The 57,671-nt window shown below is 36.6% G+C and carries 59 protein-coding genes (2 of these 59 running past the window's edge); 26 read left to right on the forward strand and 33 right to left on the reverse strand.

The annotated features are described in order from the left end of the window. The 3 genes in view from EHQ70_RS14540 to EHQ70_RS14550 are tightly spaced (at most 47 nt apart) and all read right to left on the reverse strand, a layout consistent with a single transcriptional unit that may run on beyond the window. Positions 1-163: the 5' end (the start) of a DMT family transporter gene (locus EHQ70_RS14540; protein WP_135587613.1), read on the reverse strand. Its footprint begins 731 nt before the window's first position; the window shows 163 of its 894 coding nt (coding positions 1-163); the start codon lies at positions 161-163; its stop codon lies beyond the left edge, outside the window. Beyond that, positions 160-1,026: an AEC family transporter gene (locus EHQ70_RS14545; protein WP_244288351.1), complete on the reverse strand. Its 867-nt coding sequence runs from the start codon at positions 1,024-1,026 to the stop codon at positions 160-162. The genes EHQ70_RS14540 and EHQ70_RS14545 overlap by 4 nt, the downstream gene beginning before the upstream one ends. 47 nt (positions 1,027-1,073) lie before the next feature. Further along, a complete protein-coding gene (locus EHQ70_RS14550; RefSeq protein WP_135587617.1) occupies positions 1,074-2,789 on the reverse strand; it encodes an acyl-CoA dehydrogenase family protein in 1,716 nt (571 codons plus the stop codon). 81 nt (positions 2,790-2,870) lie between these two features. On the opposite strand from EHQ70_RS14550, the gene EHQ70_RS14555 reads away from it, so the two are divergent. Next, the gene (locus EHQ70_RS14555) at positions 2,871-3,743 is read left to right on the forward strand and encodes a molecular chaperone DnaJ (RefSeq protein WP_135587619.1); all 873 of its coding nucleotides are present in this window, start codon (positions 2,871-2,873) and stop codon (positions 3,741-3,743) included. Positions 3,744-3,788: 45 nt separating this feature from the next. Here the strand turns inward: EHQ70_RS14555 and EHQ70_RS14560 are convergent, their stop codons facing one another. Genes EHQ70_RS14560 through EHQ70_RS14575 form a run of 4 tightly spaced genes read right to left on the reverse strand, consistent with a single transcriptional unit; the run spans position 3,789 to position 6,885 of the window. Beyond that, positions 3,789-4,334 carry a YceI family protein gene (locus EHQ70_RS14560; protein ID WP_135587621.1) on the reverse strand — a complete coding sequence of 182 codons (546 nt, stop codon included), beginning with the start codon at positions 4,332-4,334 and terminating at the stop codon, positions 3,789-3,791. A 22-nt stretch (positions 4,335-4,356) separates the two neighbouring features. Continuing rightward, positions 4,357-5,088 (reverse strand): hypothetical protein, encoded by a 732-nt coding sequence (locus tag EHQ70_RS14565; protein WP_425270050.1) that lies wholly within the window; start codon positions 5,086-5,088, stop codon positions 4,357-4,359. A 16-nt stretch (positions 5,089-5,104) separates the two neighbouring features. Next, the gene (locus EHQ70_RS14570) at positions 5,105-6,151 is read right to left on the reverse strand and encodes a hypothetical protein (protein ID WP_135587624.1); all 1,047 of its coding nucleotides are present in this window, start codon (positions 6,149-6,151) and stop codon (positions 5,105-5,107) included. Beyond that, positions 6,148-6,885 carry a SanA/YdcF family protein gene (locus EHQ70_RS14575; protein ID WP_135587626.1) on the reverse strand — a complete coding sequence of 246 codons (738 nt, stop codon included), beginning with the start codon at positions 6,883-6,885 and terminating at the stop codon, positions 6,148-6,150. The genes EHQ70_RS14570 and EHQ70_RS14575 overlap by 4 nt, the downstream gene beginning before the upstream one ends. Here EHQ70_RS14575 and EHQ70_RS14580 point away from each other — a divergent pair. Both EHQ70_RS14580 and ligA read left to right on the forward strand, forming a co-directional pair. Continuing rightward, entirely contained in the window at positions 6,884-7,897 is a 1,014-nt protein-coding gene (locus EHQ70_RS14580; protein ID WP_135587628.1) for a M23 family metallopeptidase, read from the forward strand. The genes EHQ70_RS14575 and EHQ70_RS14580 overlap by 2 nt on opposite strands. Beyond that, complete coding sequence (ligA, locus tag EHQ70_RS14585; protein ID WP_135587630.1) at positions 7,898-9,904, forward strand: NAD-dependent DNA ligase LigA; 2,007 nt, start codon at positions 7,898-7,900, stop codon at positions 9,902-9,904. 383 nt (positions 9,905-10,287) lie between these two features. Here the strand turns inward: ligA and EHQ70_RS14590 are convergent, their stop codons facing one another. The 6 genes from EHQ70_RS14590 to vapB all read right to left on the reverse strand — a co-directional run bounded on the left by EHQ70_RS14590 (position 10,288) and on the right by vapB (position 14,227). After that, the gene (locus EHQ70_RS14590; RefSeq protein WP_135587632.1) at positions 10,288-10,473 is read right to left on the reverse strand and encodes a hypothetical protein; all 186 of its coding nucleotides are present in this window, start codon (positions 10,471-10,473) and stop codon (positions 10,288-10,290) included. 324 nt (positions 10,474-10,797) lie between these two features. Next, on the reverse strand, positions 10,798-11,073 hold the full coding sequence (locus EHQ70_RS14595; protein ID WP_135736260.1) for a hypothetical protein: 276 nt from the start codon (positions 11,071-11,073) through the stop codon (positions 10,798-10,800). A 420-nt stretch (positions 11,074-11,493) separates the two neighbouring features. Then, positions 11,494-11,859 (reverse strand): hypothetical protein, encoded by a 366-nt coding sequence (locus tag EHQ70_RS14605; RefSeq protein WP_135587638.1) that lies wholly within the window; start codon positions 11,857-11,859, stop codon positions 11,494-11,496. Between the two features lie 803 nt (positions 11,860-12,662). After that, positions 12,663-13,382 (reverse strand): MORN repeat-containing protein, encoded by a 720-nt coding sequence (locus tag EHQ70_RS14610; RefSeq protein WP_135587640.1) that lies wholly within the window; start codon positions 13,380-13,382, stop codon positions 12,663-12,665. A gap of 213 nt (positions 13,383-13,595) precedes the next feature. Continuing rightward, the gene (vapC, locus tag EHQ70_RS14615; RefSeq protein WP_135587642.1) at positions 13,596-14,000 is read right to left on the reverse strand and encodes a type II toxin-antitoxin system tRNA(fMet)-specific endonuclease VapC; all 405 of its coding nucleotides are present in this window, start codon (positions 13,998-14,000) and stop codon (positions 13,596-13,598) included. Next, on the reverse strand, positions 13,997-14,227 hold the full coding sequence (gene vapB / locus EHQ70_RS14620; RefSeq protein ID WP_135587644.1) for a type II toxin-antitoxin system antitoxin VapB: 231 nt from the start codon (positions 14,225-14,227) through the stop codon (positions 13,997-13,999). Before vapB ends, vapC begins: the two co-directional genes overlap by 4 nt. 1,179 nt (positions 14,228-15,406) lie before the next feature. Here vapB and EHQ70_RS14625 point away from each other — a divergent pair. The 3 genes from EHQ70_RS14625 to EHQ70_RS14635 are packed head-to-tail and all read left to right on the forward strand — an operon-like array spanning position 15,407 to position 16,683. Beyond that, on the forward strand, positions 15,407-15,751 hold the full coding sequence (locus tag EHQ70_RS14625) for an ArsR/SmtB family transcription factor (RefSeq protein WP_135587646.1): 345 nt from the start codon (positions 15,407-15,409) through the stop codon (positions 15,749-15,751). Next, entirely contained in the window at positions 15,738-16,211 is a 474-nt protein-coding gene (locus EHQ70_RS14630) for an SRPBCC family protein (protein WP_135587648.1), read from the forward strand. The genes EHQ70_RS14625 and EHQ70_RS14630 overlap by 14 nt, the downstream gene beginning before the upstream one ends. A gap of 55 nt (positions 16,212-16,266) precedes the next feature. Then, entirely contained in the window at positions 16,267-16,683 is a 417-nt protein-coding gene (locus EHQ70_RS14635) for a GFA family protein (RefSeq protein ID WP_135587650.1), read from the forward strand. Between the two features lie 611 nt (positions 16,684-17,294). Here the strand turns inward: EHQ70_RS14635 and EHQ70_RS14640 are convergent. The 3 genes from EHQ70_RS14640 to EHQ70_RS14655 all read right to left on the reverse strand — a co-directional run bounded on the left by EHQ70_RS14640 (position 17,295) and on the right by EHQ70_RS14655 (position 19,946). Continuing rightward, the gene (locus tag EHQ70_RS14640) at positions 17,295-17,744 is read right to left on the reverse strand and encodes a GNAT family N-acetyltransferase (RefSeq protein ID WP_135587652.1); all 450 of its coding nucleotides are present in this window, start codon (positions 17,742-17,744) and stop codon (positions 17,295-17,297) included. Between the two features lie 1,049 nt (positions 17,745-18,793). Next, positions 18,794-19,183 (reverse strand): DUF1801 domain-containing protein, encoded by a 390-nt coding sequence (locus tag EHQ70_RS14650; RefSeq protein ID WP_135587656.1) that lies wholly within the window; start codon positions 19,181-19,183, stop codon positions 18,794-18,796. Positions 19,184-19,340: 157 nt separating this feature from the next. Beyond that, a complete protein-coding gene (locus tag EHQ70_RS14655) occupies positions 19,341-19,946 on the reverse strand; it encodes a YceI family protein (RefSeq protein WP_135587658.1) in 606 nt (201 codons plus the stop codon). A gap of 77 nt (positions 19,947-20,023) precedes the next feature. Here EHQ70_RS14655 and EHQ70_RS14660 point away from each other — a divergent pair, with 77 nt between their 5' ends. From EHQ70_RS14660 to EHQ70_RS14685, 6 genes are all read left to right on the forward strand, one after another. Further along, positions 20,024-22,252: an ABC transporter transmembrane domain-containing protein gene (locus tag EHQ70_RS14660; RefSeq protein WP_135587660.1), complete on the forward strand. Its 2,229-nt coding sequence runs from the start codon at positions 20,024-20,026 to the stop codon at positions 22,250-22,252. Positions 22,253-22,273: 21 nt separating this feature from the next. Continuing rightward, entirely contained in the window at positions 22,274-23,611 is a 1,338-nt protein-coding gene (locus tag EHQ70_RS14665; RefSeq protein ID WP_208729564.1) for an HlyD family secretion protein, read from the forward strand. Then, positions 23,608-25,104, forward strand: coding sequence for a TolC family protein (locus EHQ70_RS14670; protein WP_135587664.1), 1,497 nt, complete (start codon positions 23,608-23,610; stop codon positions 25,102-25,104). The genes EHQ70_RS14665 and EHQ70_RS14670 overlap by 4 nt, the downstream gene beginning before the upstream one ends. Before the next feature lie 76 nt (positions 25,105-25,180). Then, positions 25,181-26,893: a cation:proton antiporter gene (locus tag EHQ70_RS14675; RefSeq protein ID WP_135587666.1), complete on the forward strand. Its 1,713-nt coding sequence runs from the start codon at positions 25,181-25,183 to the stop codon at positions 26,891-26,893. Between the two features lie 101 nt (positions 26,894-26,994). Continuing rightward, a complete protein-coding gene (locus EHQ70_RS14680; RefSeq protein WP_167481721.1) occupies positions 26,995-29,274 on the forward strand; it encodes an nSTAND3 domain-containing NTPase in 2,280 nt (759 codons plus the stop codon). A gap of 124 nt (positions 29,275-29,398) precedes the next feature. Then, entirely contained in the window at positions 29,399-29,788 is a 390-nt protein-coding gene (locus EHQ70_RS14685; protein ID WP_167481722.1) for a TFIIB-type zinc ribbon-containing protein, read from the forward strand. 128 nt (positions 29,789-29,916) lie between these two features. Here the strand turns inward: EHQ70_RS14685 and kdsB are convergent, their stop codons facing one another. From kdsB to EHQ70_RS14720, 7 genes are read right to left on the reverse strand one after another with little or no spacing between them, the layout of a single operon-like run. Further along, a complete protein-coding gene (kdsB, locus tag EHQ70_RS14690) occupies positions 29,917-30,657 on the reverse strand; it encodes a 3-deoxy-manno-octulosonate cytidylyltransferase (RefSeq protein WP_135587671.1) in 741 nt (246 codons plus the stop codon). A gap of 4 nt (positions 30,658-30,661) precedes the next feature. Beyond that, positions 30,662-31,189 (reverse strand): flagellar basal body-associated FliL family protein, encoded by a 528-nt coding sequence (locus EHQ70_RS14695; RefSeq protein ID WP_135576151.1) that lies wholly within the window; start codon positions 31,187-31,189, stop codon positions 30,662-30,664. Position 31,190: 1 nt separating this feature from the next. After that, the gene (gene motB, locus EHQ70_RS14700) at positions 31,191-32,021 is read right to left on the reverse strand and encodes a flagellar motor protein MotB (protein WP_135587673.1); all 831 of its coding nucleotides are present in this window, start codon (positions 32,019-32,021) and stop codon (positions 31,191-31,193) included. Between the two features lie 9 nt (positions 32,022-32,030). Further along, positions 32,031-32,813: a motility protein A gene (locus EHQ70_RS14705; protein WP_004784282.1), complete on the reverse strand. Its 783-nt coding sequence runs from the start codon at positions 32,811-32,813 to the stop codon at positions 32,031-32,033. Between the two features lie 3 nt (positions 32,814-32,816). Further along, positions 32,817-33,035, reverse strand: coding sequence for a flagellar FlbD family protein (locus EHQ70_RS14710; protein WP_135587675.1), 219 nt, complete (start codon positions 33,033-33,035; stop codon positions 32,817-32,819). 22 nt (positions 33,036-33,057) lie between these two features. Beyond that, positions 33,058-34,137: a glycosyltransferase gene (locus EHQ70_RS14715; protein ID WP_135587677.1), complete on the reverse strand. Its 1,080-nt coding sequence runs from the start codon at positions 34,135-34,137 to the stop codon at positions 33,058-33,060. Then, entirely contained in the window at positions 34,137-34,931 is a 795-nt protein-coding gene (locus EHQ70_RS14720; protein ID WP_135587679.1) for an MlaD family protein, read from the reverse strand. Before EHQ70_RS14720 ends, EHQ70_RS14715 begins: the two co-directional genes overlap by 1 nt. A 52-nt stretch (positions 34,932-34,983) precedes the next feature. Between EHQ70_RS14720 and EHQ70_RS14725 the strand changes: the two genes are divergently transcribed. Genes EHQ70_RS14725 through EHQ70_RS14740 form a run of 4 tightly spaced genes read left to right on the forward strand, consistent with a single transcriptional unit; the run spans position 34,984 to position 37,319 of the window. Then, a complete protein-coding gene (locus EHQ70_RS14725) occupies positions 34,984-35,982 on the forward strand; it encodes a zinc-binding dehydrogenase (RefSeq protein ID WP_135587681.1) in 999 nt (332 codons plus the stop codon). Then, on the forward strand, positions 35,972-36,502 hold the full coding sequence (locus EHQ70_RS14730; protein WP_135587683.1) for a hypothetical protein: 531 nt from the start codon (positions 35,972-35,974) through the stop codon (positions 36,500-36,502). Before EHQ70_RS14725 ends, EHQ70_RS14730 begins: the two co-directional genes overlap by 11 nt. Then, on the forward strand, positions 36,499-36,807 hold the full coding sequence (locus tag EHQ70_RS18770) for an LIC13255 family lipoprotein (protein WP_135587685.1): 309 nt from the start codon (positions 36,499-36,501) through the stop codon (positions 36,805-36,807). The genes EHQ70_RS14730 and EHQ70_RS18770 overlap by 4 nt, the downstream gene beginning before the upstream one ends. 2 nt (positions 36,808-36,809) lie before the next feature. Then, positions 36,810-37,319: a hypothetical protein gene (locus EHQ70_RS14740; RefSeq protein WP_135587687.1), complete on the forward strand. Its 510-nt coding sequence runs from the start codon at positions 36,810-36,812 to the stop codon at positions 37,317-37,319. Between the two features lie 4 nt (positions 37,320-37,323). On the opposite strand, the gene EHQ70_RS14745 is transcribed toward EHQ70_RS14740, so the two are convergent. Further along, the gene (locus EHQ70_RS14745; RefSeq protein WP_135587688.1) at positions 37,324-38,259 is read right to left on the reverse strand and encodes an acyl-CoA desaturase; all 936 of its coding nucleotides are present in this window, start codon (positions 38,257-38,259) and stop codon (positions 37,324-37,326) included. A 105-nt stretch (positions 38,260-38,364) separates the two neighbouring features. On the opposite strand from EHQ70_RS14745, the gene EHQ70_RS14750 reads away from it, so the two are divergent. The 5 genes from EHQ70_RS14750 to EHQ70_RS14770 are packed head-to-tail and all read left to right on the forward strand — an operon-like array spanning position 38,365 to position 44,782. Continuing rightward, positions 38,365-39,579, forward strand: coding sequence for an aspartate kinase (locus EHQ70_RS14750; protein WP_135587690.1), 1,215 nt, complete (start codon positions 38,365-38,367; stop codon positions 39,577-39,579). Positions 39,580-39,591: 12 nt separating this feature from the next. After that, positions 39,592-40,644 carry a putative peptidyl-prolyl cis-trans isomerase gene (locus EHQ70_RS14755; RefSeq protein WP_135587692.1) on the forward strand — a complete coding sequence of 351 codons (1,053 nt, stop codon included), beginning with the start codon at positions 39,592-39,594 and terminating at the stop codon, positions 40,642-40,644. Continuing rightward, positions 40,644-42,194, forward strand: a complete 1,551-nt coding sequence (locus EHQ70_RS14760; protein WP_135587694.1) for a spiro-SPASM protein — start codon at positions 40,644-40,646, stop codon at positions 42,192-42,194. The genes EHQ70_RS14755 and EHQ70_RS14760 overlap by 1 nt, the downstream gene beginning before the upstream one ends. Then, entirely contained in the window at positions 42,169-43,779 is a 1,611-nt protein-coding gene (locus EHQ70_RS14765; protein ID WP_135587696.1) for a cytidylyltransferase domain-containing protein, read from the forward strand. Before EHQ70_RS14760 ends, EHQ70_RS14765 begins: the two co-directional genes overlap by 26 nt. Next, the gene (locus EHQ70_RS14770; RefSeq protein ID WP_135587698.1) at positions 43,769-44,782 is read left to right on the forward strand and encodes a tetratricopeptide repeat protein; all 1,014 of its coding nucleotides are present in this window, start codon (positions 43,769-43,771) and stop codon (positions 44,780-44,782) included. Before EHQ70_RS14765 ends, EHQ70_RS14770 begins: the two co-directional genes overlap by 11 nt. A gap of 1 nt (position 44,783) precedes the next feature. Here the strand turns inward: EHQ70_RS14770 and EHQ70_RS14775 are convergent, their stop codons facing one another. Genes EHQ70_RS14775 through EHQ70_RS14785 form a run of 3 tightly spaced genes read right to left on the reverse strand, consistent with a single transcriptional unit; the run spans position 44,784 to position 47,154 of the window. After that, positions 44,784-45,455 carry a response regulator transcription factor gene (locus tag EHQ70_RS14775; protein ID WP_100789490.1) on the reverse strand — a complete coding sequence of 224 codons (672 nt, stop codon included), beginning with the start codon at positions 45,453-45,455 and terminating at the stop codon, positions 44,784-44,786. 11 nt (positions 45,456-45,466) lie between these two features. Next, entirely contained in the window at positions 45,467-46,864 is a 1,398-nt protein-coding gene (locus EHQ70_RS14780) for an NAD(P)(+) transhydrogenase (Re/Si-specific) subunit beta (protein WP_135587699.1), read from the reverse strand. Beyond that, positions 46,864-47,154, reverse strand: coding sequence for an NAD(P) transhydrogenase subunit alpha part 2 (locus tag EHQ70_RS14785; protein ID WP_039937055.1), 291 nt, complete (start codon positions 47,152-47,154; stop codon positions 46,864-46,866). The genes EHQ70_RS14780 and EHQ70_RS14785 overlap by 1 nt, the downstream gene beginning before the upstream one ends. Positions 47,155-47,262: 108 nt before the next feature. Between EHQ70_RS14785 and EHQ70_RS18605 the strand changes: the two genes are divergently transcribed. From EHQ70_RS18605 to EHQ70_RS14805, 5 genes are all read left to right on the forward strand, one after another. Continuing rightward, positions 47,263-47,442 (forward strand): hypothetical protein, encoded by a 180-nt coding sequence (locus EHQ70_RS18605; protein WP_135736259.1) that lies wholly within the window; start codon positions 47,263-47,265, stop codon positions 47,440-47,442. A gap of 323 nt (positions 47,443-47,765) precedes the next feature. Next, entirely contained in the window at positions 47,766-48,473 is a 708-nt protein-coding gene (locus tag EHQ70_RS14790) for a DUF1554 domain-containing protein (protein WP_244288353.1), read from the forward strand. 90 nt (positions 48,474-48,563) lie between these two features. Then, a complete protein-coding gene (locus EHQ70_RS14795) occupies positions 48,564-50,273 on the forward strand; it encodes a hypothetical protein (protein WP_135587700.1) in 1,710 nt (569 codons plus the stop codon). 58 nt (positions 50,274-50,331) lie between these two features. After that, positions 50,332-50,781 carry an Rrf2 family transcriptional regulator gene (locus tag EHQ70_RS14800; RefSeq protein ID WP_135587701.1) on the forward strand — a complete coding sequence of 150 codons (450 nt, stop codon included), beginning with the start codon at positions 50,332-50,334 and terminating at the stop codon, positions 50,779-50,781. A 66-nt stretch (positions 50,782-50,847) separates the two neighbouring features. After that, entirely contained in the window at positions 50,848-51,495 is a 648-nt protein-coding gene (locus EHQ70_RS14805) for an NAD(P)-dependent oxidoreductase (RefSeq protein ID WP_135587702.1), read from the forward strand. Positions 51,496-51,578: 83 nt separating this feature from the next. On the opposite strand, the gene EHQ70_RS14810 is transcribed toward EHQ70_RS14805, so the two are convergent. From EHQ70_RS14810 to EHQ70_RS14835, 6 genes are all read right to left on the reverse strand, one after another. Continuing rightward, a complete protein-coding gene (locus EHQ70_RS14810; protein WP_244288354.1) occupies positions 51,579-52,367 on the reverse strand; it encodes a PA domain-containing protein in 789 nt (262 codons plus the stop codon). A 265-nt stretch (positions 52,368-52,632) separates the two neighbouring features. After that, positions 52,633-53,760, reverse strand: a complete 1,128-nt coding sequence (locus tag EHQ70_RS14815; protein WP_135587703.1) for a DUF1574 family protein — start codon at positions 53,758-53,760, stop codon at positions 52,633-52,635. Between the two features lie 10 nt (positions 53,761-53,770). After that, a complete protein-coding gene (locus tag EHQ70_RS14820) occupies positions 53,771-55,153 on the reverse strand; it encodes an MBOAT family O-acyltransferase (RefSeq protein ID WP_135587704.1) in 1,383 nt (460 codons plus the stop codon). 61 nt (positions 55,154-55,214) lie between these two features. After that, complete coding sequence (locus EHQ70_RS14825) at positions 55,215-55,844, reverse strand: SGNH/GDSL hydrolase family protein (RefSeq protein ID WP_135587705.1); 630 nt, start codon at positions 55,842-55,844, stop codon at positions 55,215-55,217. Positions 55,845-55,847: 3 nt separating this feature from the next. After that, on the reverse strand, positions 55,848-57,254 hold the full coding sequence (locus EHQ70_RS14830) for an SBBP repeat-containing protein (RefSeq protein ID WP_135587706.1): 1,407 nt from the start codon (positions 57,252-57,254) through the stop codon (positions 55,848-55,850). A 26-nt stretch (positions 57,255-57,280) separates the two neighbouring features. Then, on the reverse strand, positions 57,281-57,671 hold the 3' portion of the coding sequence (locus EHQ70_RS14835; protein ID WP_244288355.1) for an SBBP repeat-containing protein. 1,025 nt of this gene lie beyond the right edge of the window; 391 of the gene's 1,416 nt are visible here — the last part of the coding sequence; its start codon lies beyond the right edge, outside the window — the gene reads right to left on this strand; the stop codon is at positions 57,281-57,283.

A 57,671-nucleotide genomic window follows, 5' to 3' on the forward strand; every position in this document is an offset into this window, starting at 1 on the left:
TCATCACAAGAAGTAGAGGAATCACAGATAGAAAGGTAGCAAGAAATCGCCAAAACACTAATACAGAAACAGGAACCGTGCCTGCGATCATTTTACCGATGGGCCAAGAAATTCCCCAAGATACCATTGCGAGAACAAGTAAGAGTAAAAATTTTAGGTTCAAATATAGTTTCCTTTCAACAAAAAGTTGAGAACGTATGTGGTGCCAAAGGAAATAGGAATTCCGATTCCCAACATAAGGCTTGCTAAATGGGGAGAAATATTTTTTTCAATTGTGATGACTGTGGAAGTGACCATTGGAGCCATTGCCGATTCCAAAACAATGGTTTGGAAAAGTAAAGAGTCCTCTTTTAATGGAAAATAAACCCAATAAACGAGTAATGGTGCAAGGATGAGTTTAAATCCAAGTCCTAATACCAAAACTCTGCCGTGACCTGCTATGGTTCGTAAATCCAACATAAACCCTACTGATACTAGAGCAAGTGGGGTAAGTGTATCACCCAAACGAAGTAAAACAAGTTTGAGAGCCTCAGGGTAAACAAATTGTCTTGTGATTATAGCAACAAACAATGCATAGATGGGTGCAAATCCCATAACCCTTTTGATGAGAGTTAAAAAATCCCATTTTCCATCCATAGCAATCGAAGCCAAAATGATTCCGGGAAAACTTAAAACCATAAAAGTTCCGAGTTGGTCTGCCAAAATTCCATACCCAAGGGATTGTTTTCCTAAGTAAGTTTCGAGTAATGGAAACCCAACAAAGGATGTATTTCCAAAACCAGCAGTTAACACCAAACAGACGGCTGTATGAAATTTTAAAAACCTTAGTTTATACAATCCAAGAAAAAATACAATGGCAATCCCAAAGACAAACCATGGCATAGACGAAGGTAAAAGGGAAGTCGCATCCACTTTTAATTCATGGACATGATACAAAACAAGAGAAGGCAAAGAAATAAAAAGGATAAATCCGTTTAACACCTTAGGAGTGGATTCTGGAAACTGAGGAAGCCTTCGAAAAAACAACCCCAGTCCAAAGCAAATTCCTAGTAGTAAAAAATTTTCCATACTATTTAAAAAGAAAGAAAAGTCTCCATGGCTTTAGGATCAAAGAAAACTCCTTCTTTTTGTCTAGGTGCTTCCAACCCGTCTCGCACCATCTCAGCGTACCCATTAGCAAAATAAAGATACTTTGTTGGGAGTTTATTTGTGATATCGTAAACCGCCTGCTCTAAAAACTCTGCGAGTAAAAACACTTGGTAGGTTACATCAGCGATATAAACACGATTCATATCCTTCCAATCTTTAGACTGATTTTTGATACAATCTTCCAATTCTTTTCGTTTGGTTTGGAATACTGAAAATGCGGTCTTTAATTCCTCGTGATTCCCAACAGACTTTGTTAGTTCATCTAACAAAGATTGGAAGGCTGCATATACTTTTGGTTTTTGTAAGGCATGCAAACAATGGTCTGCAATGATGAGATGAGTTCCTTCCCAAGTTTCATTGATGATGGAATCGTTATGAAGCCGTGGGAGTGGAGAAAAATCTCCAATGATTCCGTTTCCACCCAGAGTTAAGATCGCTTTTTGAGTGATATAACTTGCTTGGGAAGAAGATTTATATTTCATAAGTGGAACAGTAATTTCCGCAGCATCGTCACCTTTCTCTGAAAGGTTAGCTGATCTAAAGTTTACAAAACAATTTCCAGTTTGCAAAATTTGCATTTCTGCTAATGTCTTTGTAAAAGAAGGAAATTCTAAAATCTTTTTCCCGTAAGCTGTCCTAAACTTTGCATACTCAGAAGCTTCCATCACTGACCTTCTTGCATTCCCACTGGAACCAAGACCCACATGCAATCGAGAGGTTTTGATGATGTAACGGATGAGATTCACAAGTCCATGACCCGGACGACCAAACTCTTCGGCTTCTACCTTGTCATAAATAATTTCTACAGTGAGTTTTCCGCGAGAACCAATGATATCTTTTTTACGTAGGATATGATGCCCATTGAGTTCTCCATTGTCTTTGATCCTCGGAACAAGGAACATACCGACGGTATTGGTTCCTTCCATCTTTGCCGTTGTGACCCAAAGATCACCAGGATTGGAACAAAACCATTTTTCACCAGTTAACTCCCATTTACCGTTTGGAAGTTTTTTGGCAATGGTTCGATTGGCAGAAACATTACTTCCACCAACTCTTTCCGTTACATATTGTCCGGCCATAAAATGAGAAGAACTTCCCTTTCCCGCAACAAGAGGGAGGTATTTTTTCTTTTGTTCTTCTGTTCCAATTTTTTTCAACGCTAAGATGATTCCATCAGTCATGGCCAAAGGACAAGCAACACCACCTTCCCCATTCATATTCATTAAATAAGTGAGCGCATAACGATGAATATGTGTAAAATCATATTTCCATTCAGGATGAAAGTCTAAATTGACAACACCGTGATCATAAGAAATTTTACGTGCTAATTTTTGTTCTTCGGAATATTTTATAAAATCGATTCGTTTTCCGGTTCGATCAAACTTAACAACCTCACCATACTTTCCTTCTTTATGGCACTCTTCCGTGAGTTCATCCAAAATCCCACCGACGAGTTCCCCATACTTTCGGATATGTTCTTCCATTGCTTTTTTATGGTCAGGTGCAAAGGATTCAGAATACCGATGGACCACTCTTTGTAAGGCGGGGTCTATTTCGTAAAAGTTTTTACCTCGAACTCCCTTGTATTCGGAAATATCGAACGGTTGTAAAGACGGATGTTCTGAAATATGGTGGCTCATTCTTCCAGTTCAAAAAAAGGAATAGGATTCACTAGCAAAAAAGTCGCCCAGGTTTGAAATTGGCTCTAGAGTCGATTCTGTATGGTCCAAAGAGTAGAAACGAAAAAAAACAAACAAATTCTGCACGATGTGATCTTCGAACTTCAGAACGTTTCTGAGTCCATGTTATGGTTTTTGTCCTACGACCGACTTTCTGAACTTTTGGAAATCAGAAAGGAAGAATGCCTTCGCAAAGTTTATCAATTCAAAGCATCAAAACCACAAATGACACTTTCCGGTGGATTCCATGAAGTGGACGGGGATCTGCTGATTGATTTTCTCGCCTGGAGTTTAGAATTAGACGAAGTCGCAGAAGAGTTCCTAAGAGGTGGGATTTTTTTTAGTGAACGTCCGTTATATGAACTTCGCGAATCTTATAAAACTCTGATCCAAAAAACAATCGCCAACCATAAATTAGATAGGGAACTTCTATTACTTCTGACAGCGGCCACTGTGGATTACGATGATGCGGTTGATTCTTATCTCATGGATAAATTCGAAATTGATTTTTTTGTGAGACGTTCCATCCATCAATTTTTAGAAAAATTCGAAATCCATCCAGAATACGGAGCAGAAGAATTTTTATATGAATATTTAAAAAGTCTGATTCCCACAAAAATTCTTAACTTCCGCGATATCACTCGCGAATTCAGAGACAGAACCTATTACGAGTTATATGGTAGATTTCGAGAAACCAAAAAGAAAAAGAAAAAAATTGTAAAAACAGTTTCTGATGAAGTAAAAGACTTACTTGCGTTTTTCGATTTAGAACCTGGTGCCGGCATCACCGATGTAAAAAAGAAGTTCAAAGAACTATTAAAAAAATACCATCCCGATATCAATAAAAAAGGGGAAGAGATGACCAAACGAATCATCTTAAAATACAATCGTTTGGTGGAGTTATTAGGAAGTTAACAAAACCGTTACTTTACTTCTTTCTTTAGTTGATCCGCTCCAGCTTCACTTCACCCGAATCTGAAACTGATACTTCACCCGAATCTCATCTTTTGCTTTCATAAAAAGTAGAGACGGATTTTCTAATTCATATTCAGAAAACTTAACCACAAGGGATCCCTCAACTTGAATAGAATTGGGATTCTCTGGTTTTACTGTAGCATCAGTCGCAAAATCTTTGGTATTTCCATGAATGGTCAATTTACCTTTAATTGTGTAGGCTTGATCCTTTTCCGGTTTTATCGATTCAATTTTGACAAGAATGTTTGGTGTATCTGGATATCCCAAAATTTCCTGGATATGCGAATCACGATTTGTATCTCCAGAAACAATTTTCAAAAGCGGAATTTTAATTTCAAAGGGAGATCTTAAAACGTAACTATTCCCCGAAACTTGGATATTCGGAGTGTCCATTTGAATTTCATTACAAACACCCGTTACATTTTTGGTAGTATGTTCTACAAAAAATTCTATATTCTTTTTTGTGACTTCTGCAGCAAAAACATTTACCCCAAAGAACAAAAACGCAAAACAAAAAATCATCTTATTCATCAAATCAAACCTATCCTTAAAATTAAAATGTAATGACGAGTAACGCAATCGACATAGCACCAAATCCGGCCCAACCAACCTGTTCCATTTGGTGAGCTGCACTTGGGCCCTCTTTTCCAATCCTGGCACCTAATCCTGGTAATAATAACATGGATGCTAAATGAATCGGTATCATTGCCTTATGTGCAAAAATGGGACTATAAATTTTGGGCCCATCATCATCTGATTCTGATTCTATTTTAGACGGCGAAAAAAAGGCGAGACTTGCAGTGACAACATACATAGTAAACGTCGCCATCGCTAAATTTTTATGCATAGCCGCGGAATGTTTGGTTTCCCATTCTTCATTTGCTTTTAATGCCAAATACAATCCTGCATTATTGGTTGGATCTTTTAATAGAAGATAATCGGCGGCAATACTATGTCGGTTTAAAGGACTTAAAGCAACTAAATACATTGGGTCATTCGTTGCATACTGTGGATTTGCGAGTAATAAACTCTGCGCATACTGGTCTGATTTTCTATACAAGGTTTCAGACGCCTTATCGCCTTCTAAGTTAGTTGCCAGCCAAAGTGCTAAAGTGGTTAATCCTGCAATTTGATGCCATTCCAAAAGGTTCCTTCTTTTTTTGAGGGATTCTTTTGTCACCTGAGGTTTGTCGTTTTGTTGGATGAGGGGTATCGACTGGGCGAAGGCAGTCGAAAAGGAGAAAAGACTTACAAACAAAATAATTTGTATTCTCATAAAGAAAATACTAACACAAGGAATGTTATTGTAAATAAATTATCCTGCCATCCCATTTATAAAAAAGTGGATATAAGACCGAAATCACTGGAGCAAGAGCGCCTAAACTGATCAAAAAGTATCGTTCCCTGAATTTAGAGCAATTCCAAAAATTAATTGAATACAAAATCAAAACAGGAGTGGAAAGAATCGCAAACACTCGATTGGTATCATACGTTAACATGGAAATAATGTAACAAAAAATAAAAACAAAAATGGATATCGGTTTTTTATACATCAAATATAAGACAAAAGGCCAAAGGCCATGAAACAATCCAATTGTACCCAAAATTGGTTCTGATACATTCATTCGGATGAATTCGTTCCCAATCATATTTGAAAAAATAGAAACTCGAGTAAGGTTCCAATGAATCGATGTGAATATAAAAAGATAGATCAACAAAAAACTATATAAAATTCCAGATGTTAAAAATGAAAACACCAACAATCGCCATCGAGATTGATCTTCCAAAAACAAAATCATACCAGAAATTAAAACCAAAACTAAAAATTGAAAACAATGATTCGAAAGTCCTAAAAACAAAATAACGGTTAAAAGAATCCATTTTCGTTGAAAAGAAATCTTACTTAAAACTATGATATTATAAAGACTGATTAATAAAAAAGTAATGGGATCAGAAAATCCAATCCATGTTTTAAAAATTAAATAAAGTGGACTAGAAACAATCAGAAGTGCCAATCCAAGTCCAAAAGACCAATGGAAACGATATGTGATAAAACTGATGATGATTAAACCCGATACGATATTTACAAAATCTAAAATAGAAACAATATCTTCTGGTTTAGAAACTAAACCTGTGGCCCAAAGAAACCAAGGAGTAAAAAACTGATCCCATGGTGTATTGGATGTGATTGGATTTAGACTCAAAGTATAAAACCCTGAATTAAAAACCTTTGCATCAAAAGTTGATACAAATAACTTTTCCGGTATCCACTTAAAAATAAATGCAGAAATTATTACAATGACAAAAGCCAAGAACTTATCTTTGTTTTTTGCAACAGCTAACTTCATTTATGTGAAGAAATTGGAATGGAACCTTTCCAGGTAGAAACACCACTTCCATCAATAGGATATGGTTTGCCTAAATATTTTGGTGGAGTGTCCCATTGGATGTCCCACCAAGCAAGAATTCTTGCCGAAAATTCCCTGAAAGAATAATAAGTTTCTTTTTTATAAGTTCTTAAATTACATTCGTAACCGTATAACTCAAGTTCTAATTCTCGTCCTAAATAGATGGCTCTTGATAAAAAGAAAGATTGGCTGACGAAGATGGCTTTTTTCACAAGAAAAACTTCTTTCGCGCGAATCAGTGTATCAAGTGTACGAAACCCAGCATGATCCACAAAAATATCTTCTGGTTTTACTTTGTGATTCAACATAAATTCCAACATGGGTCGCAGTTCGTTATAATCCGACTTACCATTGTCCCCAGAGAGTAAGATTTTTTTCACTCGTCCCGTGTTGTATAAATCCAATCCACAAGCCAAACGATCCATAAGAATGGGGGAAGGTGTTTTTCCATAAACGGCAGCACCAGGAACAATGGCAACTTCTGCTTCAGGGATTTCCGTCGGTATATGGGAATGGATTGAAGTTTGGTATACATACCAAAATCGTAAATTCGTTGCCAATGCGACAAAACTCAAGAATCCGAAAACAAGGACAATCCCAAGAAATAGGGATTTCCACTTGACCCTTGAGAGGAATCGGAGCGTTATATTTATGTAGGTCGCGCGGTTCGTCATGAAGAAAAAAATTAAAGAGATTAGGTCTGTTTTTTCACAGGACAATCCGAAAATCAAGAAACAGATTGATAAGGTGAAAGAAAAAGGTCACCAACGGATGACCATTCTTGTCATTCCACACGGGTATGATAGTTCTTTCCACTTCCAAATTTCTCATTTTACCATTCTATTTTTTTTGGGCCTAACTGTAGGTCTACTCAGTCTTGCTATCTTTGGAATTGTTGGTTCGAGTCGTACCCAAACCCAAATCAACCAACTCTCAAAAATCTACGGAACATATTTTGATACTTATATCACTCATGCCAACCAATTAGAAGAGATGAAAGAAGAGTATTCCAAACTGAATGAAAGTATGTTGGAACTCTTCACCCTCATTGATGGACAAGATGATGAACTTTTAAAAATTCCTCCAGAAGATTTTATCGAAACTGCTGCCATAGAATCACTCAAAAAAGAAGAAAAAGAAGACAAACAGTTGGACGTGGGCAGAAAGTATTTAAGCGAAATTTATGACCTGCGCCAATTGAAACACCGAATGGACAATTACCAACGTTTGGTGGAAGCAAACTATCAATTTCTATACCAACGATCCGATATTTTATCCAAGTCCCCTCTTTTTAATCCTATGTATTCCTACAATTTAACCTCTCCTTTTGGAATGAGGAAGTCACCTACCACTGGTTATTGGGAATACCATGACGGTTTGGATATGGCAAATGCAACTGGTACCCCCATTTATGCTTCGGCACCGGGCCGAGTAGTTCGAGTTACCTATTCCAATGTGGGATATGGCCACCACGTCATCATCCAGCATGATTTCGGCTTTAGTACGTTATACGGTCACTGTTCACGAATATATGTAAGGAACGGACAAGAAGTCAAAGCCGGAGAACAAATTGCCGAAGTGGGTGCTACAGGGAACGTAACAGGCCCGCACTTACATTATGAAATTTTTATTTCCGAAGAAGGAAAAACAGATCCCGAACAATATATGCAAGCAGGAGTTTACTGATTGCCTAAGAAAGAAAACCCTGCCAAACGAGTTGCAGAACTTCGCAAAGAGATCCAAAAACATAACGATCTCTATTATAAAAAAAACACACCTAAAATTTCAGACAAAGAGTTTGATCTTTTAGTTAAAGAGTTACAAGCTCTTGAAAAAGCGAACCCTGATTTGGTGGTCGCATCTTCTCCCACTTTACAAGTAGGATCAGATCTTTCTCCGCAATTCAGTAAATTCAAACATAAAGTTCCCGTTTTATCTTTAGAAAATACATATAACGAAACGGAACTCTCCGAATGGTTAGAAAAAACAGGTATCGACGAACTTTATTCCTTGGAATGGAAAATTGATGGCGCCTCTATCTTGTTATACTATGAAAATGGAAAACTCACACATTGTGTGACAAGAGGTTCCGGTGGCATCGGGGACATTGTTACCGAAAATGTCAAAACCATTGAATCCATTCCGCAAACACTTTCCACACCACTAACCATTTCAGTCCGAGGGGAAATTTTTATGACCTTCGCTGATTTTGAAGAATTCAACGAAGAGTATGGCGGGAAGTTCGCCAATCCTAGAAATTTAGCAGCCGGATCCATCAAACAAAAAGACCCGCAAGATGTCGCCAAACGTCCATTACGAATATACGTTTATGATATGTATTTTTCTTCTTCCCGAAAAGGAATCAACAAACATAAAGACATCATCACTTTATTAAAAAAAGAAAAGTTCCCCCTAGCACCTGATACCAACGTTATCTCTGGAAAAACCCTTCTCAAGGAAATTGAATCCTTCCGCAAAAAAAAAGACAAAATGCCATTCCCTGTGGATGGACTTGTGATCAAATTAGATGACCTAAACCTTCGCGAAAGTTTAGGAGAAACAAGCCAGTCCCCACGTTGGGCTCGCGCTTTCAAATTTGATGCCTTACTCAAAGAAACCACCATTGAAGAAATCGATTTTGCCATTGGAAGGACAGGAAAAATTACACCGAGAGCCAAAGTGACACCTATTTCTCTTGCCGGAACCACTGTCACCTACGCCACCTTACACAACCAAGACTATATCGACCAACTGGGTGCAGGAATTGGTGCAAAAGTTCTCATCTCCAAACGTGGCGAAATCATTCCTGCGGTTGAAAAAGTAACGGTTCCTCCCAAATCAGTTTTTGTATTACCAAAAGAATGCCCGGCCTGTAAAACCAAACTAACCAAGGTAGACGACTCCGTTGATTTTTTCTGCACCAATCGGAATTGTCCCGAACGCAAACTGAACCAACTCATTTTCTTTTGTTCTAAAAAACAAATGAATATCGAAGGCCTCGGAGAAAGACAAATTCAAATCTTTTTTGAAAAAGGTTGGGTCAAAGACATTCCCGACTTATACACACTCAACAAATACAAAGACACCATACTTGAGTTAGATGGCTTTGGTGAAAAATCTGTAAAAATTATTTTTGACGCAATAGAAAAATCCAAAGAAAAAGATTTTCGATTCACCTTACCTTCCATAGGCCTAAATGAAGTTGGACCCAAAGTCACAGAAATCCTTATTGAAAATGGATTTGAATCTTGGGAAAAACTAGTCGCACTCTCTAAATCCAAAAATGCGGAAGAGGAGTTAACCTCTATTCATGGAATCGGCCCAAGAACCGTTGATGCTTTACTCGCCCATCTAAAAGACAAAGAAACATTAAAACTCGTCAAATCCCTGATTGGACTCGGCCTAAAATTCCAAGCAGACGAAACCGAAAAAAGCGATATACAACCGTTTGTTGGTCAAAGTTGGTGTGTGACTGGAAGTTTCGAAAACTTCCAACCTCGTGATGTCGCGATGGATCTCATCACCAAACACGGTGGCAAAAAAGTTTCTGGCGTTTCTTCCAAAACCACTCACCTCCTCTATGGCCCCGGTGCCGGCTCAAAACTTGACAAAGCCACAGAACTTGGAGTGAAACTTGTTTCAGAAACAGAGTTCTTGAGCCTTTTGAAGAAAGAAGGAATCCCTTTACCGTAAAAGAAAGGTGATTCACGTGATTAAGAAAAAATTGATTGATAATCGTTTGGGCGCCTCGAATCCGTTAGTCGATTGACATCTGATTCTATAACGACCGCGCTATCCGCTCCAATCTTTCCGATTTGTTTGTAGATGGAAATAGTAATTAATAAGGAAAGGATTTCCGCTACTATCGCTGGCGTCCTGATATACAGTTTTCGATAAAAACTAAAAACCTAAATATTAGATTCTTTTTTACTATCATAAAAACTCATTTAATCCCCGAAATGTGGAATATATTCCGATTTGTTTAGACATTTGCGTTTTTCGATAACTTTCAAAAGGCATATTGCTAAAGCCTCATTGGCTAAAAATCTAGTAGCAAAGGAAGATTTACCTTGTTCTTAAGATGTCTTTGCCATACCTTCTAAACCAATGTAAGTTGCACATGCTGAACTTGAATCTTGATATTTCTCTCCGCCTTTAGTTTCTGCACCTTTGCGACATTGTTCTTTTTGATTCGCGCTATTGATGGGAATCAAAATCATTAGGAAAACAAATGAGGCTCTTAATACTTTATCTAAAAACATATTGTTAGTCAGGTAAAGGCCAGCGAGTCGATTCTTTCTTGCATTTTCTTATATCATGGTAAGTCATGAGACAAGTTGTTAATATTATATCTGTACGAATATTTAGTCTCCTTTCTCCTTCAGCGTTATTATAATTTTGAATTAATAAATAACAAACATCATAATTATCGTTTGGCGTATGACTCTTACATTGCTCTTCGAAATTACAATTTACAATAGAAAAAAACAAAAATAAATTTATAAATATACCTATTATATTTTTTTCTGGATTCACAAAATTGATCCTATTTCGTTTAACGAACAATCTTACCATTTACATTCCCTTCATCCATAAATACTTGGTATGTAATCATTCTCTTCCTTCTTGCAATTTTCGATTTCTTCATAATACTTCTGGCATTCAATCAATGCATTACCAGTTAGCATTTCTTCACTAACACTGGCTTTACGTTGTGTCGAGATCAAAACGAGTATTTGCGCAAATTCACAGTTGTTTTTTTTAGATTCTGCATTATAACGACATGCCTCTCGCTGGCTTCCTGGTATACAGTTTACGATAAAAACTGTCACAACAAACATATAAATCCTTATTAGTTTCATATTCCCTCTTAGTTATATTCCCACTTTCTCTTCCCATTTTTTTAATTTAAGCGGTTCAATAGGTCATCCAACCCAACAAATAGTATTAACAAAATCTTCCTAGTATCCAAAATGCGGAATGTATTCTGATTTCTTTTCGCATTTCCTTTTTTCGATTGTTTTATAAACACATGAAAGAAAACTTTCCTCTGATAGAATACGGTAAATAGAAATTGATTGGTTTCGTTCTTCCCCAATTCTAATGCTTTCTTGATATGATAAATAACTTAAGCAGGCAGATTCTGCATTGCTATAAAAGCTTCCGCCTTTTCTGCCAGCACTTTCCATACAATAGTCTTTTTGATTCGAACAATCGTATGCAAACGAAACTAAAATAAGAAATATAACAGGATTGAATTCATTCATCTGATGCATTCTCCTTTAAATATAAAGATTACTATTTATAATTTCAAACGACCAAATTTCCATTTGGTATTTTTGTCTGATGTTAAATACATCAATTCCATACAAACCGGGCAAATATTTGTTTTCATTTCTTTCACAATCCTTTTTTTTCTTAAGGTATGTGTAACAATTCACTAAGCTATAATTAATACCGACTGAACGTAACGGAGCTTCTGGCTCACCATATTGATAACCAATCACAAGCCAAAGGCAGGCATTTCCATAATCCCTTTCTAAGTAATACATGCAGCTTTGCTCTTGCGTTCCAATCATACAATTGGTAACTAAAGAGATCAATGATAGAAATAGCACTATGCCACGTTTCGAATCTATTTGGTTCATAATATTATCTAAAACATTTTCTTAGTCAGGTATCGGCCATATAGAAGGTTCATTTTTACATTTCTTTATATTCTCATACTGACTCAAACAAAACACTAGAATTCCTGCGAGATTTGAACTTTGTTTAGAATCCTTGCTTTGCGAAGTATAAAGAGCCAATAATATTTGACATCGGCTTGTATCATTATAAGCTCTCTATCCTTCACAAATTTCCTCAAAATTACAATTAAATAAATGAAGCAAGATGAATAGTAAAACGAATGTCTTTGATTTCATATTAATTATTCAAGAATATAAAATTTTACTCAATTGAAACCTTTTTTTCCCGCAGCCCGCTAACACCAAACCGTTTTGAACGGAATTCACCAGTTTCTAGAACAGAACTAGCGGTTTCTCAAAATTTTTTTCTCTCTGCAAACTCTTTTGTTTTGCTGATTAGTTCGTGAGAATTTTACAAGAATAAAAAGAAATGCGAGTATAGTCCATTCGCATAACTAACCATACCTTTTTATGAATTTGAATCTACTTTCTAATCGATTTTTGTTTCGATCAAACTTTACTGTAAATTAAGAGATTTGTTGGTATCAAATCTTAATAGGCACGAAATTGCCGAGAGAGAAAGTATTCAATATCTCAAAGATTTAAAACAAAAATCGTAAATCCAACAACCTACATCTTATCTCTTTTCCAAATTCATTGGTATTAATGAATCGAACTAGGCTAATCAACGTAGGCTGACCCAGAGTCCCGAAATAAAGCGTAAAAATGCTGTTATGCGAAGTTTTTTATTGACCTGGTATTTCTTATTCAAATTCCAGAATGGAGTGGAATCCTTTCGGAATTGATTTTAAGCATTCTGGTTTTTCTACCTTACATTTTACTTTTCCTGATGTTTTTGCACTTTTAGTAAAGATACCTTTGAAAATATACTCGTTTGTTTCTTCTGTCCCAAATCCATTTAAACTACCATCTGTAAATATTCCAGATTGAATCCATGATCCGTATCCGCTAGACCAGCTACCGTTTCCATTAATACAATTTCCAGAGCAAAGAAAAAATTTATTCCACGTTCCCGAAATGCTTCTTCCATCTTTGAAAGTTATTTTCCCAGCTGATCCAACTTTATGATTCCCTTTATCCCACTCAGTTTCAATTATTGAACCATCTTTAATGTATAATTTACCTAATCCATGATAAACGCTTAAATAATCAACACGGGCGTTATCAAGAACCCAATTCCATTCTCCATCGTAAGAATCTAACTGCGATTCTTTTCTAATATAACCAGGTTGATCTTGTTTATAAATAATTTTGCCATAGCCAAAAGGAAGTATTCTTTCGACCCAAAAATTGAAAACAGGACTTACTTTCGTATTACCTTCGTAAGAATCTTTGAAATCAGTAGTAGAAACATATTTTCCTTGGTTATTCGAACACTTGTTTTCTTCAGCGCACTTAAACATTGTAGATCGACAAGCTAAAAGTAATGTAGGGATCAAAATTAAAATATATTTTTTGTTCATAAACACCCACTATTTTTTGGTAATGATTTCTATAATAAAGTAACTTTTGTTACGAATTTAAAAAATTTCGCATAACGAACTAGTCTTACTGAAGTTGTCCACCCTGAGCATGCGCAGTAGGCGTTAGGGATAGTGGGAAATTTGCTGAAGGCCGAACGAGGGCGCAAGTCCCGAAGGGAAGAGGCTAGTCGATGTTATACGACGGTCAGCATTCTAGTTAAACCAATTTTCGATTTTAAGTTCTTTAATTCTCTTAAATTCTTTTTCATTATTTGTAACTAGTATAATATCATTTGCGATAGCTTGAGAAGCTATGAGTAAGTCGTAGGGACCTATAATTTCTCCCTTTTTTTCTAGTTTTGTTCTTATTGATCCAGCTATAGAAGCAGATTCAGAGTCGAAAGGAATGATATTTAGAAATCCCAGAAATTCATTAAGAGTTTTTTGATTTTGTTCTGATTTTTGACTTTTTTCAACTCCATATCTAAGTTCAAACTCAGAGACAGCAGAAATAAAAATGTTATCCAGGCTTATTTTTTTTAATTTTTGATAAACGATTTCAGGCTTTTGGTTAATGATATAAATGCAAATATTTGTATCTAACAAATACTGATTCATATAGAATTTCGCTTATCAAAAGTTTTCGGTTGATTCCTATCAATTTTAAAATCATCAGAAAAATCATTGAGAGATTTCCATAATCTATCAACGGCATCGTCGATCGGAGATATAATGACGCAATTTCCGTCTTTTCTGATGTAGACTTCTTTACCTTTGAAACGAAATTCTTTTGGAAGTCTAACGGCTTGACTATCACCGTTTTTAAATAATTTTGCACGATTCATATATACATTTTAGTATATATATTTTGGTTTTGTCAAGTCTGAAATTTCTAGATTATTCTTCCGCTTTACCCATGTCCTGAGGCATACATTTGCTAACTGTCGTATAACGAACTAATCTTCCCGAAGTTCCCTGTAGCCGAGCCTCAGAAGGAGGCGTCGGCGCGACTTGTTGCGGAGCAAGAAGCGTGACGGAAGGGAATTTGCCGCAGGCCGAGTGAGGCCTTGTGCCGAAACGTAGCGGGAAGACGCTGTTATGCGCAGGAAATGCATTCTTAATTTAGATTCTATTTTTCTTTTTTTTAATTGTAAAAACATCTACATGTTAGTGCTACCTGTACAAAGATTACCTCTTTGAATATAGCAACTAGAAATAAGAATATTGCGAATTTGGTTAGATTGATCACTTTAAATATAATTTTAATATACTAGGTTTATCGTCGATAAGTAATTAAATTTAGTATGTTATAGAGAATCGCATTTAATCTTTCGTGAAGATTGGCGATTAAATTTACAATAAAATCTAGAGATTAGATTGAAATTAGTATTATAAAGTCTAGAATATTGAAAGAAAAAAAGTTCTAAGAACTTACTATCTATGGAAATTTTCCATTCAATTGATATTTCTTTTTAACCAGTCAAAGTTTAAAGAAATGCTATATTATTTAACTGCCGATTGTATTGATCTAAGTTTGCTATTGGTTGACTAATATATAGTTTATCTTTATATATAATGGATTTTTTGTTTTGATATTCGATTGAATGAAATGAAATTCGATTTTTTTTTCAAGTTTATTGAATTGAATTCATAGATTTCTGATTAATATTTTTCTGTATTTCTTTCGCATAACTGGCAAATATACGTTATGCGTTTACCGCCTCATTATACGCGCGTTATTCGAATGACAAATAACCACCTTTTAATTACACGCCTGTTATCCGAATTGCCATTAGCCGCGCGTCTAACCCGACCGAATATTACTCAGTCGCCCATTATTTTCTTGACCTTCTGCTACATCCCATTTCCGCCTCCCCTTCTTCCAACCCAGGCTCAAATCAAATACTTACGAGACATAACTCCTATTTTATATCGACACATCTCACTCATTTCGCCATTGATGCGAATGTTCGCTCCATTTTTATCCTTGACATGCAGGTAAATACCTGCATAATATCATTCGTATGCCAAAGGAAATGGAGGAAGCGGATCAGGTATTCAAAGCAATGGCTGACCCGAATCGAAGAAAGGTGCTGGATCTACTTTACGCCCAGAACGGCCAAACTCTTTCCTCACTCTGCGAACAACTAGACATGCAAAGGCAATCGGCAACACAACACATAGAAATTCTCATCAAAGCAAATCTGGTATCCGTTGTTTGGAAAGGTCGAGAGAAACTTCACTTCATCAACCCTGTTCCAATTTACGAGGTTTATGCACGTTGGGTACGAAAATTTGAAGAGAATCGTTTAGGTTTTTTATACGACTTAAAAATACAACTTGAAGGAGAAGATCATGAAACCAAATAACTTTGTTTATGTTACTTTTATACTTAGCACTCCGGAGAAGGTATGGAATGCACTCATTGATCCTGAGGTGACATCCAAGTACTGGCTTGATCCATTAGCAAAAAATCCAGCTCATATTAATGTTTCAGAATGGAAGGTTGATTCCGTATGGAAACATATAAGAATGGATGATGAAAAAACAATCGATATCATCGGTAAAGTTTTGGAAATCACACCTCCACAGAAATTAGTTTTATCTTGGTCAAGACCAACAGAATTCAATGATGAATCAAAACACTCTCGAGTTACATTTGATATAGAAGCTTATGCCAATGGACTTGTTCGTTTAGTTGTCACACATGAGGATCTTGACCCACAGATGTTAAAAGGTATTTCTAGTGGTTGGCCAAGTGTTCTTTCGAATCTCAAAACATTTTTGGAATCGGGCCGACCGTTAGCAGGTCATATTTCAATTTCTTAATAAATTAATTTAACGATGATTCTGTGCAAATTCGAATCAAAGCGTGGAGGATGATATGAATCAAATTTATAGCGGTGGATGTGCTTGCGGAAACATTCAATACAAAATCACAGAAGAACCTATTTTTATGAATGATTGCCAATGCCGAGACTGCCAGCGAATGAGTGGAACCGGACACGGATCTTATCTTACCTTTCGATCCCGCAGTGCAGTCAAAGTAGAAGGAGAAACAACTAACTTCGATATGGTTGGTGATAGCGGAAATATCAAAACAAGTAGCTTTTGTCCAAAATGTGGTTCACCAGTCTACATGACCTTCGCCGCCATGCCCGAACTATTTACCATCCATGCTGCAAGTCTCAATGATCCAAATCTCTACAAACCACAGGCCGTAACATATACGATAAAGGGATTAAGCTGGGACCATCTGAATCCAGCAGTATCAAAATTTGAAAAGATGCCTCCGATGTAAAAATTTCAAAGATCGCTTAATCGTTTGGGCGCCTCGAATCCGTTAGTTGATTGAAATTAGATTGTATAACGACCGCGCTATCCGCTCCAATCTTTCCGATTTGTTTGTAGATGGAAATAGTAATTAATATAGAAAGGATTTCCGCAAGCAGCTTAATTTCATTTGCAATCGATTTTCGGAGATTTTAGTCTTAATATTTCATCACGCCTTGTTTATGTTGGATTCGCTAAGCTCATCCACCAAGTCAAACCTTCGCTTTGCTTGTATCCTCGCTCCTATTGTCGCTCCGGATTTATCGCTGGCGTGGGGATTTGTTTTTTTTAAGTAGAAAGATTACTTTGAAGTGATTCATTAAGGTAAATTCTTTCCCTTAATCGAAAAGTTTATTCTCAAAAAGAACTAAACAATAGTTGTCAATTTAAAATAAACTTTGTGCAATTACACGCAACACAATTAAATTCCGATAAGCGGCAATTATATGCTATTCGTTTATTATACTAAACTTTTTAAAAATTTGACTTTAATTCGTTATTTGTATAGAAGCGATAGTTTTTCTATTTAGATTCTGTCGTTCGAATTCACCGAAACCCAAATCTTATCTATTTCCCAACTTAACTCAACGGATACGTAAAATGGATCACCTCCTCTGGTAATCCTCCCGTTGCTCTATAAAAATCCAAAGCATAATCATCCACCACATCTGCTTGGACAAACACTTCTTCAGCTCCCATTTTTTTACAATAACCATTAATCGCTTCGATAAGTGATTTGCCAATTCCTTGGCGTTGGTATTTGGTATGGACAGCTAGATCGAAAATATAAACTAAAGGTTTTTCAGAATAATATTGACGAAGTGTATAAGTAGTCAATCCACCAATTACTTGATTTTCAAAGATAGAAACAAAAACAAAAAAATCATCCCTATCCAATAAAGTTTGAAGATAATGGGAACTTGGCATTTGAAAGTTTTTCATTTCAAAGACATCTTCAAAGACTCGAATGAGTTCAATAAATTGATTTAATTCATTAGAGGACAGTTTTTTAATTTCTATATTATCCATATTTGTTCTTTCTATTAAGAACTAGACTAACCGACGTGTCCAGTGCAGAAGCGCAGCGTTTACATTCTATTATATGAAGTGGCTAACGCTTTATACATTCAAGAATATATCCATATGTTGTTTTTTTTCTTAGAAAAAGTAAATCTTTTTTTAATCGAAAATAATCTTGTGAAGCTGCTGGTTCATCTTCGATTGTATTTTTTCCACTTATCTTTGTTAGACATCCTTCATGAATTTCTACAGATTCTGAGCTTTTACGATCTATTACTTCAAGATGTACGACATTTTTGTTTAAACTGAATATCAAATAGGTTCTATCCCAAATATGTAGATACGGATTAAAGTAATTTGCTTGTACATAACCGTTTTCTTTGTCGAAATTTTTGTAGTTCGTAAATGTATTTTTTAGTTTATCTGAAATTGGTCCATCCGAGATATGAACGTATAACGAGTCGAATTGAAGATCCATTGTAGACTTCAAGTCAAAGATTTGATTATCACTTTCGATTTTATTAACAATAGTATCTGTAAAAATGGGAATCTTGCAGTTAAGCAATAATGTGAAAAATAATAAAACTAATGTAGTTCGTTTCATAAAAGGTTAAAAATAGATTTAGGATGTAAGATAAATTTATTCGCGAATTTGTTGTGGTTTATCGAATTGTATTTTCTTTTTCATTTAGAATTCTTCCGCAATTTATACATTTTTTCCCGTAGAGATTAAATAAAAAGTTTCTATCCTGTTCATTTTTCGCTATTCGAAAGGGATGATCTCCGAAAGGACATTGTGCATTTAAGATCGATATGTGTAATCGATTAGAAAAAAGCTATAAACAAAGAAAAAAGGTATTACTAATGCGTTGGGAAATTCTATAAAATTTAAGAAACTATCGATTAATAATATGACCGGTGGGTATATTAAAGTTAAAAGTTTAAAGAAGAATATATTATTTTCTAAGTTAGATTTATCTTGCATGATGGGATGTTTTAGCCATTTCGTATAACATTCATATATACGTAATGCGTATATATGTTCCTGTTACTGGTGTTCACTTCAATCGTTCTAACACACCTTTTCGTTTCACAATATTTTTATAGTCCCACTGGATTTTTTTCGACTGGCCGAGCCAACGTTTTAAATCTTTTTTCTTGATTTGACTAACATCTGTATATCGGACTTCTGCCGCTTTAAAACTTCCTTCAGGTTCCAGCCCCTCCTCATCAAAACTTTGGCCACTCCAAAATAAAAGACGAATACAAGTTTTTAATTTGCTATAACCCACAATAGGATTTCCATCCAAAAACCAAACTGGATGCGCATGCCAAATTTTCTTTTCTGCTTTCGCTAAGTTTAAATTGATTTCCTGATACAAAAGATCACAAATTTCTTTATCAGTAGGCGATTGGGATTTATTATATGTTTCGATCTCTTTACTCATTCAGATACTCTTACCTCTTTCGCTGATAAAAAAATTACACAAACGATTCATAAATCATTTCACAGAAGCGACTGGCGAACCAAACGCAATCGTTGATACAAAATAAGTAGCGACCAAATCGTTTGGGATGATTCCAAAAACGATTTGGATATAACTTTTATTTACAAACTTTCTTTATGGTTGATACAACCTTTACGTCAACAGTAGGCCAGAGTTTACTCAATCCATCAGAGCCTTTATGTAAATCATTACATTCTAAATTTAATTTACTAAGTCCCGATTTTAATCCTAGTGCCAAAACATCAACCGTTCCAGTCACTTCGACAACATCGTCTTTCCATACAAAATTAACAGGCACTGATGTTTTGGAATTTCCGAATCGTAAGTTTAGTTTTGCTGTTCCCGTTTCCCCTGTGCTAATATCAGAAAAGGATCCTGAAATTTTTTTGTTTCCTTTCACAGATCCAAAAAAGAATTTTTTGATTTTTCCATCTCTGTCTGGAACACCAGAATTAACAGTAGAAGAATCAATTTCGAACTGAATAGAAGCGACAGCACCAAACTTTGATTTGTCTTTTTGTTTGCCAATAACTTTGATGGAATCAAACTTGCCTTTAACGCCTGTTTTCTCTGTAAATTTGAACGCTGTCCACTCTAATGAGGTTTGGGATGGATCATATTCATATGTGCAGTTTTCTTGTGCAATCAGTCCGGTGGAAAAACTGAGTGCGATTAGTACCAAAGTGGAATAAAAAATTTTCATAGGAACCTCTGGTTGAAAATAGAAAATCTAGAACAAAGTTTTGTCAAGTGTAGTCTAAGGTTCGAATCGCAATTCACATGTTAAAATTTTTACGTTTGTTGGTATTTCATTTTAAGAACCAACTCTTCAAGGCAAAGGAAGAAAGTTTTGATCCAAGACTTTCTTCCCATGAAGATTTGGCAAAATCCGTTTTAGACTTTTTATCTGAGTCTTTGCACATCCATTCTGTCCCAAGCCAAATTATAGAAGGATTTCGCTCCCTAAGAAGTAAATATAGAATCCTTACCAATCTCAATTTTTACGATTTTCTTTTTGCGGCATCACACCAATACCAAATCCGCCTAAATCTTGTCCAAAAAACATTACAAGACATAAGATCTTACATCACCCAAGACTCACCATTTGTTTTTCAAATTCCGAGTGATGACCATAACTTATCTGAATTTTATGCAATCATCAGTTACCAAACCTCTTCCTATTTAGTAAAACCTCTACATGGATTTGACAATGAAGGAGAATGGTATTCTGAAAAAGAATTAATGAAATTCATCGGAATCAAATCAAACAAAGATTCTGTGGATTGGATCATTGCCGAACCAACTTTTCCATTTTCAACAAACAAAGAAGTTTCTGGTTCCTACTCTGCTGTCAAAAATGCATTAAAACAAATTTCACATTTGATCCGAATGGAATCCAAAGATGTTTGGATTGTTTTTATTTACGGAATTGGAATTGGAATTTTATCTTTAGTTGTTCCTGTTGCGACTTCCTCACTTGTTAATATTGTAGCCTTTGGAGTTTTAATCCAACCAGTCATCATATTGACATTGTTAGTTGTATTTTTCCTCGGATTTGCTGGAGCCATGCAAACCATCCAAATCTATGTTGTGGAAATTTTACAAAGACGTGTGTTTGTGAGAATTGCTACAGAGTTTGCGGTTAAATTTCCAAAAATTCGACAAGATGTCTTAGACAAACACCACAACCCTGAACTTGTGAATCGATTTTTTGATACAATGACCATTCAAAAATCCATCCATTCCTTGTTAGTGGATGGTCTATCTGTCGTTTTAACTACTGTGATTGGTTTTGTTTTAATTTCCTTTTATCATCCCATCTTTATCGTATTTTCTTTTCTGATTTTATTTATTGGTGGGTATTGGGTTACCTATCGATTGGGAAAACCAGCCGCAGAAAACTATATCAAAATTTCAAAAGAAAAATACAAAGTAGCAGCATGGTTGGAAGAAATATCCAGGCACTCCGCACTTTTCCATTCTACCTTTGGTTCCAATTTTGCTTTGGACAAAGCAGATTCCTTCATCAGAGATTATTTGTATGCTAGAAAAAAATACTTTTTTAACTATATCCGACAAATCATTGGTCTAGTTGGAATCCAGGCTTTAGCAAGTGCCATTGTACTTGGATTAGGTGGTTATTTAGTCATCCATCGACAACTCACCATCGGACAACTAGTAGCTGCCGAACTTGTCATTGCAAAAGTACTCAGTGATATATCCAAATTTGGTAAACAGTTGGACAGTTTTTATAGTTTGATTGCCGCTGTTGACAAAATCAATTCGGTATTCCATCTACCAACAATCCCAGTCAAAACAGTAGAATTTGAAATTCCGGAAGGGCCAATCCAAGTGCAACTTTCTGGAATCCATTACTCGCTCACGAATGGCCACAAAATCTTTAACCGGTTTGATTTAAAAGTTACACCAGGTAAATCCATTGGAATATCATCTAACACCCCTTATGATGCTCATATTTTATTAGATCTGATCTGCGGGATGCGAACACCAACATCTGGAATTGTGGAATACAACCACCAAAATATTCATGAAGTTTCCAAAGAACAAATCCATTCTTTTACTTTTTTGATTCGTGGAAATGAAATCTTCGAAGGTACCATTTTGGAAAACATTCGAGTAGGTAGAGAAGAAATATCCTTAATCGAAATCAGACAACTTTTAGAAGAATTAGGTATTTGGGAAACCATCCAATCCCTACCGAATGGAATCCACACGCCACTTTTAACATTTGGTCATCCATTTGATAACATTCAAACAACTATTATTTCCTTAGCCAGAGCCATCATTGGGAAACCGAAACTTTTGTTAATCGATGAAAATTTAGATATTTTACCTCCCCATCTACTCGCTGCTTGTCTCAAAGTATTGTTGCAGAAAAATAAAAACTGGACTCTATTAATTGTTTCCAAATCATCAAATGTTCTATCCCAAATGGACCAAGTATTACGTTTAGAAAACGACTCCCATTCCTTAAAGGTAAATTCTTAAGGTTGGATTATGAAAACTGATATGTCACAAAAATGGAAACTCCATAAAAATTTACCTTCTTATCGGTTGGTTCAAACAGCTTTGCCTGCACAAAGTCTTGCTTACCTTCTCACCATCATTTTCTTTTTGAGTGTTCTTATCCTATTGTACGTACCATGGCAACAAACTACGATGGGATTTGGAAGGGTCGTTGCTTATGCTCCCCTTGATAGACAACAAGTCATCGAATCTCCTGTCAGTGGACGTGTTGTGAAATGGCATGTGCATGAAGGAACACGGGTCAAAAAGGGAGATCCTATCATAGATATCTCTGACAATGATCCAAACTTTATTAATAGGATTCGTGAAGAAAAAAATGCACTTTTACAACGATTAGAAGCTGCAAGATCCAGGGAAGATAACATTCGTTCGCGGATCATTAGTTTACGTTCTTCTCGAGGTAGCGCTGTGGATGCGGCAGACTCAAGAAGGATGATGGCAAAAGATCGTGTACGTGCCAGCGAACAAGCAGTAGATGCTGCAAAAGCTGCTTTAAAAACTGCCAACCTGAACTTAGATCGCCAAAAACAATTATGGGAAAAAGGTCTTACTTCCAAAAGAACCTTGGAACTTGCCGAACTTGATCATACCAATGCAGAAACAGGACTTGATCGAGCCAAAGCCACATACGATGCAGCCATCAAAGAAGAAAGAGCATTGTACAGCGATACCGGAAAAGTAGCACAAGATGCAGAGGCATCAATCAATGATGCAAGGGCTTCCTTAGCATCGGCTCAATCAGAAGTAGCCCGTGTATTGGAAGACCTTCCCAAACTCGAAGCGCGGTTATCAAGGCAAGAAACTCAAGAAATATTTGCACCTAGAGATGGAACCATCATGCGAATTTTGGTGAACCCTGACACCCAACAAGTGAAAGAGGGAGACGGTGTGGCCATTCTTGTTCCCGATGCAGAAGACAAGGCCATTGAACTTTTTATTTCCGGCAACGATATTCCGTTAGTTGGTGAGGGTAGGAAAGTTCGCCTACAATTCCAAGGATACCCCGTTTTACAAATCAGCGGTTGGCCGGAAACTGCCGTAGGAACTTTTGGTGGAATTGTCAAACTTGTTGACATCACAGACAATGGTTCTGGAAATTTCAGAGTCCTTGTCATTCCCGATAGAGAGGATAGACAATGGCCATCTAGTCGTTATCTCAGACAAGGTGTGCGTGCCAAAGGTTGGATTTTTCTCAATCGCGTGAGTGTTGGGTATGAACTATGGAGAAGGTTTAATGACTTTCCACCAAACTTACCAATGGATGATCCAGAAATGAAATCATTGTTAGATGATACAGGAAGTGGGGATAAGGTCAAATGATTAGAAGATTCAAACAATCTCTATTTGCCTTCCTTTGTCCATTTGGAATGTTTTTTGCCTTTGTCATTGAAGCTGATCCAACACGTGATCCCTTTGAATCCTTACATGGACCAAACATTTACTCTCAGGATTATATCAACCAACAACCAGGGGTTCTCACTTTAGCTGAACTTTTAAAGTCCGTAGAAAAATCTTATCCTTTAGTCCTTGCGGCAGAAAAACTTTTAACGGAAGCCGAGTACAACTATCTCGCAGCAGAGGGTGCTTTTGACTTACAGTTTAAGTCAATGGGAACCACAAAACCAATGGGTTATTATACAAACAATGCAGCCGATGCCGTATTTGAAAAACCAACTCCACTGGGTGGAACTTCCTTTTTTGCTGGTTATCGAATTGGACGCGGAACTTTTCCCGTTTATGATGGAAGAAGAGAAACTAACGATCATGGAGAAGTTCGGGCGGGTGCTATCTTTCCCCTGATGCGCAATCGAGAGATTGATAAAAACAGAGCCGATATCAAAAAAGCAGACCTTGATCGAAGATTAGCAGAACTTTCCATTCAAAAATTAAAAATCGAAGTCACTAAAGAAGCAACAAGACGTTATTGGAAGTGGGTCGCCAGTGGCCAAGAATATTTAGTCAACAAAGACTTGTTAGCAATGGCGAAAAACAGACAAGATCAAATTACACAACGTATTAAGTTAGGTGATATTCCGAAAATGGAAGGAACGGAAAATGACCGCGCCATTTTACAAAGAGAATCTCAATTTGTTTCTGCAGAACGAGAGATGCAAAAAGCTGCTATCGATTTATCTTTATTTCTACGTGCACCCGATGGAAATTTAATCCTTCCTACAACGAGCAGATTGCCCATTGGTTTTCCAAAACCCATTGATTATAAAAAAATGGAATTGGAAAAAAGTATCAAACTTGCTTGGAAGTTTAGACCAGAACTACAAGACTTCGAATTTAAAAGAGACAAAGTCCGCGTTGACCAAGACATGGGATACAATTCATTAAAACCACAAGTGGATTTGGTAGTTGCAGGTTCCCAAGACTTTGGGCCAGGTTCTGTCACAAAAGCCAAACCGGAACTAGAAGCCTCTCTCATTCTCAACATTCCCATCCAAACCAAAAGGCCGAGGGGACTTATTGGTGCCGCGGAAGCAAAGATTGCCCAACTCGACCAAGAATTACAATTCTCAAAAGACAAAATCAAAACCGAAGTGCAGGATTCCATTTCCGAGGTGATTGCTTCAGCAAAACGCGTAACAGTGACTCAAAATGAAGTGGAATTAGCTAGGAAGTTAGAAGAGATGGAAAGAGAACGTTTTGCACTCGGTGACTCTACTCTTCTATTTGTAAATATTAGAGAACAAACAAGTGCCGAAGCTGCTGTTCGAGAAATTAAGGCTTTGTACGATCACCATGTAGCCATCGCCCATTTCCAAGCTTCCACAGCTTCAATCTTACAAATTTCTCCATTTCCTTAATCTGATTTATTGTTCAGAAAAAAAACGACTTTCACTACTTCTGGAATTTCTAAACTTCTTCCTAAAGAAGGTTTCTATGCACGGGGAAGAGTCGCTATTACAAGACATCGGTCTTAGTATTATTTTCGCTACAGTCTTAAGTCACATTGCCAGAGTCCTCAAACAACCGTTAATTTTAGGTTACATTATCGGTGGGGCTATGCTCGGCAAGGAAATGGGTTTTGAGCTTGTCACCAATGAAGCCAGTATCGAACTCATTTCGGAAATTGGACTCATCCTACTACTTTTCATCATCGGATTAGAAATCAACTTGGCTGAACTCGCAAAAATGGGTAAGGCTATGTTCACTCTGGGAATCCTTCAGTTTACTCTTTCCGTTGCCTTTGTATATTCCGTGTTTCCTTTTTTCGGGCTGTCGATCGGTTCTGAAAAATTCGATCTCCTTTACATTGCCGTTGCACTCTCCCTTAGTTCTACACTAATCGTTGTTAAGTTACTACAGGACAAAGTTGAAATCAACACCCTCTCAGGAAAACTAACCGTAGGGGTTTTGGTTTTCCAAGACATCTGGGCCATTTTGTTTATGGGGGTACAACCTAACTTAAACAACCCTGAAATCTTAAAAATTCTCACTTCTGTTGGAATCATTGTTTTACTCATTGCCTTTAGTTTTAGTGTCAGTCGTTATGTTTTAGCCAAATTATACAAAGCCTGCGCGAGTAGCCCGGAACTCATTCTTTTAACATCAATTATGTGGTGTTTCTTTGTTTGTGGGATCGCAGGTAAAGTGGGACTATCCAAAGAAATGGGTGCTCTTGTTGCCGGTATGAGTATTGCCGCTTTCCCTTATGGTGCTGATGTTATCTCCAAACTGATTGGTATCCGAGACTTTTTTGTGACTCTATTCTTTGTGGCTCTAGGACTAAAAGTACCTCTTCCTAGTTTGGAAGTCATCGGACTATCAGCAGCTATCATCACGCTTATGTTGTTTGTAAGGATGATTACCATTGCTCCCGTCATCATCAAACTCAACAAAGGGGTTCGAAATGGTTTTTTAACTGCACTCAACCTAGCACAGATTTCAGAGTTCTCTCTCGTGATTTTAGCATTAGGTGCTGGATTCGAACACATCACTCCAAAACTACAAGCGGTGATTTTAACTTCGACCATCATTGCATCAGTTCTCTCCACATACATCATTATGTATAACCATAATATCGCAGCGACCTTTGAAAGATTACTCGCTCGTGTAGGAATTTCTGATCAAACGGAAGAATCTGGAAAGGATGATAAATCAGGTCACGGTGGGCATGGAGGACATGGTGATGGAATGGTGCGAGACATCATTGTCCTTGGTTATTTCCGCATTGCACGTGCTTTTGTGGAATACTTAGAAGACTTATCTCCGTCCCTTATCAAACGGATCATCATTGCTGATTACAATCCTGCTTTTAAGGATGAACTCACAAACAAAGGATTCCAATGGGCCTATGCCGACCTTGCCCATCCAGATTCTTTATCTCATATTGGCCTTCATGACGCTTCGATGGTCATCTGCACCATTTCTGACTCGTTCTTAAAAGGAACCAATAACAACCGTTTGCTTTCTACCCTTAGCAAACTCGCTCCGAACGCAAAAATCATTCTCACCAGTGATGAACCTGGCGAAGCAAAAAAGTTAGTGGCGGATGGAGCCCAAAAAGTCATCATCCCCGGGGTGATTACCGGAGAGTTTTTGTATGAATATATCTCTCGAGGGATGAGAAATAACGAAAGAGAAGTATCGTAATTTTTTCGGAAAGAATGGATTAGAATTAAATGGTCTCTGTTAAAAAAAACAGAGGCTCGGTTCTATGCTGTTATGCGAAATTTTTGAATTTAAACCGGAAAATGAATAATTATGATTTCTTAATCCTATCTCCAATAGAATTCGAAAACTTAACGCGTGATCTAATTCAAAAAAAAGAAAATGTTTTTATCGAAAGTTTCAAAAGTGGGAGGGATAACGGAATTGATTTAAGGTATGCAACACCAAATTTAAATAATGTTATCATTCAAGCCAAAAGATATGAATCTTATTCAAATCTTTTAACTAATCTTAAAAAAGAAATTAAAAAAGTAAGAATATTAAATCCTAATAGGTATTTAATTTCCACGACTGTCGGCTTAACACCAAAAAATAAACAAGAAATCCAAAATCTATTTAAACCTTATATACGTGAAACAGAGGATATACTAGGAAAAGATGACCTAAACAATCTACTTAGTTTAAACAATGATATCGAATTAAAATATTATAAACTATGGCTTTCGAGTTCAACAGTCCTAGACAGACTACTAAATAATCGCATCTATAATTATTCAGAATTTGAGCTTTCAGAAATGAAAGACCAAATGAAAACCTACGTCCAAAATGAAAGTTTCAGCAAAGCTATCAAGATTATAACGGAGTATAAATATGTAATCATTTCAGGAATTCCAGGGATAGGAAAAACCACATTAGCCAGAATAATTTCTCTTCATTTTCTATCAGGTGATTACGATGAATTTATATTTTTAAGTGATTCAATTGATGATGGATATACATTATTTCATGAAGAAAAAAAACAAATATTCTTCTTTGATGATTTCTTAGGAAAAAATTTCCTTGATGCAAAACAAAAACCAAATGAAGAAAGCAAAATAATCAAATTCATAGAAAGGATCAAAAGAAGTAACAATAAACTTCTTATTTTATCAACAAGAGAATATATATTAAACCAAGCGATCTCATCTTACGAAGTTTTCAGAATCAATAATATTGAAATAGCAAAATGTATTCTCGACCTTGATTCCTATACTAATGTTATAAAAGCGCAAATTCTTTATAATCATCTATTCTTTGCAGGGATTCCAAAGAATCACTTAAATAACTTAGTAGATCCAAAAAACCATCTAGGAATAGTTAAACACAAAAACTATAATCCACGAATAATAGAGACCTTAATAAAAAGAAAAATTTGGAATTCTTGCGCACCCAATGAATTCTCAAAAAATATTATTATCTTATTAGATAATCCTGAAAGCGTCTGGCACTACGCATTTGAAAATTCTATAAATAAATATTCCCAATATACGCTATTAATACTCCTAACGCTTGGCTCTCCAGTAAAAATAGAAGACCTAGAAGAGGCATTAATCTCATTTCTAGAAATCAATATAAATAAAATTCATCTTCCTGTAGACTTAATTCTTGTAAAAAGATCCCTAAAAGAATTGGAAAACACATTTATCAAAATTCAAAACGATAGCGCTACCACAATAGCAGTTGATTTTCAGAACCCATCAATCATTGATTTCTTATTGAACTACTTAAGAGACAAAACAGAAATAATAGAAAGTCTTATGGATAGTTTTATTTTCGAAAATCAATATTTCAATATTTTTGACACCACCCAAGATGGATCAGTATCAAATAAAAAAATCATTTTGTCCGAAAAAATCCAAAAAAATGCATTCGAAAAGATAAAGAAAAATATAGAAATACTTAAAAATTGCATATTAACGCGAGTAAATATTGGAGATACCGGTAGATTTCTTTGGAAAAACTTAAACTCAAATAGATATAGCTTTTTAACCAGAATCTATAAAGATTTCAATATTCCAGATATAGAAAAAGAATCCTTTATCAAAGAAGAATTCATCAAACTACTGTATCCAAATAAATTAAACTCTTATGAACATAATTTATATATCCAATTATTAAAAGATCTAAAATTAGAAAACTTAGATGAAGAACGAATTATAATTACATTTCTGCAAACTATTCGCGATCTACATCAATTAAAATACTTCAAAGAATTCGCAGAACTATTCCCCATAAAGTTTGACGAACATGTAAAAAAAGAAACCTTCTATACCTATATATCTAACTTAGTAAGTGAAGAAATACAAAAAACGGATGGATTATTCTTTGATTCCTTAAAAGAAGAAATTGAAAAAGTTGAATCAACTTTTAATCTAAACCTAGAAGATCAACTTTACGAATTAGCAGAGAAAATAACTGACTACGAAGAATTTGTTGAATCTCAAATTGAAAGGTACATTGATGAAGAATCTGAAAATCAATATAATCCAATGAGCGAAGATCAAACAATAAGCGAAATTTTTAACAGTTTTGACGAAAGATAAAAAATCGTATAACGGTAATTAAACGTTTTTTTCGAGAAGGTTAGTCCGTTATAAGCACCTTATGATAAAATGCCCAAAATGTAATATCCAACTAAATTCGATCAAAACGAATTACGGAAAACTGATGATTTGTGATAAATGTTTCGGACATTATTATTTTGAAAATACATTAGAACTTTTATTTAACGATTCAATTTGGAAGGAAGAAAAAGAAAATTCGAATGTTTTTAGATCACCTTTACTTTGCCCTAAATGCAAAAAACAAATGAAATTACACAAATTTTCAGAAAAGTATAACGCTGTTGAAATTGACATCTGCTCAGATTGTAAGATCCTTTGGCTCGATTTTAATGAAATTGAAGATTTAAAATTAAATAAAAAGGTTAACAAAAACACCTTAAACAAAACGAAGAATACTATATCCAATACAGAAATTAACTATATTCTAAGCATAACTAAGTTAGATGAAAAATTAAAAGAAGCTAAAAATATTAAAAAAGCACCGCAGAATTAGTTAATAAAATCGAAACAGAAAGTCATTACAATCAATTCTTAAATAGAGGAACTTCCAATTTCTTGAATATAATTTCTATATTGACTAAAATCTTCACAAGAGATTAAAGAAATATGTTGGAAGAAACTCTAAATCAAACCCTTCTCTTTAAAATCCCGAATCACCACTTCTAAATCGGCAGGGGAATCCACACCCAAGTTGGCTTTATCCGAAAGATAAACCCCGATCGTTGATCCATTCTGCAAAGCACGAAGTTGTTCTAAAGATTCTACCGTTTCCCAATCGGAAGCCGGCAGATGGTTATAATTCATTAAAAATTCTCTTTCATAGGCATAAATTCCTAAATGCCGATGATAGGTTGCCTCTCCTTTAAAAGAAGCGGGGATGGGTGAACGAGAAAAATAATTAGCACGGCCGTTTCTGTCAAAGACCACCTTTACTTTGTTAGGATCTTTTGGGTCTTCTGTGGAGGTAAAGGGAACAGCTGCTGTGGTCATTTCCCAATTTCTATGTTTGGTTTTTAAATCCAAAACTCCATCGATGAGTTTGGGTTCCATCCCAGGTTCGTCGCCTTGGATGTTGAGAATGATTCCGTAGTCAGGAAATTTTTCTGCCACTTCGATGATACGATCGGTTCCTGTAGGATGGTCGGGACTTGTGAGAACCGACTCACCGCCAAAAGCAATGACAACATCATGGATTCGTTTGTCATCTGTGGCGACCACCAAACGGTGGATTGATTTAGAAAGGGATGCGTGGTGGTAGGTCCACTGGATCATTGGTTTTGTGCCAATGAGGGCCAGTGGTTTTCCGGGAAGTCTCGTGCTCGCGTAACGAGCAGGGATCACACCGAGGATTTGGTCGGACATAGTCCTAGTTTACCAAGAACTCGGTAAAGTAAACCTCTTTGATTTTTCCATTGGTCAAAATATGATTTAAGTGAGCTTTGAGTTCTTCACGTAAATCCAATTGGTTGGTAATGGATTTTAAATCGTCTTTTGTTTTTCTTGCAATGACTAAGTTAATGATGTTTTGCATTTGAGCCACACGTGCTGCCAGTTCCGCAGAAAGAGCAGGTTGTCCAGATTCAAATCCAAGAGACATTTTTAACTTAACAAAATGTGATTCGCCAACATCAGAAGTATTCACTCTAAATTCTTCTTGAAATGTGTAAACTTCCAAAGGAGGGGGAGCTTTCACAAGAGAGATATTCTTTTGTTGTTTAAACACACTTGTTGCCGTTTTTTGAGCAACAAACATCGATATAACGGTTACAATGATAATCCCGAAAATGGCAGCAGCAATGTACAATAACCATTTGACAATGGGGGACATCCCTGCAGAGGCGGAACTACCTTCGGCTAACCCACCTTCTTCTTCATCTACTTCACGGTCACCCATGTTAAAATTCTCCTTCTACATTTGTTTCAGTGTTCGGCAAACGAGTGTCAGGTAAACCATACTTACTTTCCCCTGGCGCACGTTTAGTAGACTTCTCGGTTAGGATGATGATATCCACTCTACGGTTGAAAGCTTTGGCTTCCGGTGTACCTTCATTTTCCAATACAAGAGGTCTGTAGGATCCAAAACTTACAGCTTGGAACCAACTTGGTTCAATTTCTTCTGAATTGATCATAAAAACGGTAGCATTGATTGCCCTTGCTCCCGCCAAATCCCAGTTATTGATATATTCACGTTCTTCACGACCGGGACGATTCACTGGATTCACAGCATCATCATCGCTATGTCCTTCCACGCGAACAAATCGTTCGAGTCCTTTGATAAGACCTGCTGCTTTTCGTAATGTCTCACGAATAGAGGGTGTCATGATCGCGGAACCTGGATAAAAATAATCAGCACCCACAAGCGAAATGACAAGTCCTCTTTCGTTTTCAGAAATTCGAACTTTTCCTGCTTCTACTTCTGGTTTAAATACTTCATGTGCATCTTTTTTTGCTTTGGAAAGGTTACGTCCTACTACTTGAGAAGGAAGGGACTCAATTTGCATTCCCATCTCTTCCAAAGATCCTTTCGATAGTGTTTGTCCACCGGTGAAAAATCCTGTAGTGGATTTGAAGGCAGATAAAATGATCTGCATCTCCTTTGCATCCGTTTTACCCGTTGTATACAAAAGGATAAAGAAACAAAGGAGAAGTGTCACCATGTCCCCGTAAGTTGCCATGAACTCGGGAACTTTTTGGATGCACTCAGGACATTTTTCTTTCTTAGCCATAACTAAAAATTAATCTCCGTCGTCTTTCAATGCAGTTCGTTCTGCAGGAGTTAAGAAACTTGCAAGTTTCTCTTTTACAATTCGTGGGTTATCCCCAGATTGAATGGATAAAGTTCCTTCCACCATGACTTGTTTGATCACAAGTTCATCTTCTGATCGTCGTGTTAGTTTTCTAACAATCGGTGCTGCAAATAAGTTCTGAGCAAGTGACCCGTATAATGTGGTAATAAGAGCTGTCGCCATACCTTGTCCAATGGCACTCGCGTCCCCACCACCTAAGTTCTTTAACATCCCCACAAGACCCACAAGGGTCCCAAGCATCCCGAACCCTGGCGCAAAACCAGCGTAAGCATCCCACCAAGAGCGACCATAAGCATGCCTTGTGGCCGTGTTCCCAATTTCGGTTTCCATAATATTTCGAACAAGTTCAGGGTCAGTTCCATCCACTACGAGTTGGATTCCCTTCTTTAAAAATTCTTCAGGAAGTTCGTTGATATCATCTTCTAAGGCAAGTAAACCTTCACGACGTGCTTTTTCAGAAAAACTAACTAGTGTCGTAATGAGTCCTGGTAAGTCTGAGGGAGGATTTTGGAAGGCTTTTTTAGTAACTGCTCCCACTCCAATAGTAGAAGTCCATGGGAAGGAAATGATCGTAGCGGCGGCAGCACCACCAAATGTAATCATTACTGAGGGAATGTCGATAAGGTCGGTTAGTGCAAGACCCCCCGAAACAACCCCAAGTAACATCAAGGCCGCTCCTAGGGCCAAACCAATGACTGTAGCTATATCCATTTCTTATGTTTCCTCAGGCCTACTCTGTTGGACTCGCGGGAGACCATGGATCCTAGTCTGATAGGTTACCACTTTTTCCAAAACTTCCGAAACAGCCTCTTGTACAATGAATTTCTTCTCATTCACAAGAGTGATGATCGTATCTGGATTTGCTTCGATGGTCTCAATTAAATCTGCATTGAGAACAAACTCCGCACCTTTGAGTCGATGTAAAATGACCAAGAGATCCCCCTTTCAGAGATTTCTATTTATGTCTATCGACTACCTTTCGAATTTCGCTCACGAATTTTTCTTCAGTAAATCGATTGATGGAATTTTGGAAATCCCCGCGTTTGAAATGGATCTTTTCTGCCCTTTGGATGGCATCATTTAAGGATTTTACCGTCTGTTCTTTGAAAAATACCCCGGTTCTGTCTTCTTTAACCGATTCTAAGGCACCTCCTTTCCCAAAGGCGATGACAGGAGTGGCATAGGCCTGCGACTCAACAGGGGTGATCCCGAAATCTTCCATCCCTGGAAAAATAAACCCGCGGGCTTTTTTGTAGAGTTCCACCACTTCCGTACGAGGAAGGCCCTTTTTCCAAAGGATGTTTTTGGGAAGATTTTTGACTAGTTTCCCCTCTTCCTGCCCCCCACCCACAAGGATGAGTGGTTTTCCGTTTTCGCGGAATGCTTCTATAGCGAGATCAATTTTTTTATAAGGTGCAAAGGCTGAAACCATCAGATAATAATCATCTTTAGAAACATCATTCACTCGAAAGTCTTGGGGCAAACATGGTGGATAAACAATTTTATAATCACGGCGATAGTATTTTTGAATCCTACGTCCCACAAAATGCGAGTTACATGTGAAATAATCCACTCGGTTGGCCGAAGCCGCATCCCAAGTGCGAAGGTAATTAGCAATGGATTGTAAAAGAAAAAACTTAAATCCTTTTCGGCCTGGAAAATAATCGTAATACATATCCCAAACGTAACGCATTGGGCTATGGATATAACTTAAATGAAAAGTATCCGGATGAGGGATGACCCCTTTGGCAACACAATGTGAGGAACTAATCACTACATCATAACCTTTCAAATCCAAAGATTCAATGGCAGTGGGGAAAACCGGTAAATAATAACGATAGTATTTTTCTTTAAAAGGAAGATTGTTTGTGAAAGTTGTTGTGATCTTTCTATTTTCAATCCTATCGTTTAGTTTGCCTTTGGAATAAAAAAGTGTAAATAAATCCGCTTCTGGAAATGCTTTTAATAAACTATCGAGTACTATTTCTCCACCGCGCATACCGGTGAGCCAATCATGTATAATTGCAACTTTCATTATTCTTGTGGTCCAATCCTTCTTCCCGTAATTGGCGTTGTACGTCCGTAATACGATGCTGTAATTAAAAATGGAATCGGCATGGTGTTCTCTAAATTACGAGAACTTTCCATATAACGTCTTCCTTCTTTTCCAATGGCTTCTGCGTCCTTTACAGTTGCAAGAAGTTCATCATACATTTCTGTACTTCCCAATAATTTCGGAATCGTACCTTCTGTATGATTTAATTTATCGGTAATCGAACGAAAATCCAATGTGATTTGCCTGAGGTCGGAACGATTTTCTTCCATTGTCACCGAAGTAGCTTTAAAAAAATCATCAAAATACCGAGCCGATGGCAAATAGTCCGGAATTTTTTCCCCTTCCCGAAATGTTGGTTTGAAAAAGGGGCGTTTCCCATCCGAACTACCAGGATTGATATTGATAATCCTTCCTGAGAACAAAGTTACAGTCTGAAAATCCACTTCATAATTATCCCAAAGAGTTAAGGGATCTTCTAAAGCAATATGAAGTTCTATCGCATGATCCATGTTATGGTCGAGAAATCGGCGATCCGGAACATCCATTAGAGGCCTAGAATCAATATGGGCAACAAAACCTTTTTGGATTCCTAAAATCCTAACTTCCGTTCCTTCTTTGATTCCATCAATTCTAGAGTAAAAAAGCGATAAACGATATGGATATTTTTTGGCAGGACGATCCGGTTCGATGACGGTTGTAAAAAAAGCAAAGACTAAAACGGAAAAAAAAATGATTCCCGTTAGGGCTTCTTTCGATAACTTTTTTGATTTCACGAGAGACTTAAAATTCTTCCTCCAAAAGAAAGAGTTGGCAAGCAGATTTTAAATGACTGAATGGGACGAGATGAAAGCAGTCACCATCCTAAAATACGACGAATCCGAACCTCAATTGGAACTCCGTGAAAAAGAAATTCCAACACCAAAAGATAACGAAGTCAGGATCAAAATCCACCTTTCTCCGATCAATCCTTCTGACCTCATGTTCATCCGTGGGCTCTATGGATTCAAAAAGAAAGCACCGGTATCCGCTGGATTTGAAGCCAGTGGAATTGTAGATGCCGTAGGTACTGCGATCAAAACTCTGAAAGTAGGAATGAACGTATCCTGCGTGGCCCCTCAAAACGATGGATCTTGGTCAGAATATATGATCACCACCGAAGACAACTGTTTGCCGTTAGTGGATGGTGTGAGTCTTGATGAAGGATCTAGTTTTTTTGTAAACCCAATGACTGCTTGGGCAATGGTATCCAAATGTTCCAAAGAAGGCCATCCCGCAATGATCCAAACTGCAGCAGCAAGTGCCCTTGGCAAAATGGTGGTTCGACTTTGTAAAGAACGTGGAATCCCATTAATCAATGTTGTGCGAAAGAAAGAACAAGAAGATAGTCTTTTAGAAATTGGAGCAGAAAACATTTTAAACTCCACTTCTCCCAACTACCAAAAAGATTTATTCAAAATCTCTAAAAAACTAAATGCTACATATGCCATTGATGCTGTGGCAGGGGAAACAGCACAATCTCTTGTAGAGTGTATGCCTTATGGATCTAAGGTAGTTTGTTACGGAGCTCTATCGGAAAAACCATTTGCTGTCAATTCTGGAATCATTTTATTCCAAAACAAAAAAGTGGAAGGGTTTTGGTTGTCTTCCTGGATTTATGAAATTGGATTAGAGGAATTTCAGAAACAAGCCAAAGAAGCACAAAAATTTCTAAAAACTGTTTTCCAAACAAAAATCAACAAACGTTTTAAGTTTGAAGAATACAAAGAAGGTTTGGAGTTTTACAAACAACATATGACCGAAGGGAAGGTAGTATTTGGTCCGTAGATATTTATATTTATTTGTAATTCTATTTTCCGTTGTTTTCACTCATTGCCTAAGTGAAACAAAAAAGAATTTAGAAAGTCTCAAGGCGTGTAAGTTTGATTTGGTGGATGTTCGTGTAGACCTAAAACCAAATCCAAATTTTCCTCTCATTCCGTTGGTCGATTTGTATCCACAAGTTTCCGTAACCAATCCGAATGACACTAAGGTTAGTATTTATCAATTTGATTTAGAGATAGAACTCATCACTCCAAAAGGAAAAGAGTATATTGGAAAACTCCAAAATCAAACTCCTCTCGAAGTGAATCCTAACTCGGAGTCACTAGTAGTTCTGAAATTGGTCCCTGATCAAAAACAATCCATCCTTCCGAAACTTCTCCTTCTGGCAAAACAACTTTCAGAAGCTGCAAGACGTGGAGAAGATGCAGAATTCGAAATTTACGGAACCGTTCAGGTGGATAGTGCTTTTGGAAAACTTCCAATTCCAGTCAGGGAAGTCTCTCGGATCAAACTTAAAAAATGAAAATATTTTTTCAAAAGGTGTGGTTCCTAATTCTCTGCACCAGTTTATCTTTCCAATGCATTCAAAATCGAGAAGATTTGTTTTATTCGCCAATAGAAGGTAATCAAAAAACTTTTGAGGCTTATACATTGAAAAATTCTGCCTGTGGTCGTGAAAAACTTCCAGGTACTCTTTTCCTGAGTCGTGTCAAAATAGATGATCTAAAACTTTGTTTTCGCGCAATTGAACTTACTGATTGTGTGACGTGGAATACGGAAGGATATACCCCAGGATCTTGTAAGGCAATTGGAACGAGTTTTCGATAGTTATGTGGCGTTATTTATTTGATTTATCCACTGCCGAAATTTTTCTATTCGCATCACTAGCGTTTGCCGGTGTTTTTCTTTTACTTTTTAGTAAACTTAGAAAAAAGGAAAGCCCCGCGAATGTAAAATCAAAACAAGGTTCTGGTTCAGAAGACCCTTCCAACCCAAACTCAGGCAAATCTAAAAAAGATTCGAAACAAACCAAAGATAACAATCTAAAGGTGATGGAAGTTTTTGATTACAATGGAACCAAAATCCTACACCAAGATGGTGCTTATACGGTGAATGACCAAGGTGTGGTTACGAATTATATGAATTGGAATCTCCTTCCCTCCAAATACCAAAAAATGGTAAAGGAATTGGATAACAGATCTTTGGGAGAAAAGGGTGAGGATTATTTTTTAGAAATGATCAATGGATTTTATTATGTGTCACTGCCGGGTGGAAAGAAAAAAAAATACGATTCTATCCAAAGTATCCCGGCCGATATACGAAAACGATTAGGAGTTTGAGTTTTTAAGTCGAAAGAACTCCCACCTTATTTTTTATTTTGTTGGTTTGTTTTGTACTGTGTAACAAACGTTTTGATTCTTTTTGTTCGCGGTCGCGTAGAAGTCCTTCCTCTAATACTTTTTTCGGTGGTTTTTTAAGATCCCAAACAATTCCAAACAAACTGAGTGTTTTTAAAATATAATAAGAAACATCCACTTCATACCAATAGAAACCTTGGTTAACTGATGAACAATAGTAGTGGTGGTTGTTATGCCAACCTTCACCCATCGTTAGTAAAGCCAGCCAAAGATTGTTTTTACTAGTATCTCTAGAATCATAACGAACCGACCCATACACATGAGAGAGGGAATTGATGGTCCAAGTAGCATGTCCTAAAAAGAAAGTTGATACTGCATATCCATAAACAAGCCAAGCCCATCCACCCACTAGATACAACAAAACGGCATACGAAAGTGGTGCGATCCAATGGTATTTATCAAGTAAACGTAGTTCGGGGTATTTATAAAAATCGGGAATCAATTTTGGTTCGTATTCATTGTAATCATTTCGTAAAAACCAAAACATATGGGAATACCAAAAACCCTTCCGACTTGGCGAATGGATGTCCTTTTCTGTATCCGAATACTTATGGTGGTTTCTGTGGTGAGCCGCCCACCAAAGTGGACCTTTTTGCATGGCCATGGCACCAATCCACGCCAAAACAAATTGGAAAACCCGAGAGGTTTTGAAGGAGGCATGGGAAAAATAGCGATGGTAAGCCGCAGTGATTCCAAACATCCGAAGGAAGTAGGATCCAATCGCCAACCAAACGAGCGACCACGCAAAAGGAACGGTAAAAACAGTTAGGATCGTAGCCTGAACCATAAAAAACAAAATTAGAAAAAGTAACGGAGCCTGATTTTTGGCAACGGGCTCAACCGTGGAAGGAGAAGAATTCATTCAAAGTAAACCTATACTTATTGGAGTCCGCTACTGATGTTTGGTTGCAAAAAAATTCATTCTACTTGATTCCCGATTTGCTTGTAGCACCCTGTCCATATACCCATGTCATCGAAAATCGTTGTCCAAAAATACGGTGGAACCTCCGTTGGTGACACCACTAAAATCCAAAATGTGGCCAAACGTATCAAACGTTACCACGACGAAGGCCAAAAAGTTGCCGTAGTTGTCTCTGCAATGGGACATACTACAGACGAACTTGTTGATTTGGCTGACCAAATCTCAAAAAATCCGCCGAAACGAGAAATGGATATGTTACTCTCGACGGGTGAACAAGTGTCGATTGCCCTTCTTGCCATTGCACTAAACGAACTCGGAGTGCCTGCTCAGTCCTTTACTGGCTCTCAATTAAAAATCCTTACTGATGGTAATTTTTCTAACGGAAAAATTGAAATGATCGATCGTTCTCGTATCGATGAAGCATTTAACAAAGATAAGGTTGTTATTGTTGCAGGTTTCCAAGGAATTGATAAAGACGAAAATATTGTAACTCTTGGGCGCGGGGGAAGTGATACTTCTGCTGTGGCTCTTGCCGCTGCCCTTGGTGCTGATGAATGTGAAATTTATACGGACGTTGATGGTGTTTACACTGCCGACCCAAGAAAAATTCCAACAGCAAAGATGCACAAACAAATCACTTACGAAGAAATGTTAGAACTCGCAAGTCTTGGTGCTGGAGTTCTTCATTCTCGAAGTGTTGAATTAGGTATGAACTATAACGTGGTCATCCACGTACGATCCAGTTTCCACGACAAACCGGGAACTTTAGTGATGAGTGAGGACAAAATTATGGAAAAAATGAAAGTGAGTGGAGTGACTGCAAAAGGTGACCAAGCCCGAGTGACCATTGCCGATGTAAAAGACAAACCAGGAATTGCTGCCGAGTTATTCACTCAATTGTCAGAAAAAGATGTGATCGTGGATGTGATTGTTCAATCTTCTCCAAGAGATGGAATCAATACCATTTCCTTTACCATTTCCAAAAAAGACATTGTTGCCGCAAAACCAATCATTGATGCCTATGCAAAAGATCATGGAAATGGCAAAGCAGAAATCGATGAAAACATTTCTATCGTTTCCGCAGTTGGTGTTGGTATGAAATCACATGTAGGTGTGGCAGCAAAGATGTTCCAGTCGTTAGCTGAAAAAAACATCAATATTGAAATGATTTCCACATCTGAGATCAAAATTTCCTGCGTCATCAAACAAAACCAAGCGGAAGATGCAGTAAAGGCTTTACATACCACGTTCATCGGGTAAATTTACGACCGTATGCAAAAAGGATCACGAATGTCTCGATTTTTGATTTTCTTTTTTGCAACGGTTTCTGTTTTTAGCCTTCTTTTTACCCCTGTTATTAGTTTAAGTTCTTACGAATCGTTAAATGCGGTTTTGGCTATTGTTGGTCCAAAATCCATCTCTAGCTTGGATTACGAAGAGGGTGTGGAACGTTATAAAAACCTATCCCGTTTTTTCCCAAACTATCGTAAAAAAGGTTCTCTCCATTCACAAGTCATCGATTTTTTAATCGATCGAGCTGTGGTGGACAATGCTGCTGACGAAGAATCCATTCAGGTCAATGAAAAACGAATCGAAGCGGAAATCCAAAAGCGGATGGAAGCACAAGGGATTAGCGACCTAGAACAATTTAAAAAGTCTGTCCAAACTCAGTTCAATTTACCTTATGATGTTTGGTTAGAAGATTTACCTTACCAAATCAAAAAAGGCCAACTTCTACAAATCAAAGTGAGCCCTCCCTTACCTTCAGAACAAGAAGTTCAATCATGGTATAACAAAAACAAGGCGAAGGTTGGATCCGAATTTAAATTCCGAGAAATTGTACTTTCGCCTACAAATTCTTCTATTGATGAAGAAACACGAGTTTTTAACGAACTCACGGAAATTAGAAACAAATCTTTAAAAGATCCATCTTTCTTTAAACTTGTGGCTTCTGGTCCAAGAAATGAATCTCGTTATCGATTGAACGGAGGATTGGTTAACTGGGTTCCTACATTTGAATTGTACAAAACACAACCAACCACTGCATCCGTACTCACACAAGTTGGTGGGCCAGGAAAAATTTCTGAAGTTTTCAGAGACGATCGCAAACGTTATTGTTTAGTTTCTATTGAAGGAATGAGACCAACTCCACTGGATGCTGTCAGAAAAGGAATCCAAGGATTTTTATTTCGCGAAAAAGAACAAACCTCTTTTGAAGACTGGGTCACTAACACGCGAAAAAATACAGCAATATCTATCTTTGATCCTATTTATATCAAAGAACATAACATAAACAATCCGGAAGAAAAATACAACATAGACTAATGATGAACCGAAAAGACTATAACCCGAGTTTTGCGGTAGTATATTTAGACTCCCCTTCCATTCAATTTTTAGATCAAAACTTTGAAGTAAAACTTTGGGAAGAGTTTATCAATCGACTCTCCCTAGTATTTCCAGAAATCTCTATCCACATCAATACAAGTTCAGCGCTTACAAAAAAAATAAATTCTAGTCCACTCAACAATCGACTTACAATCCATGAAGACGTTTCCAAAGAGTATGAATTTTTACTTAAATTAGGAAAACTTTTACCAGAATCTAAATTCAAAGATCCAGATTGGGATGAAGTTTGTTTCCTTTATTTTACCGGAATTTCGCCACTTTTAGACTCTCATCTAACAGAAAAATCTTGGGAACGACATACAAACTTTTTTAGCCAATACTCTTATTCAGAAAATTTGCCACCAGGCCTTACACCTACAATCATCACTCGTGAATTTTTGGCTTCTTTACCCGATACATTAACAACAGACATCCATTCTTTTTTTCTAAAGAACATCAACCAATATGATGTGGATATTTTTTATCAAGCACCGGACCTTCGCCAGCTTCGTTTGGACTTTCGATTGGCATCAAATCGTTCCTTAACTCTCATCCAAGGTTTGTTACCACTAGGAACAAGTTTATCATACGACAATCTCCTTCCTAAATTAAAAGAAAATCCTGGTTTATTCCGAAGTGCACCATCCTATTTGGAATGGGAAATTTATAAGGGTTGTGAGTATAAGTGTACATTTTGTCCGCGTGAGTTTGTCGATTTATCAAATGACGGAAGTTTTGTTTCTATTGAAGAAGTAAAAACAACCATCACAAAACTCAATGCGGAACTTACCTCCCCCATTACGATCAGTCTTTCTGGAAATGGAGAACCACTCCTCCATCCTGAATTTAAGTCTGTAGTTTTAGAAATTCTAAAATTAAATTTACTTACTGAACTTATCATTGAAACAGCTTTATATACAAATACCGATTCGTTACTCACGTTGATTCGCAATTTAGATCCTTCTTTAAAGGAAAAACTTTGTATCATTGTCAATATCACCAGTTTAAAATCGGACGTTTATAAGTCTTTATACGGAAAATCAGAACTGGAAACAGTTTTGGCTACTGTGAACCAACTTTCCGAAATTCTCCCAAGTAAGTCCCTTCACGTTCAGATGATCAAAATGAAAGAAGTGGAAGAAGAGATAGACCCATACTTCACTTTCTTTGAAAAAAAAGGAATCAATATCATCTTACAAAAATACAATACATTTGCAAATAAACTCCCTGAACGTCGAGTGAGTGACCTCACTCCCATTCACAGAGATTTTTGTTGGCATTTGGTTCGTGATTTGTCCGTTTCTGTCGACGGTTCTGTTTCTATTTGTAAACAAAACCCAACAGAAATCATTGGAAATTTATATAAAGAATCTTTGAGCGATGTTTGGCAAAAAGGATTAAACTTTTTTAAACATAGTTTTGATGGCGAACATGGAAAAATTCCTGCTCCTTGTTTGAATTGTGATGAGTGGTATACTTTCAACGCGTGATTGTTTTGCCTTCATTCAGGCAAGACTTGGGTCCACCAGATTTCCTAAAAAAATTCTAAAGTCCATTCCGGAAGATACAAACACATCTGTTCTTGATCATATCCAAAATCGCCTTTCTACCATCTTTCCTAAAGAACAGATTGTATTTTTAGTTCCTGAAGGTGATAAAGAACTCGTAAAATTTTTAGAAAACAGAAATTACAAGTATTTTGTTGGTTCAGAGACAGACGTACGCGATCGTTTCCGTAAAGCAAGCCTTCATTTTAAAGCGAAACATATATTCCGTTTAACAGGTGATAATCCCTTTATTGATTTAGAATCCATACGATATTTGTATGAGGCAATCACTTATATTTCTGATCCCTATTACAGCCTTTCGATGGTTGGTCTTCCTTTAGGTATGGGAGTGGAATGTTTTTCTGCAGATTCTCTTTTGTATGAAACAGAAGGTCCGATTCCAGAAAGACATACAGAACATGTATCACTTCATATCAAAGAAAATCCAGAAATCCACAAACAATTTCGTTTGTTTCCACCACATCTAACTCATTTATCAGACTTAGACATTAGCCCCCTTCGGATCACGGTCGATGAACCAAAAGATTATGAACTTGTTTGTAATTTATGGAAAAATTTGGGTTCTATGAATCCATTGTTTGGAGCAAAAGAAGTTTTAGAATTTGCGAAAGAAAATCTTGAATTCTTTTTGACCAATGCTTCTGTAGAACAAGTGGTTTTTTCTTTACCCAAAGTAAACCAACAGTCCAAAAGAGTTCGGATCGTTTATGCAGAACCGTCTCAGTTTGGGACTGGACACTTAGAAAGATGTAAATCCTTATCTCTATTTTTAGAAATGAAAGGATATAAAACAGAACTCTCTACAAGTCCTGATTTAGATTCCAAGAACCTACCACATATCCTCGATATAAGAGAAAACCAATTCCATTTATCCAATGAATTTTATATTGATAATACGAACCATTTGCCAACGGAACTCAATTCTAGTTTTTTTCTACCGAATCCTATCGCACCAATACCGAATCCAAACCTAGTTTCTTATTTTAGTTCACCTCTCTCTGAATTGGATTGGAATCAAACCTTAATATCTGGACGTGTTCTTGTTTATGCCGGCAATTTAGATGAAGAAAAATCAAATCAAATCGATGATTTCCTGATTCAGTTTTTAAATTCGGAATCAAACAGTGAAAAAACTAACATTAGTTCCGTGCTACGTATCGGAGGAAAATCACCTATAAATGATCAGATAGATTTTATTCCCAGAGTTTCCTATCTGGAGTTTTTAAAACAAATTCAATCTTCTGAATTCGTACTCACATATTTTGGTCAAACCATGATGGAATCCATATCTAACGGGAAAAAAGTTTGTTTGGTAGGGATAACGCCAATCCATGAATCATTAGGTCAATTTGCAGAACTAGAATTAGGAATTCCCTATTTAGGATCTCTTTCTTCTTTAACTGAGAAAAAAAATTTTCCCAATGATTTTCCTCATTCAAAAATAAAATTAGTTCGCGATGCTCATATAAAAATTGTGAAATGGTTAGAATCAATTTATGAAAGCTAAAATTCAAATCCTAATCTTTGCTCTTCTTTTCTTTTTCTCTGTCAATGTGATTTATTCTGAATCGGAAGACAAAGAAACCATCGAAATCAATGCAAAAATTGAATTGGAAAAGATAAGTCGTAATATCATCAATGCCCTTCGTTATGGAAGGTTTCTTTTAGCTGACACAGAATGGAAAAAAATCCAATCAGAAGTTTATAAATCTTATCCTGAGTATGATTATTTAAACGGAAGTTTATTATATTCTAGAATGGAATGGCAAGAAGCAAAAGAAAGTTTGAACAAAGCTCTCAAAAAAGAACCAAACCATGAAGCCGCAAGTTTTTTACTCGGAATGATCTATGCACAAGAAGATAGTTGGTCCGAAGCAAAAAACACTTGGATGGAAACCAATCAAATTTCACCTTACAATCCTTTTTATCATTACAATCTCGGTCTTGCTTATTATATTTTAAAAGAATATAACAACGCCATTGTATCATTAAATAAATCACTTGAATACAAAGCTAACTATAACGAAGCAAAATTCATTCTTGCCAAAACATATTTAGAACTAAATGAAACAGAAAAAGCCAAAGCAGAACTGGATACCATTTTAGAACAAGATCCGAAACACATCCAAGCATCTCACCTCATGGGTCGCGTTGTTTATTCTGTAGAAAAAGATCCTAAAAAATCTCTTACCTATTTAAAGAACCCAAGGGTCTTAGGATGGAGAGAGAAAAAAGTTTATGCAAGATGTTATTTTGAAATTCGAAAATGGAGAGATGCCGAAAATCTACTTCGACCAATCGCATACTCACCGTTTGCCGACGAATACGATCAAAGTTTTTATCTGAATTTACTTTTAAACTTAGGGTATGAAGAAAGAGCAAACGACTTCTTCCACTTCATCCAAAAACAATCCCAAAACGAATCTAAAATTGCAGAAGCATATAGAATGTTACTCTCTTCCCGTGAAGGAAAAGATTTACTTTATCATTACTTTAAACTTCGGTATTAAACTAAGAAACGACGATGTCGGTTTTGGCTTGTGTGTATTTCCATTCCACAGCCACACGAATTAGTTTTTCGTTTTCAGTGATGCTGAGTTTGGATTTGATACGGGAACGTAAAGTTTCAATCGTAGAAGGTGCAAGTCCCATATTGGCAGCAATTTCTTTGACTGGCATACCTTCTCCAATCATAAGAAACACTTCCAATTCACGATTGGACAATCTGTCGATTGGATCTTTTTCATCTTTTTGAGAAGCTCTGTATAAATGTCCAAGCAGTCGCGTGGCTTGTGAGGAACTTACAAAATAATCACCTTTGAGAACTGTATGAATGGCTTCTACAATTTGTGTGGTTGTGTCTTCTTTAAAGACATATCCCATAGCACCTAATTTAAAAGCACGATCCACAAAGGTATCATCCGTCAACATACTGATGATGATGACGGCGATATTTGGAAATGTTGTTCGAAGGCGTTTGAGTAACTGCAATCCGTTTTGGTTTTGCTTGAGTTGGATATCAATTAAAACCAATGTCGGTTGTAGTTGTTCTATATCGTTAAATGCCTTTTCAATATTATCCGCACTCCCGATGCACTCTAAATCTTCTGATTTAGCAATTAAGTTTTGTAGTGCATCTACTACAAGCGGGTGGTCATCAACGATATAGACTTGTTTCTTCATATTTTCCGGCTCTAAGATTCTTTTAAAGCTGTGATCATCTCTTGAGTTGCTTTTTTACCATCACCAAACAACATCAAACAGTTGTCAGCAATGAAGAGTGGGTTAGGCACACCAGCAAATCCTGGACTAAGCGAACGTTTGATCACAACAACCGTTTTTGCATTTCCAACATCCAAAATCGGCATACCAGCAATTGGTGATTTTGGATCTGTTTTTGCAAGTGGGTTCGTTACGTCATTTGCACCATTAACGATCACAACATCAACATTTTCGAAAGTACTATTGATCTCGTCCATCTCTTTCAATCGATCATAAGGAATATCTGCTTCAGCAAGTAAAACGTTCATATGACCTGGCATACGACCTGCTACTGGATGGATTGCAAATGTTACATCGATATTACGCGCAGTTAGAAGTTGGTATAAATCGCGAACAGTATGTTGCGCTTGCGCTACAGCCATACCATAACCAGGGACAATCACTACACTTCGTGCGACATCTAACAACATTGCTACTTCTTCAGCACTAGTTGACTTAACTTTACCTGAGTAAAAATCGCCATCATCTTTCATTTCTGTAGCGACAGCCCCGAATCCTCCAAAGAGAACATTCGTCAAACTGCGATTCATCGCTTTACACATGATTTGTGTTAGAATGATTCCAGAAGCACCAACAAGAGAACCTGAGATAATTAGAACATTATTATTAAGAACAAATCCTGTTGCGGAAGCTGCAATCCCCGAATAGGAGTTGAGAAGAGAGATCACAACCGGCATGTCGGCTCCACCAATGGGAATCACGAGGAATACCCCAAGAAGTAAACTCACACCACTGAGAATCCAATAAATCGATTCATCTGTTGGTTCTAAACATCCGTACACACCAAGACCCACTGCAGTAAGACCAATTAAGATTTTTACTAGTTGATCACCAGGATAACGAACTGCTTTTTCTGTAATAAAACCTTGTAACTTACCGAAGGCGATAAAACTTCCAGAGAAAGTAATCCCACCAACAACGGCAGAGAAAACTATGGAAACAATCTCTTGGTAGTTGACTGCTGTAGCATACTTTGGAATGGAAAGTTGTAAGGCAGCACCTGCCACAAAAACAGAAGCAATCCCACCAAATCCATTGAGAACAGCTACCAGTTGTGGCATGGCAGTCATTTGGATTTTGATTGCCATAATGATACCGATAAGAGATCCAACAAGGACTCCAACAAGGATCCAATCATAAGTTAAGATGGCTTGGTCAAAGAGAGTTGCGACAACAGCAATGAGCATACCCAAAGCGCCGAGTAAATTTCCTCGTGATGCTGTTTTTGGGTGAGCTAGCTGTTTGATTCCAACGATAAAAAGAATGGAAGCAACAAGGTAAGATAGGTTAAGAATACTGACTAATTCCATTATTTTGGTGTATCCTTTTTCTTAAACATTCCGAGCATTCTGTGAGTCACAAGAAACCCACCCACTACGTTGATCGTAGCGAAAATAACAGAAAGAAGACCCAAAATTTTGGTGATGTTGCTTTCTTGGATTCCGGCTGCATAGAGGGCACCAATTAAGGTAATGCCGGAAATGGCGTTGGAACCCGACATAAGTGGGGTGTGGAGGATGGGAGGGATTTTTGTGATGATTTCAAATCCCACGAAGATCGCTAAAACGAAAATCGTGACGGCTGTAACAAATATTTCCATAAACTAGTAGTAGTTATGGAAAAAATGGCCATTTTGGAAACAAAATTTTCAGGAATTTTACCCAAACTAGGGTCAGATCGTAACTTTAGGGACGTAATTTCCAGGGAAATGAATGTGATTTTTAAATCGAAAAAGGAATCAAAACCGCTGTTTCAGCAGGATCAGGCTAAGATTTCCCCGAGCAAACATGCAAAACCGGCAATTCTTCCAACTCAACCGATTTTAAATCTAAAATTGAAGTTGGGTCTTAGCAAAAAAGGCCATCATAAAGAAAATAACATTCATTAAACGATACAAAATACAAGTTAAAAGATTCAAATTGATTCTAATCAAAACAATAATCAAAGTTAGCTGTCTCTAAGAGGGAGCTTTTAACAAAAAAAACTCTCAACTGATAACATCGATTTGTTGAGATTCTCATCAAATTGTAGAAATGTTATTAGATCCAATCAGCTAACAACGGACAAATGGATTTTTTGTACTTTTTTGTCGTAAGGCTTTCCGTTACAGAAATACCTACCGATTTCCCTAAAATAAGTTGACTAGATCTCCAGAAGAGTCGACGCTTGGCGAACAACTTTGGGGTTTTACCCTTATATTGGAGAATTTTTTTGCCAAAATTTAAATACGTATCGAATTTCTTACTCTCATTCAATCTAATCATTGTTAGCTTAATTTGCATCACTCTCGTTTCTTGTGAACCAGAAAACAATAACAATAATATAGCCGCAGTCAGCGCTCTTGTGCTCGCGACAAATTCTAGTTCTACCTCTAGTGGAACTAGTTCAACAGTAGCTTGCTCAAACAATAGTTATTGTAAAATATTCGTTACGAACAGCACTGCTCCTACCAATGCAGGAGTTGCCGGTCTTGACTCACACTGTGCCAATGCTACGAACAAACCAGCAGGTGGTGGTACCTACAAAGCAATGGTATCAGATGGAACCATTAGAAGGGCGTGTTCTACAGCAGATTGTTCAGGTGGAACAGCCGAACATATTAATTGGGTCCTAAAAACAAATACAGAGTATCGACGCGGTGATGGTGCCACTATTGTTGGTACAACGAATGCCAATGGAATTTTTAATCTTCCTTTGACTAATAACATTTATCCAACAGCACTCTCAGGATCTGATGGAGTGGTGACAAGGCTCAATGCAAACTGGACAAGTGGACTTGACTTTACAGATTGGTCCGGAACAGGAAATGGAATGTATGGTGCCTATCTTAATACAGATTATAAGTTCTATGCCGAAGGTTCGGCATCAGTTGCAGGCGTGACTAGTTTTTCGGCGAAAGCCATTTGTGTAGAACAATAAGCTTCTTTCCATTCCCTAAACACCAAGGGTTTGTTAGCTTTTTGTTTTGACAAATCCATGGGAACCGCTAACCTCTTTTGTGGTTCCCATATGAAATTCTTTTATATACTCCTCTTCCTACTTTTCAATTGCCAAGCAAGTTGGTATCACACTCGAGTTTCTACAAACCAAAGTGCGGAACTTCCTCTTTCCGAATCACAAAAGTTATTTGAAGAACCTGGTACAACTTGTTTTATCACAACCACAATGTTTTCAGAGGTTGGATCTCCTGAAGAAATCTCACAAACCTCTATACCAACAATTGATTCCCAATTCATTGAAAACATCCGAACCAATTTAAAATTAAAAAATACGAATACCAGACATATCAAACATATTTATGGAATTCCCAATTCCTGGCCTCATATCCAGGAACTAGAATCGTTTCGCACAAATAAATCCTTTGAAAGGTTCAAATTAATTCAAAACATAAGCACGGAACCGCAGCACAAAAAAACACTTCTTAAGTATGCAGAAATGGCTGATGCTGATACTTACTTTCACACTACAAAAGATTCTTTATTGTTATTTCAAGAATTTGAAAACTGCGATACCTACTACCACTTATATTATTCAAAAAGGGAAAAAGATAATTATAATGTAATATTATGTTTAATTTCTCTTGGGATCATTCCCAGTGTAAATTATGAAAATCATTATTTTACAGTGTATAAACGAACCGCTTTAGAAATCAAACCATCTCTCACTACTTATAAATTTGGATATCGGAGACTAATCACTTGGCTTCTTTTGCCAACGTTTAATTTTTTTAATGATGTAGAAAACTATAATAAAGACTATAGGTTTTACGATCACACAAGAGATCAGTTTTTAGCAGCCTTAGAAAACAAAAACAGCCAACCTCTTCCTATCAAACGCTTGAATCCTGTTTATGGAGATGTACTCGGAGGAACATATAGCTCTGATTCTGATTTATTCAAAACAGAAATCCCTGTCGATAAACGTTTTGCTGTCATACGAGATGGAAAAAAAAATGTAAGTTTTTTCGATCCCATTCATGGTTTATTTAAAATCCAAGCCATCAACGTGAACCAAAAAATACATTCAGATATCATCACGGATGGAATTGAAAAGACACTTAAAAATTTTATTAATACCAATCTTATAGACAAAATCAAAAAAAATTATCCTAAGTCGGGTATCATTCATGAAATCTATTCTCCCGAATATAGAGATGGAACTTATACTTTTATGTTAGAAATTGCAAAACCGGAGTTAGACAAAGATCAGTTCAAAAAAGAATATTTTGTTTTTTCCTGTTTTAAATCCCAAAGTCAAATTTATATTCTATCCAGAAGTTTACCCAATGAAAGTAATCCGGAAACCTCATCAAAGTTAGCCGAATCAAATATCCTAGACTTTTATTCACAGGTAACATTTAAACCTAAGTATATAGAACCCAAACCGTTGGATTTGGATGTTGCAGCCAATAGTGGAAAAAAACAATCTGATAATAATGATGATGATGAAGACGACGAGGATGAGGACGAAGAAGGAGAGGGAGAACTCGCTGGTGGAGGTGGAAGTGGTGGAGAAACAGGAGCCATTGACCTTGGTGGTTTGTTTTCCCTCTTAAAAGAAAGAGCATATATTCCCAAAGGAAAATTAGACATCAAACCAGGGCGTTTCAAATTTAATAACGCTCGGCTGAATACGCCAAAATTCAATTCAGGTTCTAAATTCCATGTCAAACCATCCAGAACCAAAAACTTTTCGAGTCCAGGAAAATGGCGGAAATAGATAGTTTACAACTTGCCAGAATATCCACCTGTAACAACTGTGGTTACAAGTAGTCTTTATGTCCATCCCTAGCAGATATTCAGTCGCCATTCATATTCTAACCATTTTGGAAATGGATGGGGAAGCTTCGTCAGAGGAAATTGCTGGTTCTGTAGGTACTAATCCTGCTATCATTCGTTTGTTACTCGGAAAACTAAAAAAAGCAGGCATCATCAATGTGCGCAGAGGAATCAAAGGTTCTACTTTGTCCAAACCTGCCAGGGAAATCAACTTACTAGATATCTACAAAGCTACTGAAAAAGATGATGCCTTGTTTCTTTTGCACGAACACCCGAATCCCAATTGCCCGATTGGAAAAAACATCCAATCAGCCCTTACCGGAATTTTAGATGAGGCACAAAAAGCCATGGAAACTAAACTTTCAAAATACAATTTATCTGATGTTAGTTCTGAAATTCGCCAAAGGACAACATCTAAAAAAACAGGACTTTATAAAAAACATGCTTAGGGTTTAAATTTTTTTAACCTAAGATGTAATAATGTAAGTTACAACAAAACAACAAAGGAGATAAAAATGAAAATTACATTAATTGGAGCAACAGGGTTTATTGGAAGTAAAACTCTAGAAGAAACTTTAAACAAAGGATACCAAGTGACAGCCGTTCTACGAGATCCTTCTAAACTCAAAGTGGAACATCCAAACCTAAAAAAAATCCAAGGGGATATTTTTGATACAGATGGTTTATCGAAGATCATATCCGGTTCTGATGCTGTGTTGGATTCTTATAATCCAGGATGGACTGACCCCAATATCAGAGAAAACATGATCAATGGTTCGTTGTCTATTCTAGATGCATCCAAAAAGGCTGGTGTCAAAAGGATCATTGTTATGGGTGGAGCGGGATCTCTGGAAGTACAACCTGGTGTGCAACTGATTGATACCCCAGAATTTCCGAAAGAGTATTTTGCTGGAGCCGATGGTGCAAGGCAGATACTAAACCACTTACGATTAGAGAAAGATCTGGAATGGACCTTTCTTTCTCCTTCTGCTGTGATTGAACCAGAAGGAACAAAAACTGGTAACTATCGTGTTTCCAAAGAATCTCTTCTTGTTGATAACAATGGACATAGTCATATCTCACTCGCTGACTTAGTAAAAGCTTTTGTAGATGAACTAGAAGAAAAAAAACATGTAAAACAAAGGTTCACAGTCGGATATTAGTTCGATGGATCATAAATACATTCGTAATTCTTTGTTTCAAATTGTTACGAATGTATTTTGTATTTAGTTGATAAAACTTTTGGTTACCTTCTGAGATTCACATTCACAGGACCACCATTAAGAGCAGTTACCAAAGCATTGCCAGAATTTCCCGAAATAACAATCGAAGGAATGTTAATTGTTGATGTGTATGGATTGACTACTGGTATTGTATCCGTAGAACTATTGTCGTAATGAATTATGGCAACCGCCCCAGCAGTCACGGCTCTTTGTGCTTTATCAAGATATCCACAAGTTCCTCGTTTTATCAGTGCAACCTTGCCCGCCAGACTATTTGTAATATTTGCACATGCATCTTGAGGTGTTGTTTCTTCCAGCTGAGCTGTGATATTGTAGGTCGTGTAAGGATTAACCGGTCTTGAAGCGATAGTCGCAGCTGTATTTCCGTTTTCTAATCGACTCACACCTAAATTAATTCTAACAGTTTTCGTTGATGAACCCAATTGACCTTTAATATCATAGTCAGTTGCACTTGTATAACTTGTAGGTGTTCCTGATATAATACCGGTATTTGAATTCAAACTTAAACCAGTGGGAAGTGTTGGCGTTACTGAAAAAGTGATTCCAGTTGCAGGTTCTAGGGAACTTGGTGAAATAGAAACAGCACTCCCCGCACCAATTTCAGAAATCGTATAACTAAAGTTCAAAGTAGGTGAATTTTCACCTGGAGGTTGTGTTACCTCTCCCGTGGAAGCAGGTGTTGCAAATAAAAGCAACATTGAACTCAAATCTTGCTTTTCTTGAATCTCACAGTTTTCCAAAAAACAAATTAACAGAAAGGAAATGACTACATTATTTTTTTTACTTAACAAAGAATTTACCGCCTACTTAACACTAGCCGAAGGAAAATTCCGATAATCAAGAATATTCGAATATATGTTTTACGCCTAAAACGTTTCTAACGGTAAATCGTGCTTTTTGAAACGTTTTAAGCGGTTTTTTTGATTTTTTTTTCTTATCGATACATCATCGGATACCGCGAGGTAAACTCTTGGATTGATTTGGCACCTAACTGACTTTCAAACGATCCGCTAGATTAAATCTAGCGAAAGTATGTCTTTTCGTTTAAATTCTTTATTACTTCGGAAGATTCAAAAGAACAGAATTCATCTCTGGCATACAACGTCCCGAAAGATGGGCTGCATCCTGAAAGTAATCGCAACGAATTTTCCCGTCTTCGTTTAAATCAACAAATCGTGACGATGTTTTGTCAGCCAGCGATTGTATTCTTGATTTCCAAGATGGATAAAAGATAGAAGTCGCATAAAAGTTTGTTAGATTTTTATGAACTTTCGGAATCCACAAAACCACGGGAATTTGATTTTTTTTGCAACGGTCGATAATTTTTTCTAGGAAAACTAAATTATCTTCATTCAAAGAATAATTTCCATAAAATTCATTTTTAAGAACATCGACTAACATCACTGTCTTTAAATAAGTGTCTGTATCGTTTGCCGGTTTTAAGTAAAAATCATTAAAACTATCGGGTGAATATGGTAATTCTTCTCTATTTGTTTTTGTATCAAATGCATTGGCAAATGGATCCACAGACATTGCATTAGCAGGCATAAAATTTTTCAATAATTCTGCATTTTTATCCTTGGTTCCAAATAGATTTGTAGAAATTGCTTTCGTAGAAATTTTATATCGACTTAAAGAAAACAAACGAGAAAAGAAATATTCTTTTGCAAAATCAGATGGCAATTCATTAAAATATTGAATTGCAAATTCAAGAGGCATACCTTCTAACAAAGTTATGTTATAAAAACGATTCCTTTTATTAAAGGAAAAAGCAGAAACTTCTAAAAAGACAGTATCTGGTTTGTATTGTTGGTCCATCAATTGATTGAATCGAGTATAATAAATTAATGGATTGGATCCAGGTGCAGCGTATCCAAAAAATTTATACTCATCCAAACTCTTTTTCTGATTTTCGCTAATTAAGTCTGAATGATGATTATAATCAGAAGTTGCATATTGATAAAAAATAAACGAACGTGAAGTTCCAAATGCCCAAACTTTTTTTTTATCCTTATACTTAGTATCCTCTAGATAAGAAGCCGATATGTTCTTAAACGATTCTACGTAAGGATTTCCGATGTTTTCTTCTGTTAACAAAGATCGAACAGAAGGTATTAAAATGATTTTATCTAAACCAAAAAAGATCAGAAATAATATCAGTATCCTAAATTTTTTAAGCATCATAGAAGTATTCCTAAAATTGAAAGTAAATGAATTGTGCAGAATTTGAAGCCAACGTTAATACCAACACACCACACAATAATGCAAGGCCAGGTAACAATAACTTTCTGTATTCAAATTTTAAACTAACGCGAGATTGAAAGTATTCATAAGTATGTAATAAAAATCCAACGGCAATTAACCTAAATAACTTTGGTGTTTCTGGTAATTTAATTCCAGATTGAGAAACTAAGTTTTTATAGATAGATTGAATGTCTTGAATGTGTTCAATTCTAAAAAAGATCCATGCCAAACAAACAAGATGGAATACAACTAAACCTTTGAAAATTTGAATGAAAACATTTTGTCTATTAGGTTTATTATTAGCAATCAACCTTTCGATGATAAGATAAAATCCATGTAATGCTCCCCAAACGAGGAAAGTATAGTTTGCACCATGCCAAAGACCACCAAGTATCATCGTAATCAGTAAGTTAAAATAAGTTCTAAAATTTCCAAATCGATTTCCACCTAACACGATATATAAATAGTCACGTAACCACTGGGAAAGTGTGATATGCCATCTTTGCCAAAACTCTTTTAAGGATGTTGAGAAGTATGGTGCATTAAAGTTAACAGGAATATCATATCCTAATAACAACGCTAGTCCTCTAGCAATATCACAGTAACCGGAAAAGTCACAGTAGATTTGGATAGCAAAACCATAAATTGACACTAAAGCACTGAACGTATCAAAATTTTCCGGATGACTAAAGAAAGGTTCAATGATCGGAGAAATATTGTCTGCTATAATTACTTTTTTAAGAACACCTAATAAAATTAAGTAACCACCTGCATTAAAAGGAAGTTCGAGAAACCTTTTTTTACTATGTAACTGTTTAAAAAAATCCGTATGTCTCATGATTGGTCCCGCAATCAACTGTGGGAAAAACATGATGAATATTGTGAAATCTTCTAAGGATACTTTGGATTGGATTTTTCCTCTGTAAACATCAATCTGAAATGCTAAAATTTGAAATGTATAAAAACTGATAGCAAGTGGTAGAATTATATTCGGCAACTTGGTGGTTACTTCTGCAATTTGTTGAAATCCAAAAAGATCTGTAGCTATGTTGATCAAAAAATAGAAGTATTTAAAAAATACTAAATTCAACATGTTAAAAATAACAACGAATGTAATATTTGTTTTGGTAAATTTATAGTTTAGGAAATGATAAAATAGAAAGTTAATGAAAACTATAAATAGGAAGTGTAATAAAAAAAACACATCCCAGTATCCGTAAAAAATGAGTGAACCCAGTAGGATTGTTAGTTTTTGGAATCTAGAATTTAGCTGCCAATAAACTGTGTATAAAATAACAAAAAAAAGAACGAATACTAATGAATTAAATAACACTTCGAATATCCTAATTATTGGTTAATTGTTTCCATGCCTTCGGTCAGTGTAAATACTTTTATCATTTAGGCAGGAAATCAATCCAAGGAATTTTTGTCCGGAAATGCTCCAATGTTAATTTTGCTAATTTATTATATCCAATATCTGTTAGATGGCCGCCATCCAAAAGGTCTGACTTCTGAATAAATCTTTCCGAATCAATACGTGGAACAGATAATATATTTTCTTTCATTGCCTTATTAAGCCGCACTACAGCTTCCGAGGGCCATGGAAACTCCACGTACCAAACGTTCAGAACCAACAAGTGCTCACATCGATTTTGTAGAATAACAATTGTTTGTAACTGATTGTTAATTGTATTTTGGATTTGAAAGTCTTGTGGTGAAAAATTTCCTAAAAAATCATTTATCCCTGCATTATACAAACAGGCCGTATAATGTAATTTATCATTTTTAGCAACTTCCAATATCTCTGAAGATGGACGAACCGGGAATGCGTTTTTAACAATGACAAAAGGTTTTAATTGATCCTCCGCCGGCCAAAATGCCATGATACTATCACCAAACATTCCTAAAGATGGTTTTACTAAAGTGAATAAGAGTTCCTCATTTTTTTTTTGTTTGTGATCACATTGTAATAAGAAAAAAGAAAGAAAAAAGCAGAAGAATCTTTTAAATTGAATATCATACATATATTATTTGTATTTGATTAGAAAGGCATCGATTGCCCCTTGTTTGACCTGACCATCTATACTTCCATTGGTAAAACCAGAAAAATAAATTGTTCCATATCGATCCGCCGATATACCACTTCCATAGACAGTCGATCCACTATTCCCTGTAGTTTTGGTCCAAATTAAGTATCCGTCTCCATCATATTTGGAAAGGTAGGCATCTTGCACACCAATGAGTGTGTTTCCATTTAGAGTACCAGTCGTATAACCCGTAGTATAAACATGAAATGCATTGTCAGCATAAACTTGAATTCCATTGGTGTTTGATGTTCCGCCACCATTCAACAATCGTGTCCAAATTTTCTTACCCGATACGTTAAATTTTGTTAGAGCTTGAACCGTATTTCCATCTTTAGATTGGCCATCTAAATCCCCGCTAGTATCTCCTACCAGATAAACAGAACCTTTTTTATCCAAAGACATTCCCACAATCTTAGTCGTTGCACCTGGTAATCCCAAATACCGCGACCATTTCACTACACCTTCTGTGTCTAAAGAAAATAAAAAAGAATCAGATACTCCTCCTGGTAATGTTGTGCCTAAAAAGGAACCGGAACCTCCCACAATTCCTGCTACGAATAGATGATTAGAAACCGGATCAAATTGAATTTGGTGCCCATAAGCTGTAAAACCTACTTGGCCAATCAACCTTGTCCAAAGTAAATCACCATTTTTGTTATATTTAATAATAATCACATTACGAGTATTACCTGCTGTTTCACCGTTAACTACTTGAGTTTCGGTATTACCTGTGATGTAAACGTTTCCTTCATTATCGGAAGTGATCCCTGACCCTAATGTTTCATCACCCGTCGGAAAAATTCTTGTCCAATATACAATTCCGGAAGGATGCATTTTAATCACAAGACTACCTCCACCACTTGCTGGAAGTTCATTAAAAGGGCCATTGGAACTTCCAACGATACAAAGATCTCCAAAAGCATCGATATGAATCAGTTCTGCATATGTTGAAGAAACAACTGAACTGCCCATCTGTTTCAACCGAGAAACATTTCCTTCTCGATCAAATTGGGATACAAAAACATCAACAGGGCCAAGAGCAGGAGATATTTTTGGCTGATTCAATAAAGATCCTGTTGTTGTACCAAGTTGATAAATGAATCCATTTCTTTCAGCTGCATTGGATAAGGAATAAGTAGTGATCGTTCCCGATTGGCCAAGTAACCTTGTCCATTCTTTGACACCTTGGTTGTCTTGTGGGATTTCGAAGCATTCTTTATCTTCCAAAAAACAACGAAGTAATTGTGTTTCTAAAAAAGCTTTTGTGTTTCCATCCGAAGGATTGTTAAACGACAAAGGTTTGCATTGATATAGAATCAAAATGATAAGAAGTAGAAATGGTCGCATTTTAGACAAAATTTTCCAGATGAATTCTATTTATATTGAATGACAAAAGCATCCTTTACCCCTGTTTTCGTTTGTGCATCCAAATTTCCAGTAGTTCCTCCGGTTAAGTAAATGGTACCATATCGATCGGAAGATAAAGCCATACCATCTAACGTTACCAAGCTGTTTCCGGATAACCTTGTCCATTCCAGATTTCCATTAAAATGATATTTCGATAGATAAACATCTTGAGTTCCATTCAATGTCACTCCTGAAAGATTTCCAGTGGTCCATCCAACCGTATAGACATTACCGGCATTATCAGCATAAATGCCCCTAGAAGTAGTTGTTGTACCTGTACCAGCTCCTCTTAACTTCGTCCATTCTCTGTTTCCCTTACTATCAAATTTCACTAACAGCTCACCAACCGAACCAGAA

The sequence above is a fragment of the Leptospira congkakensis genome (assembly GCF_004770265.1).
Classification (GTDB): Bacteria; Spirochaetota; Leptospiria; order Leptospirales; family Leptospiraceae; genus Leptospira_A; species Leptospira_A congkakensis.

Coding starts and splice junctions, on each gene's coding strand:
- EHQ70_RS14550 (WP_135587617.1), bottom strand. CDS start 2,789: ATGAGCCACCATATTTCAGAACATCCGTCTTTACAACCGTTCGATATT.
- EHQ70_RS14555 (WP_135587619.1), top strand. CDS start 2,871: ATGGTCCAAAGAGTAGAAACGAAAAAAAACAAACAAATTCTGCACGAT.
- EHQ70_RS14560 (WP_135587621.1), bottom strand. CDS start 4,334: ATGAATAAGATGATTTTTTGTTTTGCGTTTTTGTTCTTTGGGGTAAAT.
- EHQ70_RS14570 (WP_135587624.1), bottom strand. CDS start 6,151: ATGAAGTTAGCTGTTGCAAAAAACAAAGATAAGTTCTTGGCTTTTGTC.
- EHQ70_RS14580 (WP_135587628.1), top strand. CDS start 6,884: ATGAAGAAAAAAATTAAAGAGATTAGGTCTGTTTTTTCACAGGACAAT.
- EHQ70_RS14575 (WP_135587626.1), bottom strand. CDS start 6,885: ATGACGAACCGCGCGACCTACATAAATATAACGCTCCGATTCCTCTCA.
- EHQ70_RS14590 (WP_135587632.1), bottom strand. CDS start 10,473: ATGTTTTTAGATAAAGTATTAAGAGCCTCATTTGTTTTCCTAATGATT.
- EHQ70_RS14595 (WP_135736260.1), bottom strand. CDS start 11,073: ATGAAACTAATAAGGATTTATATGTTTGTTGTGACAGTTTTTATCGTA.
- EHQ70_RS14605 (WP_135587638.1), bottom strand. CDS start 11,859: ATGAACCAAATAGATTCGAAACGTGGCATAGTGCTATTTCTATCATTG.
- EHQ70_RS14610 (WP_135587640.1), bottom strand. CDS start 13,382: ATGAACAAAAAATATATTTTAATTTTGATCCCTACATTACTTTTAGCT.
- vapC (WP_135587642.1), bottom strand. CDS start 14,000: ATGAATCAGTATTTGTTAGATACAAATATTTGCATTTATATCATTAAC.
- vapB (WP_135587644.1), bottom strand. CDS start 14,227: ATGAATCGTGCAAAATTATTTAAAAACGGTGATAGTCAAGCCGTTAGA.
- EHQ70_RS14625 (WP_135587646.1), top strand. CDS start 15,407: ATGCCAAAGGAAATGGAGGAAGCGGATCAGGTATTCAAAGCAATGGCT.
- EHQ70_RS14630 (WP_135587648.1), top strand. CDS start 15,738: ATGAAACCAAATAACTTTGTTTATGTTACTTTTATACTTAGCACTCCG.
- EHQ70_RS14635 (WP_135587650.1), top strand. CDS start 16,267: ATGAATCAAATTTATAGCGGTGGATGTGCTTGCGGAAACATTCAATAC.
- EHQ70_RS14640 (WP_135587652.1), bottom strand. CDS start 17,744: ATGGATAATATAGAAATTAAAAAACTGTCCTCTAATGAATTAAATCAA.
- EHQ70_RS14650 (WP_135587656.1), bottom strand. CDS start 19,183: ATGAGTAAAGAGATCGAAACATATAATAAATCCCAATCGCCTACTGAT.
- EHQ70_RS14655 (WP_135587658.1), bottom strand. CDS start 19,946: ATGAAAATTTTTTATTCCACTTTGGTACTAATCGCACTCAGTTTTTCC.
- EHQ70_RS14660 (WP_135587660.1), top strand. CDS start 20,024: ATGTTAAAATTTTTACGTTTGTTGGTATTTCATTTTAAGAACCAACTC.
- EHQ70_RS14665 (WP_208729564.1), top strand. CDS start 22,274: ATGTCACAAAAATGGAAACTCCATAAAAATTTACCTTCTTATCGGTTG.
- EHQ70_RS14670 (WP_135587664.1), top strand. CDS start 23,608: ATGATTAGAAGATTCAAACAATCTCTATTTGCCTTCCTTTGTCCATTT.
- EHQ70_RS14675 (WP_135587666.1), top strand. CDS start 25,181: ATGCACGGGGAAGAGTCGCTATTACAAGACATCGGTCTTAGTATTATT.
- EHQ70_RS14680 (WP_167481721.1), top strand. CDS start 26,995: ATGAATAATTATGATTTCTTAATCCTATCTCCAATAGAATTCGAAAAC.
- EHQ70_RS14685 (WP_167481722.1), top strand. CDS start 29,399: ATGATTTGTGATAAATGTTTCGGACATTATTATTTTGAAAATACATTA.
- kdsB (WP_135587671.1), bottom strand. CDS start 30,657: ATGTCCGACCAAATCCTCGGTGTGATCCCTGCTCGTTACGCGAGCACG.
- EHQ70_RS14695 (WP_135576151.1), bottom strand. CDS start 31,189: ATGGGTGACCGTGAAGTAGATGAAGAAGAAGGTGGGTTAGCCGAAGGT.
- motB (WP_135587673.1), bottom strand. CDS start 32,021: ATGGCTAAGAAAGAAAAATGTCCTGAGTGCATCCAAAAAGTTCCCGAG.
- EHQ70_RS14705 (WP_004784282.1), bottom strand. CDS start 32,813: ATGGATATAGCTACAGTCATTGGTTTGGCCCTAGGAGCGGCCTTGATG.
- EHQ70_RS14715 (WP_135587677.1), bottom strand. CDS start 34,137: ATGAAAGTTGCAATTATACATGATTGGCTCACCGGTATGCGCGGTGGA.
- EHQ70_RS14725 (WP_135587681.1), top strand. CDS start 34,984: ATGACTGAATGGGACGAGATGAAAGCAGTCACCATCCTAAAATACGAC.
- EHQ70_RS18770 (WP_135587685.1), top strand. CDS start 36,499: ATGAAAATATTTTTTCAAAAGGTGTGGTTCCTAATTCTCTGCACCAGT.
- EHQ70_RS14740 (WP_135587687.1), top strand. CDS start 36,810: ATGTGGCGTTATTTATTTGATTTATCCACTGCCGAAATTTTTCTATTC.
- EHQ70_RS14745 (WP_135587688.1), bottom strand. CDS start 38,259: ATGAATTCTTCTCCTTCCACGGTTGAGCCCGTTGCCAAAAATCAGGCT.
- EHQ70_RS14750 (WP_135587690.1), top strand. CDS start 38,365: ATGTCATCGAAAATCGTTGTCCAAAAATACGGTGGAACCTCCGTTGGT.
- EHQ70_RS14755 (WP_135587692.1), top strand. CDS start 39,592: ATGCAAAAAGGATCACGAATGTCTCGATTTTTGATTTTCTTTTTTGCA.
- EHQ70_RS14760 (WP_135587694.1), top strand. CDS start 40,644: ATGATGAACCGAAAAGACTATAACCCGAGTTTTGCGGTAGTATATTTA.
- EHQ70_RS14765 (WP_135587696.1), top strand. CDS start 42,169: ATGAGTGGTATACTTTCAACGCGTGATTGTTTTGCCTTCATTCAGGCA.
- EHQ70_RS14770 (WP_135587698.1), top strand. CDS start 43,769: ATGAAAGCTAAAATTCAAATCCTAATCTTTGCTCTTCTTTTCTTTTTC.
- EHQ70_RS14775 (WP_100789490.1), bottom strand. CDS start 45,455: ATGAAGAAACAAGTCTATATCGTTGATGACCACCCGCTTGTAGTAGAT.
- EHQ70_RS14780 (WP_135587699.1), bottom strand. CDS start 46,864: ATGGAATTAGTCAGTATTCTTAACCTATCTTACCTTGTTGCTTCCATT.
- EHQ70_RS14785 (WP_039937055.1), bottom strand. CDS start 47,154: ATGGAAATATTTGTTACAGCCGTCACGATTTTCGTTTTAGCGATCTTC.
- EHQ70_RS18605 (WP_135736259.1), top strand. CDS start 47,263: ATGAATGTGATTTTTAAATCGAAAAAGGAATCAAAACCGCTGTTTCAG.
- EHQ70_RS14795 (WP_135587700.1), top strand. CDS start 48,564: ATGAAATTCTTTTATATACTCCTCTTCCTACTTTTCAATTGCCAAGCA.
- EHQ70_RS14800 (WP_135587701.1), top strand. CDS start 50,332: ATGTCCATCCCTAGCAGATATTCAGTCGCCATTCATATTCTAACCATT.
- EHQ70_RS14805 (WP_135587702.1), top strand. CDS start 50,848: ATGAAAATTACATTAATTGGAGCAACAGGGTTTATTGGAAGTAAAACT.
- EHQ70_RS14815 (WP_135587703.1), bottom strand. CDS start 53,760: ATGATGCTTAAAAAATTTAGGATACTGATATTATTTCTGATCTTTTTT.
- EHQ70_RS14825 (WP_135587705.1), bottom strand. CDS start 55,844: ATGTATGATATTCAATTTAAAAGATTCTTCTGCTTTTTTCTTTCTTTT.
- EHQ70_RS14830 (WP_135587706.1), bottom strand. CDS start 57,254: ATGCGACCATTTCTACTTCTTATCATTTTGATTCTATATCAATGCAAA.